We start from the raw sequence: 57671 nt of genomic DNA, 5'->3' as shown, positions 1-57671 counted from the left end.
ATGGCGACGGGCGCGACGCGCGTGGAATCGGTACGCATGTAGGTGATGAGGCCGACCGTGCCCTCGTTACCGATCTCAATGCCTTCGTAGAGGCGCTGGGCAACACCCATCGTGCGCTTTACGTTGAAACCTAGGCGGTTGGAGGCCTGCTGCTGAAGCTGGCTGGTGGAAAACGGCGCAGGGGCGTAGCGGCGGCGTTCCTTCGCCTCCACGGACGCGACGGACCACCTGGCCTTCTCCATGCCTGCCTTGACCGTCGCGGCGGTTGCGCCGTCAGGCAGGGCGGGCGGGTTCACCGTGTCCACGCTGATCCTGGTGCCGTCGATGGCGTAAAGGCGGGCCAGGAACTCCTGCTTCTTGCCGGAGGGGGTCAGTTTCGCGTCGACGGGCCAGTATTCAACCGGGTTGAAGGCCTTGATTTCGTTTTCGCGGTCGACGATGAGGCGGAGCGCCACCGTCTGCACGCGTCCGGCGGAGAGGCCGCGGCGGACCTTGTCCCAGAGCAGCGGCGAAATCTCGTAGCCGACGAGACGATCCAGAACGCGGCGCGTCTGCTGCGCGAGCATCAGGTTCTGATCGACGTCGCGGGCACGCTTGAAGGCGTCGGTGACGGCCGCCTTGGTGATTTCGTTGAAGGTGACGCGCTGAATCTTGCCCGAGCTTTTGAGGGACGGCTTGAGCTGCCACTGAAGATGTGCCGCGATGGCCTCGCCTTCGCGGTCAGGATCGGGCGCCAGATAGACGGCATCCGCCTTGGCGGCGAGCTTCTTCAGGCGGTCAACGAGCTTTTCCTTGCCAGGCGAGATGATGAGCTTCGGCTCAAAGGTGCGCTTCTTTAATTCGACGCCAATGTCGTTCTTCGGCAGATCCATGATGTGGCCCAGCGAGGCCTCCACCGTGAAATCGTTGCCGAGATATTTGTTGATCGTCTTCGCCTTTGCCGGCGACTCCACGATCACGAGATTCTTTGCCATAACACTTCCTGAACTTCCCGGAGCGTACTTCGCGCTCCTTTGCAAAGGCCGAAACCGCCCGCCCGGCAGCCCTGCCCTTTCCAACGTCACTACTCAGTGTGAGAACCTAACATGCTTTTTGCCGAACGTCACGCAAGACCAACCTTCCCTTCGACTCTTACGAAGAGAAAAAGTCGCATGTTCCGATATTTGGGAGGAGTTTTCCACAGGGGTATTTTTCCCCTGGACGGCTCAAGCCACTTCACCGTTTCGAGGCTCTGACAAGCTCCCTGTAAACGCGGGAGACTCAGAACGTTCTCACGTAATTTTTGCCGGGGAGCTGGCGGACGCGGCCTGCGAGTTCGAGTTCGAAGATTGCCGTGAATATCTCCGGCGACTGCAACTTTCCTTCCAGGCGCTCGATGAGTTCGTCCAGTTGCAGGCTTTCGTCGACACGAAGCTGCTCGAAGACGACGCGTTCGACCGGCGGCAGTTCTCGCTCGTCAAATAAAGATGCAGTAACGGCCGCGTCGGATTCAGACTTGCCCTGGCGCTGCTCCAGCTTCTCTTCCAGGTACAGGCGGATTTGCGTGGGCAGATCCTCCCAGACATCTTCCCAGGTGGCGGTGAGGCGCGCGCCCTGCTTGATGAGGGTGTTGGGCGTCCAGGAGCCCTTGTTCGTTACGTTTCCGGGAACTGCGTAGACGTCGCGGTTCTGCTCCATGGCGCAGCGCGCGGTGATGCGGGTGCCGCTGTGTTCCGCCGCCTCGATGACGAGGACGCCGACGCTCATGCCGGACAGAATGCGGTTGCGCACGGGGAAATTCTGCGGCGCAGGGAAGGTGCCCAGCGGGTATTCCGACAGGATGCAGCCGCCGTACATGAGGATTTGTTCGGCAAGGCGCTTGTTCTCCTTGGGGTAGATGACGTCGATGCCGGTGCCCCAGACGGCAACGGTTTTGCCGCGGGCGTCCAGCGCGCCCTTGTGCGCTTCCGTGTCCACGCCGCGCGCCATGCCGCTGAGGATGACCATGCCCCGCGCTGCAAGTTCGCGGGAGAGCATCTGGGCCATGCCCGCACCGTAGACCGTGGGATGGCGCGTGCCAACGACGGCAATGCCGGGTTCGGCGAGGATACTGATGTCGCCGCGATACCAGAGGACGGCGGGTGGGTCGTAGATCTCGCGGAGACGATCCGGGTATTCCGGGCTGTCGTGGGTGAGGAAGCCGGCGTTCTGCTCTTCCAGATGTTTGATTTCGTCCAGCGCGGCGGCCTTGGCTTTGCCCTCAAAGACGAAACGCGCGGAGGCTGCGGGCATGTGGAGCGCTTCCAGCTCCGTAAGCGACATGGAAAGGATCGCGGCAGGCGATGGAGCCAGGGAGATGGCGCGGATGGTGCGCGTGGCGCCCATGCCCGGGGTAAGGACAAGCGCGAGCCAGGCCAGCCGATTCAGATCATGCTCTGCGCCTTCCAGATGAGGCACAGATTCTCCCACTTCAGTTGTTTCCAAAACCCAATGTCTCCGGTGCGATGGTTATACAACAGAGCTCCTGCGGAGATGAAATCGCGCAAACGATCCCCTCCCTCTCTCGGTCAGCAAGACGTCAGAAAGGCTTTACCTTATAGCCATCGAATTCCCTCACAATGTTGCGGTGCTTACCCAGCAACGGCTGGAGAGCCGCTAGTACATCGGTCATATGTTCCGGCCCGGCGTGAGGATTGCGGGTCGCTTCCAGGCCCACGGTGAATTCCAAGGGGCACAGTGCCGGCCCGGACTGCTTTCGCTTGCACGGCACCGCGGCCAGAACGCGGTGGAAGGGCACATACTGCACCACGACCTCCTGAACACCGGCAATCTCGGGTCGATCGACTTCCTGGCGCTTGTAGGTTTCGACAGCGTCGTCAACCCAGACGGCATAGATCCATGCATCGGGCTCGAATTCTTTGCCCCGACCAATGGGAAAAAGTGGAGAGAACTGCGGATGGTAGGTGAGAGCCACACCGGTGCTGGGAGCAATGTCGTACATGGCAGGATTGCCGGGGAAATCAAAATTGCGGTACTTCGGCATCTGCTCCATCCGGAGTTTCGCAAGCAGCGGCTCATAGATTTTTGCCCCATCGCTTCCCGGCGAAAATGGGTGCAGCATGGGCTTCTTCCAACTCTCCTGCGACGCTCCCCCGATGGGATTCATCACTGGCTTGATGTCTTTGCCAGTGGACTTTTTTACCGCTTTCACAGTTTCCTGAACAGTCTCCAGTAAGGCCGCTTCAAATTCACGGTTTGTGAAACCGCCCGGGAAGATTTCGCCGGGCGAACGTGTGTCGCAACGGAAACAAAGTCTGGAAATTCGGGTGGAAGGCGTTCTCAGGTACTCGTCGTCTACCTCGTCCTCATCTTCCATGTGAAATGCAACAGGAATGCTGGCCATGCCACCTCCGGGTGAGCTGCAGTATTTGTTTCCGCCACCTGGCGGGTGTCAGACAGGAAGACCGGAAGAGAAAGCTGTCAGTGAATGTTTTGTTTGTTCTGTGAAAACAGTTTGACTGTATCACCGGGGCGGCTTGCATCAGCCGCTGAAACGGATGCTCCCGGAAGAAGCGATTGCGCGAAAAGAATCCATTGACAGGCGATAGTCGAATGTCTACCCTCAGTACAAATTTGAGGGTAGACATTCGACTATGGCGAAAGAGACCACGCAACGATCGAGCCTGTTGCAGGGCACGCTGGACATGCTGATTCTGCGCACGCTGCTGTATGGCGCGGCGCATGGCCACCAGATTGGCAAGCACATTCAAGCCACCACGAATGACTTTCTGCAGATGCAGCATGGATCGCTGTATCCGGCGCTGCACCGCATGGAAAAGAAGGGCTGGATCTCTGCGAAGTGGGAGACCGCGCCCGACCGCAATCGCGAATTCAAGTATTACCGGCTGACCCCCGAAGGCAAGAAGCAGCTTGTGGTGGAAGAGTCGCAGTGGAAGCAGATGGCGGAAGCCGTAGCCCGTGTGATGTGGCCGGCGGCAGAGGAGTACTGACATGAAGTGGCCCACGAGCAAACGGAATGCCGACCTGGAGCGCGAACTTCAAGCAGACCTGGAACTGGAAGAAGAAGAACAGCGCGAGAGTGGGCTGAATGCCGATGAAGCGAAACACGCGGCGTTGCGCGCCTTTGGCAATCCCCTGCTGATCCGCGAGCAGACGCGTTCGACGTGGGGATGGGACTGGCTGGATTCGCTGTGGCGCAACGTTCGCTATGGTGCGCGGACGCTGCTGCGCACGCCGGGATTTGCGCTGGTTGCGATTGCAGTGATGACGCTGGGCATCAGCACGAATGTGGCGCTGTTTACCGTGGTTCGCAATGTTCTGCTGAAGCCGCTGCCGTTTCGCGAACCGGAACGACTCATCCAGTTATATGAGCAGTTGCAGAATGGAGCGCGTCCGTACAGCTATGTGGCAGGCGGCATGTATGCCGCATGGAAGAACAACACGCCCAGCGTGGAGCAGATGGGCATCTATGGCACGGACAGCAATAACCTCTCCGACGACGGCGGCCAGTTGCCGGAACGCATACGGTATGCACATGGATCGTGGGATCTGTTCACCACTCTTGGTGTGCAGCCGGAGTTAGGGCGTTTGTTTACGCGGGATGAAGACAAGCATGGTGTGCCGGGCACAGTGATGCTGACGCACAGTTTGTGGATGCGGCGGTATGGCGGCGACCGCAACATTATTGGCAAAACCATCCAGTTGAATACACAGCCTTACACCGTAGTGGGTGTGTTGCCCGCATGGTTTCTGTATCCGGATACGGAGACGCAGTTATGGGCGACGATTTATCACGAGCAAGATCCCAAGGCGATGCAAAGCCCCGAGATACACAACTACTTTGTGATCGCGCGGCTGAAGCCCGGCGCAACACTGGCGCAGGCGTTGAGCGAAGTGGATACGGTGACCAAGCGCGTTCACCAGAACAGTTCGTCACGCTTTGTAAGCAGCAACGCGAATGCGCGCAGCCTGCTGGAAGGTGTGGTGCATGATGCGAAGACGCAACTCTATGGTACTGTTTGGCGCAACGGGATGCGTGTTATTGATTGCGTGCCTGAATGTGGCAAACCTGCTGGTGGCGCGGTCTGCAGCGCGGCGCAAGGAGATTTCGATTCGCGCATCGCTGGGCGGCAGCCGTTGGCAGTTGCTGGCAGAGCAAGTGACAGAGAGCGTATTGCTGGCGCTGGCCGCAGGTGCGTTAGGTATTCCGCTGGCGTGGGCCGAGGTGCGGTGGCTTGTCGTGGCAAGGCCGGACATGGCACGCATCCACTCTGTGCAGATGGATGGCACGGTGATTTTGTTTGCCGCAGGCATTGTGATTTTGTGCGCTGTGCTGGCGGGCATTATCCCCAGCGTGACGTTGCTGCGCGGTCCGCTGCTGGAGAATCTGCAGGAAGCATCGCGCGGCAGCAGCAAAGGATTATCCGCAGCACGACTGCGGAAAGCGCTGCTGGTGACGGAAGTGGCTGTGACGATGGTGTTGCTGGTAAGCGCGGGATTGCTGTTGAAGAGTTATCGGCAGATGCGCTCCATTGACATTGGCTGCACGACGCAGAACGTACTGACCATGCGGGTGGGATTGCCGGATGTGAAGTACAAAACGGCGCAACAGGTGACAGCGTTTTATTCGCAGTTGATTGAACGGATCCGCGTGTTGCCGGGCGTGGCTGCGGCTGGATTGTCCACTGCTTTGCCAGGGCAGGGTTATGGTGGCGATACGCCTTTTTCGATTCCGGAGAATCCTTCGCTGGGAAAGATGCAGCATGTGGCAATGTTGCGCGGCGTAGACCCGGGCTATTTCAAATCGGTACAGATTCCACTGCGGCAGGGCCGCTTCTTTGAAGATCGTGAGCGGCTGCAGAACGCTCGCAGCGTGATTATCAGCGAGTCGTTTGCACGGCAGTATTTTCCAAATGGTGATGCGCTGGGCAAGCACATTCAAGCAATCAACTTTGGCGATTTTCCAGATGGGGGCTTTGAGATCGTCGGCGTCGCAGGCAACACGCTTTGGCATCTGGATGAACAGGAAGGATCCACAATGTACTTCCCGCTGTATTACGGCGGATGGAACAACGTAACCATTGCCGTGAGAGCAGACCACAACGTGGAAAGCCTTGCGCTGCCAGTGCAGAAACTGATTGCGCAAATGGACCCGGGCCTGCCTGTGGCAAACGTGCTGACCATGGAGCAATCGCTGGGCCTGGCGACGATGGATGCGAATGTAACGTCGATGCTGGTGTTGGCGTTTGCAGTGATCTCGCTGGTGCTGGCAGCAGTGGGCTTGTACGGCGTCTTATCCTATCTTGTAACGCAGCGAACCGGAGAGATTGGCATTCGGATGGCACTGGGCGCGCAGCGACAGGATGTGTTGCGGCAGATGTTGTTGGATGGCATTCGGCCTGCATTGCTGGGTGTGATTGTGGGACTGAGTGCCAGCGCGGTGTGCGTGCAGTGGATTCGATCCATGCTGTATGGCACAAAGCCACTTGATCCAGCGGTGTTTGCTTCGGTTACGGGATTGCTGCTGGTTGTGGCTGCGTTTGCATGCTTCCTGCCTGCATGGCATGCGGCGCGCATGGACCCGATGCAGGCACTGCGCAACGAGTAATCCCCTCTATGGCGAAGCATTCTTTTCCGATATGCTTCGCTGTGCTGGAGGAATGGATGACATGGCGGAATATCAAAGCCCGGACGACATGCGTTATGCCAAGAAGCTGATTGCAGGGGCACCGGCGGAGGCCGAGGCTTTCTTCAAACTGAAGGCAGTTACAGAACGCGGCGATGGCGTGATTCCGGCGAAGTATCGCGAATTGATCGCGCTTGCGGTGGCACTCACAACACAGTGCTCTTACTGCCTGGATTCACACACATGCAATGCCGCGAAGGCTGGTGCAACGCGTGAAGAGATTGCGGAAACCGTCTTCATGGCAGCGGCGCTGCGCGCGGGCGGAGCCGTGGGGCATGGGCTGTTGACGATGAAGCTATTCGAGGATGCGATGGGAAAGCTGGAGCAGGATCCAGCAGCACTGGACCGTGCTCCGTGGGAATAGCTAGATTTTTCCTGCGTCGCGCAACGCATGAATCTCTTCATCCGTGAAGACGCGGGAGCGTGTGTGGAACTGCAGGCCCCCTGGGCCTTCGAGTGAAAACGCGGCGCCGAATCCGGGCACCACGTCGATGATGATCTGCGTGTGTTTCCAATACTCAAACTGCTGCGGCGAGATGAAGAACTCCGCGCCGCCGATCTCGCCGACCTTCTTATCACGCGATCCGATGCGGAATTCGCCGACAGGAAAACACATGGGCGCACTGCCTTCGCAGCAGCCGCCGGATTGATAAAACATCACCGGGCCATGTTGCGCCTGGAGTTGGTCGATCAGCTCCAATGCCGCGGGTGTGGCGAGTACCTGATCTGGAATGGTTGCGGAATTCATGCTCTCCCTTCTACCTTCTCGTTGCAGAGAAGAATGCAGGGTCCCTTCGCTTTGCTCGAGGGCATGCTTGGACTGCGCTGCGCTTCGCTCAGGATGACGATTCAAGAGAGAAGCGCAGCGTTGCCGAAGTGATAGCCGGACTAGAACAGTCCCAGCGCCTTGGTGCTGTAGCTGATGAGCTGATTCTTCGTCTGCTGATAGTGGTTCAACATCATCAGATGGTTTTCGCGTCCGATACCGCTCTGCTTGTAGCCGCCGAAGGCTGCGTGTGCGGGATACATGTGGTAGCAGTTGGTCCAGACACGGCCTGCTTCAATGTTGCGACCAAAGCGATACGCGCGATTGATGTCGCGCGTCCACACGCCTGCACCCAAGCCGTAGAGCGTGTCATTCGCAATCTCAAGAGCTTCTTCATCGTTCTTGAAGGTCGTAACCGATAGCACCGGTCCGAAGATTTCCTCCTGGAAGATGCGCATCTTGTTGTTGCCCTTGAAGACTGTCGGCTGGATGTAGTAACCACCGGCAAGATCGCCTTCGAGCCTGGCTGCATTGCCGCCGACGAGAAGTTCCGCACCTTCCTTGCGACCGAGGTCGAGATACGACAGGATCTTTTCAAACTGCTGCTTCGATGCCTGTGCACCAACCTGCGTGGATGGATCGAACGGGTTGGCCTGCTTGATTGCTGCGACACGCTTGATGGCGCGCTCCATGAACTTGTCATAGATCTTTTCGTGGATGAGTGCGCGCGACGGGCAGGTGCAGACTTCGCCCTGGTTGAAGGCGAACAGCACCATGCCTTCAATGGCCTTGTCGATGTAATCCTCATCGGAATCCATCACATCTTCAAAGAAGATGTTGGGCGATTTGCCGCCGAGTTCCAGCGTGAGCGGGATAATGTTTTCGGATGCATACTGCATGATCATGCGGCCTGTGACCGTCGATCCGGTGAATGCGACCTTGTTGATGCGCGGGTTGCTGGCAAGTTCCTTGCCCACTTCGCGACCGAAGCCGTTCACCACGTTCAACACACCGGCAGGCAGGATGTCGCCGATGAGTTCCATCAGGATGAGGATGGATACGGGTGTCTGTTCCGCGGGTTTCAGCACAACACAGTTGCCTGCGGCGAGTGCCGGAGCCAGCTTCCATGCGGCCATGAGCAGCGGGAAGTTCCATGGAATGATCTGTCCAACGACGCCGAGCGGCTCGTGAAAGTGATACGCGACAGTATCGTGATCAATCTCAGAGATGCCGCCCTGCTGCGCGCGGATGGCGCCTGCAAAATAACGGAAGTGATCGGCGCTGAGCGGTACGTCCGCTCCGGTGGTTTCGCGAATGGGTTTGCCGTTGTCCCATGTCTCCGCGGCGGCAAGGAGGTCTGAATTTTCTTCAATGACCTGCGCGATGCGGATGAGCAGATTGGAGCGCTCAGTAACGGATGCCCTTCCCCATGCGGCCTTCGCTTTGTGCGCAGCATCGAGTGCCTTCTCTACATCCTTCGCGCCGGAACGCGGCACTTCGCACAGAACTTTGCCGGTGACCGGCGTGATGTTTTCAAAGTACTGACCTTCAACCGGCTCCACCCATGCGCCGCCAATGTAGTTACCGTAGCGCTTGCGGAATGGGACGGGGGTTGCGCCGGAATGCGTGGGGTCCAGGGTGACCTCTGCTGTTGCCATGTGCTGCTCCTTCAGAAGAGACGCGTCCAGGGCGTCTTCAGATGGTCTACATCCTGCTCCTTTCCACCGACATTTGCCAAGCCGGATTGCGCTTGCACTTGATAGTCGGATTCCGATATAGTCGGGGACCGACCATGGCACACGCTGAAAACGAATCCGTAACTCCTTTACCTGCTGCCACGCTCTACGTCCTGCTTGCGCTGGCGTCGGAGGACCGGCATGGCTACGGGATCATCCAGGAGGTGAGCCGCCTTTCCGCCGCCACCTATCGCGTAGGCTCCGGAACGCTTTATGACAATTTGAAGAAACTGCTGCATCAGGGGTGGGTGGAGGATTACGAGGAGCAGGAATCCGGCAGCGGCGAGACGCGAAGGATGTATCGCATCACAGACGAAGGTCGCCGTGTGCTGGGAGCCGATGTCAGCCGCATGAAGCGCATTGTGCGCGTGGCCAGTCGCATGTTGGCCGATGAAGGCGGTAGAGCATGACACGGCTTCGCTGCGCACGCGGGGTGTATCAGTTGCTGCTGGCGCTGCATCCTGCCGCGTTTCGCGAACGCTTTGCGCAGGAGATGCTGTGGGTATTTGACCAGACCGTTGGAGACACCGGAGTGTGTCATGCATTGGCCGACGGCACACTGTCCGTAATGAAGCAGTGGGCGGCAAACGATGTGAGTCCACGCGCCGCCGCAGACATGTTTGGAAGACTGCCCACGCAGTCTCTCAGCCCGCGGCTTCTGGCGCAGGTAACGATATTAGCCACACTGGTTGCCCTGGGATTCTTTAAGTTGCTGACGCAGTCTGTTCCGCTGCCTCGTCCACCAAAACACTTTGAAGTGCGGCGCGCAGGATGGGGTCTGTGTGATGCGAGAAAACGGCATCCGGAGCAGGTTGCTATTCCCTGCGAATGATCTTCATTCGCGATGAAGACGAGGTAGTTGCATGATGCTTTCGAGATTGTTTCTGCTCAGTTTTGTTTTCATGGTGCAAGAGACACCTGTGCCGCTGCTGCATCCTGCAACGCCGATGCCAAGCTTCTCCGTGGTGAGTGTGCGGCCCAGCAAGCCGGATGAAGAAGGTCCACGTGGCAGCGTGCGTGACGATAGCTATTACGCGGGCCACACCACGATGGATGTCGTGCTGGCGTATGCATTCGGCTTGGGTTTCGACCAGGAACTTTACGGTGGCCCTTCCTGGATGAAAAGCGAGCAGTTCGATATTCAAGGGAAGCTGGATGCAGATGCTGCACCTGCATTTCGCAAGATGAGTCGCGATGACCGCGAAGAACAGATGCGACTGATGGTGCAGACACTATTGAAGGAACGCTTTCACCTGACGTATCACTTTGAGACACGCGAGATGCCGGTATACCGTCTGCAGATTGCGAAGGGTGGATTCAAATGTCCGCGCGATACAACATCGCCGCCAGCGATTGCGGACCCATCACGGCCTCGGTTTCGTTTGCCTTCTATGCTCCCTCCTCCGCCACCGCCTCCGGGATATCACCCACCTTCGCCTGCGGAGATGGCGCGGATGCAGCAGTCCCTGCATCTGCGCACACGCGGCTGGCCCTTCTGGTTGTTGGCCGCGATGCTTAGTCATCAACCAGAGTTGAATGGCAAACCTGTGATTGATGACACCGGGCTGGATGGATCGTATGACTGCGAGATGGTATGGTCGCGCGAAGGCTCGGAAGGAACCAATCAATATCTTTTCGCTGCGATACAGGACCAGCTTGGGTTGAAGTTACTACCTTCACGCGGACAGGTTGAAGTGCTGGTGGTGGATAGCATGGATCATCCTTCGGAAAACTAAAACGCGCAACTTAATGCGCAGTGTATTCCTTGGGCGATGCGTTCAGTATTCGCTTGAACACCGTCGTAAATGCTGCGGGATTTTCATAGCCCAGATCCAGCGCGGTATTGGTTACGGATGTGCCTGCTGCCAGCTTTGGCAGCGCTGCAAGAACGCACGCCTGCTGTCGCCATGCCACGAAGCTAAGCCCTGTTTCTCGACGGAAGAGACGCGTGAAGGTGCGGCGGCTAAGATACAGCGATGTGGCCCAATCATCGATGTTGTCCTTCGCTGTGGGGTGTTGCAGGAACCTGCGGCATAGGCGCGCAAGATTTTTGTCCGTGGGCAGCGGCAGTGAAAGTGGCAGTTCCGGCAGCGTTCCAATTTCATATTGAATCAACTGCATCAACGCGCCGGAACGGCCTTCATGACTATAACGAACGGGGAGTGTTACGGCCTCGTCCATGAGACTGCGCATCAGTGGCGAAACATCCACCACCTGGCAGTGATCCGGCATGGGCACCAGCGTGCCGGGTTCAAAATAAAGACTCTGCATCTTCACCTCTCCTACAGCACGAAGTTCGTGACGTACGCCTGCGGGAATCCATAAGGCACGGCGTGCGGGAACAGCCCATGTGCCCTGCGAGGTGGATGCGATAACCATCCCGGTGAGCGGGCAGAACAACTGGCTGCGGCGATGGCGATGCGGACGAACACGATGCGAGGCAGGATAGGTTCCACCCAAAGCAAGCACAGGGCGAGTGCGATCGGAGAAGTATTTATCAATGTCGGTGCTGAAACGATGGCCCATTCGCATAGAAATTTGTCCCGGCTCAGGTGGTGGGCCTCTTAGTCAACATTGTATTGTCCAGAGATAAGCTTTTCGAGAAAGCAGATGATGCCATGAGCCAGAACTCAAAGGAATCCACCACTGCGTATCGCGTGTTAGGCGCGGCAAGCCTGTGCCACATGCTGAATGACATGTTGCAGTCACTTTTTGTTGCAGCGTATCCGCTATTCAAAGGAAACTTCAATCTTTCGTTTGGGCAGATCGGCACGTTGACGCTGGTGTTCCAGATCACCGCGTCGCTGTTGCAACCCTTTGTGGGTTTCTACACCGATCGCAAACCGAAGCCGTATTCCCTGCCCTTTGGCATGACCATCTCCATGAGCGGTCTACTGGTGCTGGCGTTTGCACAGAACTACGCGATGCTGCTGGTGGGCGGTGCCCTTCTGGGCATTGGTTCGTCCATCTTTCATCCGGAATCGTCGCGGCTGGCGCGGCTGGCATCGGGCGGCGCGCATGGCATGGCGCAGTCAGTCTTCCAGGTGGGTGGCAACTTTGGATCGTCGCTTGGGCCTTTGCTGATTGCGTTTGTCGTTCTGCCGCGTGGACAGAAGAGCATGGCGTGGTTCACGCTGGCGGCGCTGTTCGGCATCATTCTGCTGACGGGACTGGGCCACTGGTACAAGCTGCACGGACACGCGATCCAGAAGAAACATGCTGTGGCCACCACACTTACTTTGAGCCGCAACAAGGTTGGCGGTGCGCTTGCCGTGCTGGTGGTGCTGACGCTGTCAAAGTATTTCTATCTGGCCAGCATTACGAGTTACTACGTCTTCTACCTGATGCAGCATTTTCATCTGGTGCAGAAGGATGCGCAGTTCTACCTGTTCCTGTTCCTGGCTGCTGTGGCTGCGGGTACGGTCATTGGTGGACCAGTGGGTGACCGCATTGGAAGAAAGAAAGTCATCTGGATTTCGATTCTGGGTGTACTGCCGATGACGCTGCTGTTGCCATACGTAACGCTGCCGGTCACCGTTGTTCTAAGCGTTCTGATTGGATTGGTGCTGGCCTCCGCATTCTCCGCAATCCTGGTCTATGCGCAGGAGCTGATGCCCGGCCGCGTGGGCATGGTTTCAGGCTTGTTCTTCGGACTGGCGTTTGGATTGGGTGGATTGGGCGCGGCACTGCTGGGCAGGCTGGCCGATCATACGAGCATCGAATACGTGTACAAGGTTTGCTCGTTCCTGCCTGCGCTCGGATTGCTGACCGGGTTTCTTCCGGACACCAGTAAGAAGCACGATGCAGGATCGTCAGATGCCGAAGCGATTGCACTGATGAATACGGAAGAACAGTCTGCCTGAGGGCTGAACTTCGCTGCGGATGTTAGGACGCCACCTTGCAGATATATTGCTGCGAGGTGGCGTTCTTCTTTTGTGTCAGGGAGAGACGAATCCCAACGAATGCAGGAACGTTATGATCTGCGCGTTGGTTTCTGAGAGATAGGGCTCGTTGCGATAGAACGTGTGCACCTGGCCGGGGTAGATATGAAGCTCACAACGGACACCTGCAGCCTTTAATTTCTCCGCATAGTCACGCAACAGATCGGCATGGATCACTTCGTCGTTGCTGCCGCTCAGGATGAGCATTGGCGGGACGTCCTTGTTGATGTAACTCATGGGTGAGAGTTTCTGGTCGTTATGAAACATCGCGTTGGAGTAATGGATATCCAACGCGGGATTTAACAACACCAGGGCATCCGGCCGTGCGGAGATACTAACGTCGTCATGCGGGTCATTCCAACCGGGGCCGACTGCGGCATAAGCTGCGTTATAACCACCTGCGGAGCTGCCACCTGCTGCGATCTTGTTTGGATCAAGGCGAAGCTCGCCAGCATGTGCGCGAAGCCAGCGTATCGCGCTCTTTGTATCTTCCACGCAGATGCGCGGTTCTTCATGCGGGTTATGCGGCAACAGCCTGTACTGCAACAAAATCGCCACAGCACCGTGTTGGGCGATCACCTTTGCTTGCGCGTTATGCACCCCTGCAGCGCCATTGGCCCAGCCGCCACCATGTACCAGCAACACAGCAGGACGCTTCGCAGCATAGTCCTGCGCGCCAAAGTCTTTCGGCTCAACAATCCACATGCCAAGGTCGCGGCCATCGACAGTTTTGTACGTGACACGATGGCCAATGGGCGGATCCCAGGTCTGCGCGGATGCAGACAAAGTCAGGACACAAAGCAAAACAATGGCACACCAGCGAATCATGCGGTTCTCCGGAATTACAAAGGAAGACATAAGTGTATTTGTTGCGACAGTTAATAACGGAAGTCCGAGCATAACGAATGATAGGCGCGTTGATCAGGACTGATGTCACTATCTGCCAATCTTCTCGTGATGAGTGTATTGGCCTGTTCTCGCCATTTTGAGTCTTCTCTGCCCATAGGTTAGTGCCGCCTCCCGCCGAATGCGTCCTTCATATCGACCACTTGTTTGCACACATGCAGCGTCTTAATACATACGAAGCAAAGACGAACGTCATGACAAGAATTGGGTCAAATTTATCCCAGGTACTGCCACCGCCATTCAGTTGTGAATAGAATGCGAGTAAAAGCGTGAACGCGCAGCCAGCATAAATCCACTCAGTCAATCGAGGGACATTTGGAATCAGAAGACCCACGCCACCAAGGATGTGCGTTACGCCGATCAAAGGGATGATATAGATCGGGTATCCGAGTTGCTGGTTGGCAATCCTCCATTCGACCGGATCGTGAATGAGATATAACCTTCCGAAATACATCCACATGAAGGCGACAACGACGGTTGTTACCATTGCGGCGATTTGAATTGCTCGGCCTGCCCACACCGATTTACCTATTGCCTGTTCAGTTTTCATCGTAAGAAGATCCTTTTCTTGCGGTCCTGATGGGATAGCCTTTCGTTTGCGCGGACCGGACGATCAGCCGTCCGGTTCCGCCCCGTTGCACCCAAACAAGACCTTTCATGTTTAAGCCCAGTCTTTTTTGACATTGGCGTCACAGTTTCCAAACTTGCTGGGACTTATGCGTTGACGGCATTATGCGCAGCCGCAAATACATCGCGTGCGGAGGTCTTACCCGCTACGTGCTCTGTACCCGTGACTCCAAGGTCCATCCATCCCTCATTAATGCTTTCAAACATTTCTTCAGCAGACCCGGTGTGGCCCTTCGGGACGCCGAACTGTTGGAACGCCTCCGCCCAACCTGCACGCGGGACTGCAAAGGCTTTTACGTCGAGTGTCAAGACTTCGCCCAATTGTGCGGCCACTTCATCTGCGCTTACCATCGAACCGAACTCGATGACGCGATGCCCTGACCACGCTGGCCCAGTGAGAAGCTTTGCCACTTCTGCTCCGATGTCGTCCGTTGCGACCATTGTCGATTTCCGGTTTGTAGGACTGTAGAAGACCGGTAGTGTTCCGCCCTGGGCGGCCTGTAAGCCGTAGAGGAAATTCTCGAAGAAGCCGCCTGCGCGCACAAATGCAACAGGTGAGAGCAAGCTGCGAAAACCTTGCTCCAGGAGTGATAAGGCTGTGATCATTCCCAGCCCGCTTGTTCTATTTGCGCCCATCGACGAGAGTGCTACCACCCGTGGAGGCGCTATCTTGGTCAGTGCTTCGACATAGCTCGCAATCACGCTCTTTGCTTCTCTGTAATCAGGCGTGGGTGCCCATACGGCCGGCAACATAACAAACGCACCCTCGACATTACTGAGCGCCGCGATTATGGCCGTCGAATTGTTCCAGTCTCCCTCGATCAACTCCACGCCCCGGTCTGCCCACTGCGCGGCCCTCTCACGATCACGCACAAGTGCCCGCACTTTTTTGCCTTGCTTCAGCAGGTGCCGCGCAGTGGCACCCCCAACTTTGCCAGTGATGCCCATGACTAAATACATGCTGGTTTTCCCCTTTGCCTTGTATGTGGCCGCCTGTCCAAATGTGCGACCTGACGATTAGAGGTAAATGCTAACCATTGGTTGCAAATTGATCTATGGTTACGAACCGGCGGTTATAAATAAACAATCGGTCGTCAAAATCATCAGAAGAGACTAAGCTGTTCAGGTGACGTCCACATCACCAAGTCGCCGGGTAGAGCGTAAGGAGAAGTTGCGGGGCGAAATTCTTGCAGCGGCCAGCAAAATGTTTGCCGATCGCGGCTACGAAGCTGTAACGCTTCGCGAGATTGCGAAAGAGATCGGCTATACGCACGCCGTGATTTATCAGCACTTTCCCGACAAATGGCACATCCTTGCCGAGTTGAGCAGGGAGACGATCGAGTTGATGATTCAGAACTTCGACGCGATTGCCGCTAAACATCTGTCACCCGAAGAGCGCCTTTTTGCGACCTCACGCGGCTTGATTCAGTTCTGTACGGCCCATCCGCAGCAGTTCCGTAATGTCTTCTTTGGGCCGGAGAACCGTAATGGCACCCGCGCTGGACAATATATCGACGACATTGGCGCGCCGTTGTTCCAACGGTTCGTACAGCTCTTTTTCGATGTGGCCCGGGATGAAGGATTGCCGAATAGGGATGACGTGGTGATAGCCCACACCTGGTGGTTTGCGATCTTTGGCCTCGCCACACTCATGGTCATCCAGGGGGTTGTGCCCGGCTTGACGGACCAGACTCTCGTAGTCGAACAAACAATTGCCACGCTTTGGGCAGGTGTTCAGGCCGTTCCGCGGTTGCCCAAGAGCGCAATTGCGAAGCGATCCGGCGGATCCCGCGCTTCAAAGCGATAACAGCGTCGGTCTACTTAGGTGTCGTTGAAGGTAAAGATCACGACTCCCGACGACTTCTCGCTACCTGGTTTGCCTGGTCTAAACCCAATGCGAATGCGGCATTTCCTGTTAAATGCCTGCCTGGCTGGGAGAGCTCGCTTCACGGAAAAATCACACTCTTCACAATGAAATAGTCTCGATAGCTCGGCTTATCGCCGCCTGCTCGATTGCCGGAAAAATGAGAGGGACGCTTTCGCGTCCCTCTTGGTATGTGGCTTTGATCCAAACTACTTCGTCAGCGGTTCTGTCCAGGGCTTGACTTCGCGGGCCCAGATGTTGCGGAAGCTGATGGGTTCGCTCTTGTCGCCGTGGGCCTGCAGCTTGATGGGCGCTGTGTCGTACGCCTTGTAAACGGGCTGGCCTACGTAGGCGGTTTCGCCCTTCAGCTCGAAGTGGTTCTCCACCAGAACGCCGTTCAGGAAGACTGTGACGTAGGCCGGGGTCTTCAGACTGCCGTCGGCGTTGAAGCGCGGAGCAGTCCAGACCACGTCATAGCTGGACCATTCGCCGGGCTTGCGGGCGGCATTGGCCAGCGGCACAGCCTGCTTGTAAACACTGCCGAGCATGCCGTTGGTGTAGGTGGGGTTGTTGTAGCTGTCCATGATCTGGACTTCGTAGCCTGCGTCGCCCTTGCCGGTGGAGGCCAGGAAAAGTCCGCTGTTGCCACGGCCCTGCCCCTCGCCGGTGATGCTGGCGGGAATCTTCCACTCCAGGTGGAGCTGGTAGTCCTTGAAGCGGTGCTTCGTTTCGATGTTGCCGACGCCACCCTTCTTCACGGTCATGACGCCGTCATGCACGTCCCAGTCGGCGGGGGTGGTGCTGTCCTTGGCGGCGACCCACTGCTGGGTGTCCTTGCCGTCGAAAAGCACGATGGCGTCCGAGGGCGGCTGGCCGACGGTGGCTGCCGGGGTCACGACGGGCGGAACCGGGTGATAAAACTCAGTATCTTCGTGGGACGGCTTGGGAGCAGCCGTCTGGGCCGTGGCGCTGACGGCCAGAAGAGACGAGGCAGCAAGGATACTCAGAGCGAAAAAGCGTGCGGGCATCATGGTGCAGCGAAGAATATCGCATCTGGAGCGCCAGAGACAGCCACCCAGGCAAAAATGGCGTCCTTACAGCTTTCCCCCCACCAGACCACAACTATATAAAGATGTTGGCGGACTTCTGCTGCCAGGCGGTTGGGTTCTTCGTCTTACAGGAAGAAAGGTTCGGATCACCAGGATGCCCGAACGTTTCCTCAACTCTGATTTACACTGAACCGTAGATATTTCCGGGTCTTTTTCCGTCCCAGGTACAGACCGCAACGCCACTATGCATCAGGCGCTGCGGGGAGGTTTTCTTTGCGTCGTCGTTTCCTCTCGTTGTTCATCCTGTTGTTCTTCGCTTTGCCTGTCGGTATTTCGCTTTCCGGCTGCGCCAAGGGAACCAGCTCCGCTTATTGCAGCGGCACTATTGGGCCTCGGGTCGGCGATCCGCAGACCATCACCCTGAATCCGACCGTTGGCGGCCTCAGCATGAGCTACGGTCAGACGCAGAACGTGACCACGCCCACTGCTGTGGACTGCAAGAACAACACGGTGAGCATCTCGAAGTACACCTATTCCACGGTGGACCCGAATAACGCCTCCAACATTCCTGTGGCGGACGTAAACCCGACCACCGGCCAGCTTTGCGCCGGAACATGGAACCGCAACAACCCGGGCGGCGTCGCGGACTATACCTATTGCACCTCGTCGGGCAAGTCCGGCGTGGCTGAATTGACTGCTTCCGGCGGCGGCGCGAACAGCAACAAGGTTCTGGTTTACGTCCACCCGCTGATCACAGCCATTACGCTGGGAACGGCATCGACCGACTGTACGAATGACCCTGCGACCAATTGCGCGCAGTACACCGCCTCCGCTGTGACCACGGCCGCTCCGTATGTCCCGAATACGTGCATTTCGTTCGGCCAAAGCGCCCAGCTTGTGGCGCGTTTCTTTGCGGGATCGCAGAACATCACCTATACCGCAGGCCATGCAACCTTCACGGCGCAGACCAGCGGCCTGCTGACCTTTGAAGACACCAGCGGTGTCGCCACCGCACTGGCCCCCGGAACGACGATTGTGACTGCAAACATTGCGCAGTCCACCTCCACCGCCGGTCTGATGTCTGTTTGCCCGCCGAAGAGCATCACCATCAGCACCGCCAATGCGACGAACGGCAACGTCGTCATCAATCCGAACACCACCGAACCCCTCACCGCTGTGGTGAAGGACGTGAACGGTGTTACGCTGACGGGCCTGACCCTGACGGTGACCTCAACCAACCCGGTTGCCGTTCCGGCATCGTCTTCGTCGATTGCGCCGGTCTTCCCCGGCGTTGCAGCCATTAACGCGTTCTGCCTGCCGCCGAGCTGCAACCCTGCTCCCTATGGCAACGTGGGTCTGCTGGGCACCGGTAAGCCGGTAGCCTCAAACACCATTACGTCCACCACGCCGGGCAGCAACAGTACCCGCCTTTGGGTGGGCAGCACGGATTCGCAGTACCTGGTGCCGATCGACCTCACGACCAGTGTGATCCCCTCGCCCATCAAACTGCCCTATACGCCGACTTCCATGATCATGGCCCAGAACGGCCAGACGATCTTTATGGGATCGACCGAAGCCCTGATGACGTTCGGAACCGCGAACAACACCCTGCTGGCCTCGTACCCCAGCATCCAGGGTTCGCTTCTGACGGTGTCACCGGATAGCGCAACGGCCGTGATCTCCGATAGCAGCCGCAAGGTCATCACCATCTTCAATACGTCCACGCCAGCGATTGTCAGCACCTACAATGGTGTGGCAACACGTGCGGCCTATACGCCGGATGGTTCCACGCTGTACGTTCTGACCACGGACAACCACCTGCTGGTGTACTCCACCTTCACCAGCTGGCAGAACTATGACCTGTCCGCGGGCGGCGCCACAGATGTGGCAATTGCCATTCCCTCGGTGGGCGCTTTCGTCACCGGCAATACTGCCGTAAATGCACGTTCCTACTGTGCGAACAGCACTGGTGTCTCCACCGTCTTCTATCCGCAGGCAGGGAACCTGACCGTCGCTGCCGCCGTAAATGATCGCGCCGTGACAACCAATGATGGCAAGCACCTGCTGGACCTGCGCCTGCCAACTTCGGGTGGCACGCCCATCATGAACGACATCACTTTCCCGACCTCTACGGCGAACGATGGCGCGAACGGTACGCGTACTTTCAGCGGCGTATTACCGACAGGCGACTGCCCTGAGTCCGGTGCTGCGCCAGTATTTGGCATGGCAGCGAACACCACGGTTTCGACCAGCGTAAATGCGACGTCCATCACGGGCGTGTATGCCACCACGGATGCAACGCAGGCCTTTGCCACCTACCTGCCGATCAGCGGCTCGCCTTCCACGGGTGCCACGCTGCCCGTCTACGCGACCTCAACCTCGGGTGCGAACGCGGGCAAGGTCACCCCAGTCACGCTGACCAACGGAGCGACCGCACCGGTAACGGGCGTGTTCTCATCGGATAACAAGTTCTTCTTCGCAGGCACGTCCGGCGACAACCAGGTGCACCAGATCACACGTTCCACGCTGACGGACACCACCCAGTTGAATCCGAAACTGCCCAGCCTGACGACGACCGGCGGTACCGCGGTTCCGAACCTGCTGGTACAGTACCCGCGTTCTGTCACCAACAATTAACCAGAGACAATGCCAAAGAGAAAGGCCGCCAGCAATGGCGGCCTTTCTCTTGGTCTATCGCATGGAACTCAGAGACACCTACAGCTACATCAGGAGAACCGCTTCTCCATCACCGAACGCGAGATCGCGTCCAGCACTCCGTTGAGAAATGTAATGCTCTCCGGGGCGGCATATTTGCGGCCAATCTCGAGCGCTTCGTTAATGACGATGGGATGCGGCGTTCCGTTGAATGCGATCATCTCCGCCACGGCTGTGCGCAGCAGGTTGCGGTCCACAACGGCCATGCGATGCACGCGCCAGTTCTGCGAATGCTTATCGATCAGCTCGTCGATCTCAGTGCTGCGTTCCACCGCAACGCGGAACAGGTCTTCCGCAAAGCTCTGCGTCTCCAGGTCCACGGTAGCGTTGCCCTCATCATCCTGACGGCTCTTCCAGAAGACGCGGCGCACTTCCGCTGCGGTCTGCTTGCCCAGGTCCGATTGATACAGCATCTGCATGGCAAGTTCGCGAGATTTTCTACGTTGTCCCATTACTTCACAAATCCTTCCGAGGCGCGGTCGACATCGGCCTGCGCATTCTTTCCAGCGGTGACGCCGCTGCCTTCGTGTTCTCCGGCAGCCGCATGACCAATCTTGCGGGCGATGCTGACCATCTCAATGGCCGCAATCGCCGCTTCAAATCCCTTGTTGCCTGCTTTAATGCCGGCGCGGTTCAGCGCCTGCTCCAGCGTTTCGCAGGTAAGCACGCCAAATGCATGTGGCAATCCGGTGTCCTGCTGCGATTGACCGATGCCGCGCGCGGCTTCGTTGTAAATCGCCTCGTAATGCGCCGTTTCACCGCGCAGCAGGCAGCCCAGCGTGATGATGGCGTCAAACCTGCGCTTGCCGCTGTCGTCACGAAGATCCGCCAACATACGTGCGGCAGAGGGAATCTCCCATGCGCCGGGAACGCGGACAATCTGCACGTCTGTCAGCTTGCCGCCGCTGCGTGTAATCGCATCCAGCGATCCCTGCAGCAGACGGTCTGTGATGACGGCATTCCAGCGCGCGACGACAATGCCAAACTTCATGCCAGCAGCGGACAGGTCGCCCTCTACAGCGATGGGCCGTCCGGCAAGAACGTCTTCGCGCTCCCAGAAACCGAAGACCACGTCATCGCCAAGATGAACCGTGAACAGGCGCGATTTCCAGTAGGTTTCCGAAATGCCGGAGAGGCGTCCGCTGATCTCTTCCGTGCGCAATTCTGTGCTGAGCCAGCGCTTTACAATGCCATGCACAAGGTCGAGCTGCGTGCATTCAATCAGCAACTCCGGCACCGTGGGCAGGCGCCCGGTGACAAACTCAGCGTTGCCGAGAGGCGCAAGGAAGCTGACGCCGCGGCCTGTGCCGTCGTCCCATCCCTTGCCCGGCTCGAAGCCAAGCTCCGAAAAAAGCGCGCTGAGCCGTTCCCACGCCGACGACGAACCTACCGGCTTTACTACGGTCAAACCCTTGATCATTCTTTGATTGTAGAAGAGCGGTAGCATCTATTCATGGCACGTACGGAATCGAACACCGAACTTTCCCTGGGCGCGGTCTGCCCGGCGTTTGAACTGGAATGCGTTCTCTGCAACAAGGCGCTGGGACGCGACGATATCTACGCCGGACCGGACGATCCGTACGCTCGCAAAGGATTGCTGGTGGCGTTCATTTCCGTCCACTGCCCGTTTGTGAAGCACATGGAAGTGGCGTTCACTGCGTTGGCGAAGAAATATGCCAGGGAAATTGCCACCGTTTGCATCTGTTCCAACGACGAGATTGCCTTCCCGGACGACGGCCCCGCGGGGATGCGCGAACAGGGAAAGCGGCTGGGATGGGACAAGGGCGAAGGCTGCACCATTCCCTACCTGCACGATGATTCGCAGGAGACAGCCCGTGAGTTCCATGCAGCCTGCACGCCGGACCTGTACCTGTTCGATCAGGATCGGAAGCTGGTCTACCACGCGCAGTTTGACCGCACACGCCCCTACCGCGAGAGCGACGCAAAGGCGGGTGTGGAGCGGCACCCGGAGATTCATCAGGCTGCGCATGGAGCGGACCTGGAAGCAGCGATCAAGAACCTGATCACCGGCAATCCGCCGCTGGCACATCAGGTGCCAAGCCTGGGTTGCAACATTAAGTGGAAGTCATAACATCCCTGAGTTCGGGTGCCCCACGTCTCGCTTTTGAGACGTGGGACTCATCCGCCACATAACGCTTGGGGTGGAAGGCCCCCGCGCTTTCGTGCGGTCCAGGGCGATTCGATCTGAACAGGCCCTTCCTCGCCCGTCTGCCAATGACGGTAACTGGACCACTTCCAATCCTGAGGTTCAGCGACGAGACATCGGGCTACCGGGTTGCGGTGTAGATAATCAATCTTCTCCACCAGCTTGTTTTCATGGAAGACATTGAAGTCGTAGTAGCGGCTAAGCCAGAACGGCTTTTCCGGTCTACGCCGAACCACCGAAAGCTTCAGTGCCTGGATTGCGGTGGAAAGCTTCTTACGGTCTGTCTCGCTCACGACCATATGGATATGTTCTGGCATAACGACATACGCCTTCACGAAAAAACCATAACGAAGACGCATCCGTTCCAACGCATCTTCAAATAAGTCCCTCGCTTCTGGAGTACCAAGGTAGGGGCGACGTTGATCGCAGGAAAAGTTAACTGCATGGAGATGACCGGATTGTTGATATCGCACCAGGCCTGTTGGCATGGTGCGAATTCTACAAAGAAACCCCACGTCTCAAAAGCGAGACGTGGGGCACCCCTTCCTTTTTCGAATGGAAGCGAGATTTACGGATTGCTCGGCGTCTGCGGCGTTCCGGCCGACGGAACCAGTGGAGCAAGCAGGAATTGCTTGCCGATCACCGTACCGTTGCCCAGCACGCGGTTGTAGCCCTTAGACGTGGTGGAATACAGGCCGTTGAAGCCGGGGATGCCCTGGCGATAAACCTTTGCCAGGCCAAGGTTCTGTAGTGCGGACAACGCATAGATGTAGTAGTTCTCATTGCCAATGCGTCGACCGAAGCGCTGCACTGCAAGTGCCGTGAGCCCGGCGAAATCCGGCGCAGAGGCACTGGTTCCAATCACGGCATAGTTATAGCCGCCAATGGTGACAATGTCTGAACTGTCGTCCGCGTTGCAGGTGATGGATCCCGCCGGGCAACCGCCCATGTGCAGCGACACATCCGGCACCGTGCGGAATTTTGCATTGCCGGTATTCACAAGTGCCTGGTAGAGCGGCTTGCGGAAGTAAACACTGTCGCCACCACCGGAACCCCAGTACTGACCGGTGGACGACGTGCCGTAGAAGATATCGCCTTCCAGCGGGTCTGCGTAAGCCTGTTCGCGGACGTAGATAGAGCTCAGGTCTGTGGATGAAGTCAGTGTGGTCACCAGATTGGTTCCGCCCACGCCCACCACATGCGGGCTGGATGCAGGAAAGCTAACCGCCGCAATGGCAGGTCCGCAGTCCGGGCCGTAGTCAAAGCAGGCTGGCGGAAATGCCGTCAACGCGCCGGCATCGCCAGAACTGGCAATGAAGGTGATGCCCTGCGCGGTTCCCTGCGCGATCAGGTCATCCTCTTCCTTCAGTAGGTAACTGAAGTCCGTGCCGTCGTTGTATTCCGGCTTATAGAAAACCTCCGGCGAGCCAAAGGACATGCTCACCACATCGGCCTTGTTGTCGTTCACAATCTGCGACAGGCCCGCCATGATGCTGTCGTCGGACAGATCCGGCATGTTGTAAAGAATCAGCTTCGCCTGCGGTGCCATACCGCCGGACTGCTGCAGGTCAAGATGTGTTTCCGTGGAAGTGCTGGGGTCGTAAGGCGCGCCACCATTGATCTGCACCGTGGAGATCTTCGGCGTGGCCAGCTTCTCATGCGTGAAGTAGGCATCGATGTCGGTCGGGTTGTAGTCGCCGGTCATCAGGATGCCAATGGTGACTCCCTTGCCGGTGTATGCCGTATACGACGGCCAGCCGTATGCCTGCTTCAGGTCTGTGAACCAGTAAGGCCCGGCCGTGCTGTAGCGGTTCTGCGGGCTGGCTGCGGGTGCGGTGTGGACAAACGAACGCGCGCGCACAAAACCGGAGAGCCCGGTGACGATGGCCCCCGTCTGCGACAACGCTCCGGTAAGCGCGGGCGCCTGTTGCGCCATCACCGTTTTCCTGCCGTTGCGGAACGTTCCATCGTGGAGCGTGGTCCGCAACGCCGCTTCTACCGCAGACGCGGTGCCGCTGCAATGCAGCCGCTGCGGACCGGCAATGGTCACGTCAATTCCCTGCGCCGCCAGTTGGGCCAGAACCGTCTGCAGCAGCGACGTCGATGGCATGTATTTCGTCTTGAACTGGTCCGGCGTAAGCCATTTCTGATAGCGAGAGGACGTGGAATCATGCAGCGCTGCGATGTCGGCATCCAGCGCGTCGCGGTTCTGCAATGGCAGATAGATATTGAAGCCCACCTGCTCAGAAGAAGGCGCGCGGCCTTTGTCCACGGCCTTTTCCGCAGCAAAGGCGCTGGTGACGGTGAGTGCGATGGAAGCAGCGGCGAGGTATCGGCGAGTCTTGATAGCGTTCACGTACGGTTCCTCCGGGAGATGACACAAGAAAAGCGGTACGCAGTATGAGCACTCCTCTGCTCCGTGATGCGCACCGTAGATATGGGTGCCTGCGAGCGTCGCATGTGGTCCATTGCGGCGCAATGCACAAGAGACCTAAGCCCCATGCTGCAAGAAAAAAGGCGCAGCCTTTCAGCTGCGCCTCTTCGTTCTATAGAACAGTGATTAGCTCTTCAGCTTCATGGCATCGGCGTCCCAGTGAACAACGGCGCCCTTCTCCATGCTGAGCAGGCTGAGCAAAGCCGCACCTGCCGCCCGATAGCCGAAGACCGCATTTTCCGTGGGCTGCTGGCGAGTGCGCATGCAGCCAAAGAAGGTGCGGAAGTGGTCGGCGGTATCGTCGTAGCCGGAGGGAGCCATGTAACGCTCCACGCCCGTGGCAATCAGCGCAGCGCGAGCCGCGGCGTCTTCCGCGTGCTTCTGCGCATAGTCGGCCTTCAGGCGAGCCTGCATTTCGTTGGTGAACGAGCCGATGCTCATGCCGGGGCCCTTTTCGCGCGGCACCTTGTTGACGATGACGCCGCGGCTGGTGATCTCCATGCTGCCTTCCGTGCCGACGAAGGTGAAACCTTCGCTCTCTTCGCCACCATCGACGAAGTTCACGCGCAGTTCCAGGTTCCAGTCACCGTAGTCATACAGGCCCAGCAGGACATCGGGAACATCACGTCCGTCCTTCCAGTAACGCAGGCCGCCGGTGGCATAGGCGCGCGAGGGGCCGTTGGTGCCGGTGATGAAGTGCGTTCCGCTGAACAGGTGGACGAATAGATCGCCTGCCACGCCGGTGCCGTAATCCTTGTACTTGCGCCACTGGAAGAAGCGTTCCGGGTCCCATGCGTGCTTCGGAGCGGAGCCCTGGAAGCGCGGCCAGTCGCAGGTCTGCTCATTGGCATCAAGCGGCACGGTGTACTCCCATGCGCCCTGCGCAGAGTTGCGGTCCCAGTGACCCTGTACCAGGTTCAGCTTGCCGATGGCGCCGGCGGCCAGCAGCTCCTTCGCCTTGATGTAGATCATGGACGAGACACGCTGCGATCCGATCTGGATGACGCGGTTGTACTTCTTCGCCGCATCAATCATCAGCGGGCCATCCGCATATTCGTGGATCATGGGCTTTTCGCAGTAGACGTCCTTGCCCGCAGCCATCGCATCGATGGCAACCTTACGGTGCCAGTGGTCCGGCGTGCCGATGATGACGGCGTCTATGTCGCTGCGCTTCAGGATTTCGTTGTAATCCCTGGTCGTCTGCAGGTCATTGCCCCACAGCTCCTTGGCGTGGGCCAGGCGGCCATCGTAGCAATCGGCCACGGCCAGCAGTTTGACGTTGGGCAGGGTCAGCGCGGATTTGGTAATGGACTGACCGCGTCCGCCTGCACCGATCAGGGCGACGTGGATCTGGTCGTTCGGCCCCAGGCGGCGTTCCTGGGCAAAGGTCCTTAACAGGGGAATCTGTGTTCCCGCAGCGGCAAGGCCGGCGTTCCGTAGAAATGAACGGCGATTCAGTGACATGCTTTGTTTTCCTCCAGCAGCACCCGTCATCGTAAGCGATGCGCCTGTCATCTGCCCAACCGGGGCCATGAAAATGCTGCGCTGACAGGTGAAATCCACTACAGTATGGGGTACGTTTCCTCTTTACTCCAAAACTTACCCGAAGGACCGCGCATGAAGTTTCCTGTATGTTCTGTGATTGCCGCTGTTGCCGTTTTTGGCCTTGGCATGACCGCCCCCGCCCAGCAGATGTCTCTTGCTCTGGATGGGCAGGAGGCTTCCATTACTGTTCCGAAGCCCGCGGTTTCCATGGACCTGGCAGCCATCGATAAGACGGCCGATCCCTGCACTGACTTTTACGCCTACGCCTGCGGCAACTGGCGCAAGGACCACCCCATTCCCGCAGACAAGGTGCGCTACGGCCGCTTTGACGAACTGCAGGAGCACAACGTCTACACCGTCTATGCGCTGCTGAAAGATGCTGCCGCGACTCCGAAGACGCCGCTGCAGGCCAAGTATGGCAACTTCTTCGCAGCGTGCATGAATGACGATCTGGCAGAGAAGCTGGGCGCAAAGCCGATTCAGCCCATCCTGGCGAAGATTGACGGCTGGAATGACAAGAAGCAGTTGGCAAAGCTGGTGGGCACGCTGGAAGACACCTACGGCACCGCCTTGTTCTTCGGCTTTGGTTCGCAGCAGGATCAGAAGGACAGCAGCAAACAGATTCCCGGACTGGGACAGGGCGGAACGTCGCTGCCGGACCGTGACTACTATCTGCAGGATGACGAGCGCATGGTCACGCTGCGCAAGCAATATGTTGAGCACGTAACGAAGATGTTCGTGCTGGCAGGCGACACGCCGGAAAAAGCTGCGGCAGAGGCACAAGCCGTGCTGCGCATTGAAACAGCGCTGGCACAGGCACAGACACCGCGCGTGGAGATGCGCGATCCGGCCAAGCGCTATCATCCACAGCCGCTGACCGAGTTGCAGAGCTACACATCGGAGTTCCAGTGGAGCGATTACTTCACCGCCATCAAAACGCCGGTGACAAACCTGAATGTGAGTTCGCCGGACTTCTTTAAAGGTCTGAGCGCACAGATTGCATCAGCCAGCACGGACGACCTGAAGAGCTACATGCGCTGGCATGTGATCCACAGCAACGCGGGCGCGCTGAGCAAGGCGTTTGACCAGGAGAACTTCCGTTTCTTCGCACAGTCGCTGCAAGGGCAAAAGGAACAGGCGCCGCGCTGGAAGCGTTGCACGCAGCAGACCGACGGCGCACTGGGTGAAGCCGTGGGCCAGGACTGGGTGGCGAAGTACTTCACGCCGGAAGCCAAGGCCAACATGCAGGAGCTGGTCCACCAGCTTGAAGCCGCGCTGGGAGAGGACATCAAGAACCTGGACTGGATGAGCGCCACCACCAAGGTAGAAGCACTGAAGAAACTGAATACCTTCCGCGACAAGATTGGCTATCCCGAAATCTGGCGCGACTACAGCAAGCTGGAAGTGAAGCGCGATGACCGCGTGGGTAACCTGAATCGCGTGTCCATCTTTGAAGATCGCCGTGACCTGAACAAGATCGGCAAGCCCGTGAATGAGAAGGAATGGGGCATGACGCCGCCCACGGTGAACGCCTATTACAACCCCGCACAGAACGACATCAACTTCCCTGCCGGCATTCTGCAGCCGCCGTTCTATGACTTCAAGATTGATCCGGCGGTGAACTACGGCGCCATCGGCGTGGTGATTGGCCACGAGATGACCCACGGCTTCGACGATCAGGGCAGCAAGTTCGATCCGCAGGGCAACGTGCGCTCGTGGTGGACAGAGGCCGATAAGGCCGAGTTCGACAAGCGCACCCAGTGCGAAGTGGACCAATACGGATCGTTCGAGCCGGTTCCGGGCACCAAGCTGAACGGCAAGCTGACGCTGGGCGAAAACACTGCGGACAACGGCGGCTTGCAGGTGGCGTACATGGCCATGCAGAAGGAACTGAATAAACTGGGACCGGATGCACGCAAACCCATTGACGGTTACACGCCGGAGCAGCGCTTCTACCTGGGCTATGCGCAGGTGTGGTGCGAAAACACCCGCGACGAGGCCGCTCGTGTGCGTGCCAAGACCGATCCCCACTCGCCCGGACGCTTCCGCACCAACGGTGGCGTACAGAACCAGGCCAACTTTGCGAAGGCATTCTCCTGCAAACAGGGGCAGCCGATGTATCCAACCAATGCCTGCCGGGTCTGGTAATCCAGCACCCTCCACACAACCCGAGGGCGCGGCTGACGTCAGTTGCGTCCTCTTTAATCTGAGGAAAACATTTCCCTTTCACGGCCTGGACAAGGGCTAACCTTTGCCGTAAATCGCCGTCTACTCGGCACAGCAATAAGAAGCGGTAAAGGTTCTGGTAGCAGCGGTGGCGGAAATCCCCCGCGGCGCATACAATCAACAGAGCATTTTCACTTCCCAGGCGAAGGTGTGTCTTGCCGGCGGCATGTGTCCGGGGCCGTCCATGGGAATCGAAGGAAACACATGAAGTTGAGTGGAATCGGCCGGAAGCTTCTGGCCTGTGCGGCAACAGTAGGTCTCTCCCTGGGAATTACCTCGTGCGGCAGCTATACAGTTGGCTACCTGTGGGTCATGGAAGGCCAGACAAGCAGCAATAGCGCCGCGGGCACCATTACCGGCTACAAGATTGACAACTACTCCGGCAACTTGACGGAGATGGTCCATTCGCCCTTCCCGGCAGGCGGCAGCAATCCGGTCATGGGCGTGGTGAAGCCGGGGGGACGCTACCTGTATGTGCTGAACCAGAACGACCCGAACAACTCCGTTTCGGAGTTCAGTGTCGGCGGCGACGGTGTTCTGACCTTCCAGCAGGCGTTTGCCAGCCAGGGCGGAACCCCCATCTGGATGGATATGAGCACGGGCGGCGACTATCTCTATGTTCTGGATCAGGTGTCGCTGGACAGTAAGACCACCTGCGCCTCTGCCACCGGCATGTTGACGGCACCCTGCGGCGCCATCACGGTCTTTGCGATTGACCCCGACACCGGTCGTCTGTCGCTGGTGCAGAACCAGTCCGTGAAGAACAACGGCACGTACCTGACCTACACCTCCACCGGCCCGGCGCCGACCCGCATCAAGACCACGTCATCCGCCTCGGTAATCGTCGTGAACGGCGACCAGACGGTGACCTCGCTCGCGGTGGGCACTGGCGGCCAGTTGACGGTGAATGCGAACTCCACGCAGGTCATCGACCAGACGCAGACCATCAATATCACCTCCATCACCCTTGGCGGCAGCTACCTGTACCTGACGGACGGCGCAAACAACCGTATCCTGCAGTACACGGTTTCCAGCGCGGGCGTGCTTCAGCCAGTAACCGGCGGCACGGTGAGCAACTTTGTCAGCGGCGCGACCCCGGTCTGGACCATGACGGATTCCGCCAACAAGTGGCTGTATGTTCTGAACCAGAACAATACCTCCACCTCCACATCCAAGAGCTCCATCGGCGCGTACCAGATTCTGAGCACCGGCCAGTTGCAGCAGCAGGGTGGCCAGCTGAATCCGTACTCCGTGGGCTCCGGTCCGGTCTGCATGGTGGAAGACCCCTCCAAGCAGTGGGTGTATACCTCCAACCAGGATGGAACGGTGACGGGTTATCACGTCGATCACAATCAGGGCACACTGCAGGTTCTGCAGCATGGCTCCACCTTCCAGGCAACGGGACGTCCGGCGTGCCTGGTCGTCAGCGGCATCACGAGCTAGCTCGGGTATATGCGGGACGGTCGCAAGGCCGTCCCGCAACCGGCAACACGATTTGAGGAAATGCAACGCATGAAGTTCAACCAGATCAGCCGTTTCGGCGCCGCATCCGCTCTCTCGCTGGCAGCCTGCCTCGGCCTTACCGCCTGCTCGCGCGACTACACGGTCGGCTTTCTCTATGTGACCTCGTCCAAAGCCAGCACGACAGCTAACCAGAACGGCGTGCTGAATGAGTTCGGCATCGACTACCAGACCGGATCGCTGATCCGCCTGGCATCGTCAGGCCAGGACACCGGCGGCCGCAACCCTGTGGCGCTGGCCATCACTTCCAACCAGAAGACCGTGTTCGTGGTGAACAAGGACGATAGCAATATCGTCAACTTTGCCATTGGCACAGACGGTAAGCTGTACGCGCAGAAGACGGTCACCGTGTCGGGTTCATTCCCCACGGCGCTGGCCATCTCCGGCGACAGCAAGTACCTGTACGTGACCTTTACCTATCAGCCGGGTTACACCACGGCGAACCCCGGCCCTGGCGGCGTGGAAGTCTTCCCGCTCTCCACGGATAGCAGCACCGGAACCGTTTCGCTGGGGACACCGCTCTCCAACGGCGGCCTGAACTACTTCCCTGTCGGCTTCAATCCGGCTGGCATCGCCGTTACGAGCAACGTGAATAACAACACGCCAAGCTCAATCAACGGCACCGACTGCACGGATACCACCTGCTCGTCGTATGCCTACGTTATCGACCAGGACGGCAACACGACCAACAACCTGCTGGCATTCCGCCGTACGCTCAGCACGGGTGTCATCACTGCCATCGGCCAGACAACGATCGCTCCTGGGACGGGTACCTCCACCGGTTATAACTCCGGCGTTCTGGCATCCGCCATCGCAGCCGTTCCGCTTGGCAACCGCCTGTACATCACGGACAAGAGCGCAAACCAGATCATCGGTTACACGATCCCGTCCTCCGGTATCCCGCAGGCAATTCTTACCGGCCCGTTCGCGACGCAGTCGCAGCCAGTGGGCCTGACGATCGATCCGCGTGGTCAGTTCCTGTACACCGCGAACTACAACTCCAACACCGTGGGCGCTTACGCCATTGCAAGCAACACCGGAGCTCTGTCCTCCACCAGCACCGGCGCACAGTCCACCGGCGGCGTGGGACCGACCTGTGTGACGATTGAAAACGCGCTGGGCATCTACCTGTACACGTCGAACTTCCTGGACAACACCGTGGGCGGCCTGCAGCTGAAGCCCGCAACCGGTGAACTGGTGAAGATCCGCAATACGCCGTTCCCGGCATCGTCCGGACCGTCGTGCGCAGCGGCTGTCGCCAACGGAACGCACTCGACCCAGTTGGTCACGCAGTAATCAAACAACTCAGAACAGACGAAAGGGATGCGATAAACTCGCATCCCTTTCGCTTTTGCTACTTCATTCTCATCCCAGGGGCAGCGCCAGCAAAGCAATTCATGACGCGAATGGCTTTGCGTCCTGGTCGATCTGCGTGAGTATGCCTCCGGCACCGTCGAGGCTGGGATACCACTTGGGATCGCGGCCTTCTGGCGTCATGTCAAACATGGTCCACAGCGTGTCGGGATCGGGGGCACCGCGCGGGTCCTGTTCAGGATCGTTCATTTCCATGCTCATCTCCGGCGCCCAGAAGTGGTAGATGCGGCCATCGCGACGCGCGAAAACGTTCATGCCCGGCACGTCAGCATCTTCCGGTGAAACGTAGGTGCGGGTATAGGCTCCATCGGCATCGGAATAAAGCTTCAGGTTCTTCCAGCCGCGTTCTTTCTTCCATTCCTCAAGACGTTCAATAGGTGAGCGTGCGAAGACGGCGAGGGCGGCCTTCTGCGTGAAATTGCGGGCTGCTGCTTCCCATGAACTGAGCATGGACGTACACATGGGGCAGGGTCGTTTGCGCTGCGGGCCAAACATGTAGCTGTAGACGAGCAGCGTGTTCTTGTCGCCGAAGAGGCTGGAGAATTTCACCGGGCCATTGGGGCCAATGAGCATGTAATCCTCCGGGATTTCACCGCCCAATGGCAAAGCGCGCCGCTGTTCTGCAACGGCAGCGATGTGGCGGCGGAGTTCAATCTCTTCCGCAAGAAGTTTGTTGCGGGCTTCACGGTAGGCGGGGGATTCGTTGGGGTGGTGGGCCTTGTTCTTTGCGGCAAGTTCGGTAGCTGGAGTCAGTGGCATCGGGGTGCGTCTCCTGAATGTGGACATTGTACACATTGCCCCGCAATACTTGGCAAGTGGGGCAGAAGCGATTCACATGCTATCTGAGATCGGTCCATGTAAAGACGCAGGTTGTCATCCGAATCGTCGAAGGTTCGGATGAATGCAGGTCCTTCGACTTCGCTGCGCTTCGCTCAGGATGACAGCGACTTTGAGGAAACTCCTAGGCGGTGGTTTCTTCGGGATGATTGCGTTGCAGGAGTAGCGAAACCACAATCGTGACCGCGAGGACGGCGAAGATGACGACAAGCGATGCCAGTGGCGTGACTCCATACCAGGGGGCAATGAGCATCTTTGCTGCTGCAAAGGCGAGGACCGCCGCAAGGCCAAAATGCAGGTAGGCAAGTTTGCCCAGTGCGTGCGTGAGAACGAAGAACAGACTGCGCAGGCCCATCACCGCAAGGATGTTTGAGGTGTACGCGATGAAGGTGTGGCGTGTAATCGAAAGCACGGCAGGGATGGAGTCAAGTGCGAAGACGAAGTCCGCGAAAGCGATGCCGACGAGTGCGAGCGCCAACACCGTCGGGATGCGACGTCCGTTTTCAATCGCGGTCAAGCCATCCTGCGAGAGCGAAATGGGCTGGCGCTTCTCCAACCATTCCTGCCACTTTGGCTTCTTCGGATGTTCGTGATCTTCGGGCAACACGAGGCGCACCGCGGCGATGAGGAGAACCACCGCAAAGATGTAGGTAATCCAATCGAACTTCTCCAGCAGTTCGACACCGGCAACAATGAATCCCGCGCGCATGACGACTGCGCCAAGGATGCCCAGGAAGAGGACGCGGCGCTGTTTTTCCGGCACAATGCGGAAGCTCTTGAAGAGCAGCAGGAAGACGAAGAGGTTGTCGATGGAGAGCGACTCTTCCAGTGCATAGCCTGCAAGAAATTCCTGCCCAAGCTGCGGATGCAGGCGGAAGTAAACATACGCTCCGAAGGCCGCCGCGCCCAGTATCCACAGGGCTGTTGCCACGTAAGAACGCTTTGGTGCGCTCTCTGGCGTGGTCTTGTGCAGCAGCAGGACCTCCAGTCCCAGCAGAACCAGAAGCAAGGCGTGGAAGACGATCCAGTCGATGGGCTGGGCGTTGGGCATCGGTAGTTTGATGCTAATGCTTTTGGAGCGAGTCAGCGAATTCAGCCCACAGATTACAAAAGACTGCCCCGTTCACGATGTCACGAACGGGGCAGTCTTTTCATTGACGGAGATTACTTGCCTGCCGTCAGCTCTTTCTTCCTGGGCGCCACAAGGAAGGCTACGCCGATGCTGAGCGCGTAGAGCACCAGCATGGGTGAGGCGAAAAGCGTCATGCTCAGTGCATCCGGCAGCGGGCAGATGATGGCCGCGATGACAAAGATGATCAGGATGGCGTAGCGCGCATGGCGGATAAGGAACTTGCCATCGACAATGCCGAAGATTGCCAGGAAAAAGATGACGATGGGCAGTTCAAAGGTGATGCCCAGGCCAAAGATGATCGAGAGGAAGAAGTTGTTGTAATCCTCAAGCGTAATGATGGGATGAAAGCGATGGCCAAAGTCGCCGATGAGGATCTTCAACGCGGAAGGCAGCACCCAGTGATAGCCGAACCATGCTCCGCCAAAGAACAGCGTGACGGTAGCAGCCATGAACGGGATCACGTACTTCTTTTCGTTCTGATACATGCCCGGCGAGATGAACAGCCAGAGCTGATAGAGGATGTAAGGCGCTGCAATGATCGCTCCACCATAAAGCGAAGTCTTCAGGTACAGGTTCAGCGGATCGGTGGGATGCGTGTAATTCAGTTCGTAGTGCAGCGAATCGATGGGATGCGTAATGATGCCGAACAGCTTCTCATGGAAGATGTATGCGATGGCGAAGCAGATGAGCAGCGCAACGACGGAATGGATGAGTCGGGAACGGAGCTCGGTGAGGTGCTCCATCAGGCTCATGCCGGGGAGTTCGGCGCGGTCATGTAAGGCTTCGCGGGCTTTTTCGATCGGGTCGGACATTCCGTCTTTCTTACGTATCAGTCGTTGTGTCGGTGGTCGGCTTCAGTGTCGGCCGGGACAAGTTCATGGATCTCTTTGCGGGGTTCTTCGCTGCTGATGCCAGCCTCAGAGGTGATCTCCTGATGCTCGGCTGTGGCGAAGTCCGGCGTGGAATAGCTGGCTGATTCCACGGGCAGACCGGTGGAGGGCGGCATCATTTTGAGCGATCCTGCTTCTGCAATGGGCGTGGCTTCGGTGGCGATAGCTTCGGTGCCTTCCGTGGTGGTTTCGCCGGCAGGTGTCTCCGAGACAGGACCGGCGAGCGCGGCCACCTTTGCCTCGTGTTCCTTCTGCTCTTCCACGCGGAGTTCGTCTTCCATCTGCATGCGGAATTCGTTGGAGGCGCGGCGGAACTCAGCCATCAATTTGCCAAGCTGGCGCGCCAGTTTGGGCAGGTTCTTCGGACCCACCAGGATGAGGGCCAGAATGAAGATGACAACGGAGTCCTGAAAGCTGGGCATCGTGACTGTAAGGATAACAAGTTGGAAGGTCTGCCGGGGAGTTAGAGAGAGGGTTTTGGCCTCTCGCGAAGCGTTGTAGTAGAAGCTTCGCTGATTTGAGGGTGCGAGATTTTCGACTATTGGAGTTTGTCGCCGCGGGTGAAACGTTCATCCAGCGGTTTGCGTTCGTCCCATCCGGCTTCAACGGCGTGCCACTGGGTAATGTTCTTTTCGCCCTGCAGCCAGCACAGCATCACAACCTCGTCTCCCAGTTGAAACGGAAATTCGAGCAGGCCACTGGCCAGGTCGCGGACCTCCACGCCAATGGCTTCAATCTCTGCCAATGTGTCCTTGGCCTGGGTGACGGCGGCGGCGTGTTCGGCCTTGATGCGGGACACTTCCTGCAGATCCACATGCAGGCCCCCGGAGAGGAAGATGGCCTGGGACAGTCCCGCCAGCGCATTTTCGCGCACGGTGGCCACAGAGGCTGCCTCCTGCGCGCGTTGCAGCAGAGAATCCAGCACAGGAAGCAGCGTTTGTGCTTCGGGAAGGGTAAAGGTACGCATGGGGTTTCTCCTCTCCGCAGAGGTGCTTCGCGCAAGCATACGGTGCATGGGGCGCGAGTTCAACCAAGGGAGTTTCATCCTATGCGCATCTGCATGTCGGATGGGGGAAATTCATACGGGTGGTGGCCGGGTATCTGTCTTGACACTGCCAGTTGGGGGATTTCTACTAAATGGTGATATGCCTGAGACTCTCCGATCCTTCCGCGAACTCTGCGCCCGCCACGGGATTGCGGTGACGCATCAGCGGCAGGTGCTGTACGAGACGATGCAGAGTATGTATGGCCACCCATCGCCGGAAGAGGTCTTTGAGGCGGTGAAGCAGCGCATTCCCTCCATTTCACTGGCAACGGTGTACAAGAACATTCATCTTTTCGTGGAAAGCGGCGTCTTTCGCGAGCTTTCCATACACCACGGCACCCTGCGTGTGGAAATGAACGATGTACCGCACCATCACATGGTGTGCTCCGTATGCCGCAAAGTAACGGACCTGCCGGACGGCGAGTTTGGTGCACCTCTTTTGCAGACGGCGATGCCCGGCGGCTTCCTGGTGGAACGCGTTTCCATCGACGTGATCGGCGTCTGCCCTGACTGTCAGGCTCGGCCAAATTAAAGATTTTCCTGCGCGATTCCTTCTCCGTTGCGTCCAATGGATTGACTTTCCCTGCTGTCAGGAGTGGTTTTTTTCATGCTTCCGTTTCGTCGCGCTGTCCCCTTGTTGTCTGGCCTGTTGCTCTTGAGTGGTTGCGGCACCGGCAAGTTCTTCACGCCGGAGAATGGCAATTCGGGCGGTGGCAATAGCGGCGGCGGCACGACATCCGGGAATTATCTTTTCGTAGCGAATCAGGGCGCGAATTCGGTATCGGGATTGGGCATTTCTTCCACCGGAACGCTGTCCACATTGAGTGGCTCTCCTCTGAACTTCAGCTTTACGCCCACGGCGCTCACTGTCAGCCGCGACAACAAATATCTGTGGATAGGAACTGTGTCGCAGATCTTCGGCTTTACGATTGGCAGCGACGGCACGCTGAGTTCAATGAACAGTGGCAACGCTCTCGTCAACGCAAACTGCGCAGATATGCAGACCTCGCCGGATGGCAAGTGGCTCATCGTGCTGGATGGCAGTGGCAATGCACTGGATCTGTTCAGCATTAACAGCGATGGCACGCTAACCATTGGGCCGAACGGCGGACTCGGCTTTACGGTAACGGGAACGGTAGTGCCCAAGCAGCTTCGCATTGCGCCGTCGGGGGGATTTGTTATTGCAGCGATGGGAACGGCAGGCGAGTTGTTCTTCAGCTTCAATACGTCGACCGGCGCGCTGCAGTACCTGACACAGACCAAGCCACCCAACCTCACCAGTGATAACGCCATCGCCATCGACAGTACCGGCAGCTACCTGTACGAAGCACGCAGCGGCACCAATCCTGGACTGGTGGTGAACACGATCACGTCCGCTGGAATCCTCACACCGACCACCTCGCAGAGCTATACCGCCGGCACACAGCCGTACTCGGTTGTGCTGGATAACACCAGCAAATATGTCTATGTGGCGAACCGCGGCGACAACACCATCTCCGGCTGGTCAATTGACGCGAATGCAAAGTTGACGGCCATCAGCGGATCGCCGTTTGCGTCCGGTGTAGCCGTAACGTCGCTGGGAGCGGATTCCACGGGCAAGTACATCGCCGCGGCAGCGTACTCCGGATCACCGGATGTTACGCTGTATAGCTTTGACAGCACCACGGCGGGCAAGCTGAACTCCGTCGCGACGTCGTCAACGGGAACGAACGCCAGCATTGTTGCGCTTTCGCACTAAAGGTTGCCTTGCGCCTCAGACGTGGTTCGCTCGAACGATTCGTTCACGTCCCGATGCTATCCTCAGGTTCAGTGCGGATGTTGCGATTGTCTCCATTTTCGGCCCGATTTGCGTGTGTTCTTGCCCTGGGATCGGCGGTCTCGCTGGTCTCCGGCTGCAACCATTTCAAGCCGAAGGTACTGACGCACTACGTCTACGTGACAGCCAAGGGAACCTTCCTGCGCGATCGCATCGCCGCCGTATCCAACCGCACCGGGAACGTGGTCAACGGCCAGCGACTGGAGATTCTGGAACAGAATCGCCGCTTCTATCGTGTGAAGACAGACAACGGAGAGATTGGCTGGATTGACGAGCGCGCCGTCGCCACAGAAAAAATTGCAGACGCGTTCGAGCAGCTTCAGAAAGACCACGAGAACGATGCAGTCGTTGCCACGGGCACGGTTAGCGACGATGTGTACCTGCACATTGCGCCGGGCATTCAGACAGATCGTTTTTATCGCCTGGCAGACGGCGACAAGCTCAAACTGTTGCAGCGTGCCTCCATTCAGAAACCCCTGCCGCCGGGGCAGACCGTGGAAAGCATGGCTCGTGCCAAAGGCATCCAGATAAAGGAAGGCGAAGTGCTGAAGCCGCCCATGCAGGACTGGTGGCTGGTGCGCGATGCGAAGAATCACACGGGTTGGATGACCAGCGGCCTGCTCAATACCGATGTGCCGGAGGCCATCTCGCGTTATGCGGAGGGTCAGCGCATTGTGGGCGCATACATCATCAACAAGGTGATCGATCCGGAGATTGAAGGCGTCAGCAAAGAGGTTCCACAGTACGTGACCGTAACCAGTCCGTATGAGGCAGGCTTGCCCTACGACTTCAACCAGGTTCGCGTCTACTCCTGGAATCTGAAGCGGCATCGCTACGAGACGGCGAACCGCGATAGAAACATCCTCGGCTATTTTCCGGTGAAGATTGGTTCTGATCCGGGGACGCCTGCACATGACCGCATCCCGGGTACGGGCCCCGCTCCCACCTACATCTACACGGTGCTGGCGGCTGGCGCGCCGGTGCCGCAGGCCGATGCAAATGGACAGTTCCGCGTCGCCAGGGGTCAGCTTGTGACCAAGACGTACCGTCTGGAAGGCAACCTCACGCGGCGTGTCCTGCCGCCGGGAACACAGCCACCCGCCGAGGCCCAGCTGCAGCCGGTAGAGAAGAAGGAAAAAGCTGGCAAGAAACGCCGCTAACCGCAATCCAACATTTCCACTACGTTTCGCGTCTTTCTCCCAAATGGGGAACAGGATGACGCGGTATGGCGTGTCGCCACAAGAACTTCTGCCGATTCCGACCGTCTTGTACTTCATGCACCTTTTGTCGTGGCTGTGCGGTCTGACTTTTTTTTGTGCCGCATCAGTGGGTGCCATGGCACAGGAAACTGTCCCGGCCCCTTCCATGGTGGCAAAGGCTTCGCTTGTGGGCACGGTGCAGGACGGAGACGGCGCTCTGCTGCCGGGTGCGCGCGTGGAGGTCCTGTCTGGAGGAGTGACCGCGGTCGCCTTCGCAGATGAAGACGGCATCTTCCACGCATACGGCATCACCCCGGGCTCCTATACGCTCCACATCACGGCAATTGGCTTCTTTGCGGACACGCGCAACGGAGAAATCCTGCCGGGCGAAGAAAAAGCACTGGACACGATCGAACTACGCCCCGAGGGAAAATTTGCTTCAGTCACCGTGACGGCTACCGAAAAGGAAATCGCCACGGAACAGGTGAACTTCGAGATGAAGCAGCGCGTGCTGGGCATCATCCCGAACTTTTACGTGATCTACGACGCGAATCCGGCGCCGCTGACCAAAGGACAGAAGTTTCACCTGGCATGGCGTTCCACGCTGGACCCTGTGTCCTTTGCCGGAGCGGCAATTGTTGCCGGCATTGAGCAGTCCGGAGATCAATTCAGCGGGTACGGACAGGGCGGTTCCGGCTATGCGAAACGCTACGGCGCAGCATTTGCAGACGGCGCCATTGGCACATTTCTTGGCGGAGCAATTCTGCCGGTGGTCTTCCATCAGGACCCGCGCTATCGCTATCAGGGAAGCGGCTCCGTGATGTCGCGCACGCGCCACGCCGCCGCCAGCGTGATCTTCTGCCGCAACGACGAGAACAAGGTGGTATTCAATTACTCCAATGTTCTGGGAAACTTTGCCGCTGCGGGCATCAGCAACCTCTACTATCCCGCCAGCGATCGCCACGGAGCAGGATTGACTCTGCAGAACGCTGCCGTCGGAACAGCGTTCGGAGTCTTCGGCGCCCTCATGCAGGAGTTTGTTGTGCCGAAGCTGACGCCACGCTTGCATGGACGCGACAAACGCTAAGATCAACATCGATCGCGAGCGAATCCTAAGAACAAGACTCGCTCGCGACCAAACGCATTAGTTCACACGCTCAAACACCACAGCGGTCGAATCATAATCATCCCGCAGATTCAATGTGACACCCGCTCCCATCAGCACCGCGCCGCTCACCGTCTGCTCTCCGCGATATTTCTCCGCATCCAGCGCACGCACGCGATACATCGCATTCGGATCAAGTCCCTTCAAACGCACCGGCGGATACGCCACACGCAACCGCTGCGAATGCAGATACGCCAGCAGCACAGCCTGTGAACCATCGCGCGACACATACTGCATCTGCGTCTCATCGCGATCCAGCGGCGACTGCAAACGATACTGCGCACCCTGCTGCACCGTCGTGCGAATCGTCTTGTAGAACGACACCAGCTTCGTACTCAGCGCCGTATCTGCATCGCTGAACTTGTTCAGATTGTTACCAATCCCAAGCGCGCCCTGCATCGCCACCACAAAGCGATACTGCAACGGAATGCCGCGCCGTTCCGGATGCGAAACATCCGTGGTCCACGCCACCATCACCTGCGGCGTGTATGCGTGTGAGAAGCCATACTGCAGATCAAGCCGGTCCAGCGCATCCGTGTTGTCGCTGGTCCACACCTCATCGGTGCGTTCCAGAATGCCCAGGTCAACACGCCCGCCGCCGCCACTGCACGATTCAATCTCCAGCTTCGGATGCTTCTTTCGCAGGCGATCCAGAACCTCATACAGGTTCTGCACATATTTCACGTTGATGGCCTTCTCCGCATCCACATCACGATGCGCCGCGCTCGTGCCCGGAGCCGTATCCCATCCCGGCTCGCTCCAGTTGCGGTTGTAATCCCACTTCAGGTAAGCAATGTCGTTCTCACTCACCAGCTTGTCCAGCCACTCGAACATCCATTCCTTCACGTCTTCGCGAGCAAGGTTCAGCAGCAACTGATTGCGCTGCTCCGTGTGCTGACGATCCGGCATCTGCATCGCCCACTCAGGATGTTTGCGATACAGATCGCTGTTCGGGTTCGCCATCTCCGGTTCCACCCAGATGCCGAAATCCATGCCCAGCGAATGCACCTTATCAATCAGTGGCTTCAGTCCGTTGGGAAACTTCTGTTTATTCAGATACCAGTCGCCCAGCCCACGATGATCGTCGTTGCGTTCGCCAAACCAGCCATCGTCAATCACAAAGCGCTCCACACCCAGCTTCGCGGCCTTCTCCGCCAGTTGCATCTGCATCTGGTCAGTGAAGTTCATCTCCGTGGCTTCCCAACTGTTGTAGACAATGGCGCGAGGCTTCGGCGGCTGCCCTGCTCCCTGCCGCAGCGGCAGAATCTCATCCGTCTGAAAACGATGCAGCACACGCGATGCTGCGCCCTGTCCGCCATCGGTATAACCTGCGTAAAACTTGGGCGTTTCCATCGACTGCCCTGCCGCCAGCGTCGCATGGAAATCAAACGGATTGAACCCGCCCGTCACCTTCACCGTGTGCAGGCTGGTGTCTTCCACCGTCATGCGCCAGCTTCCGCTCCAACCCAATTCGCCAAACCAGACCGGCCCTGCATCTTCCGTTGTCTGGTCCGTGCGTCCAATGGCAAACCACGGATTCGCACGATGCGATGTGCTTCCCTTGCGGCTTTCCAGCACGCGTTCGCCCGCCTGGATCGTCTCCTTATGCAACTGCCACTCACCGCCCCACATACCCGTCAACCAGCTCAGGTTGTAAGCCGACTTCTCCGTCTCGGGATACTGCGGCAATGTCCACGTAGCACTTGCGGCCTGCTCCAGTTGCACCGGCGTCTTACCCGTGTTCTCAATGCGCGACCACCGCGCAATCACGCCTTCGGGATACGCCTTGTAATACAGGTGGACACGCAGCGGCTGCGCCGCATCCTTCAGCACAATCTCAAGCTCATCCGCGCTTGTCTTCGCCGACTCAAATTTCAGAATCGAAGTACGATCACCATTGCTGAAGTCCGCCTTCAGGGCAACTTCCGTGAACAGCCCTTCACCCCACGCTGGATACTCCAGCGGCGTGGTCGAAATCTGCGGATCGAACGAAGCCCGTTCCGGCGGCGCCTTCACCACAGGCAGCGATGCGTTCGCAGGCAGCTTCGGGCCCCAGTACAAAGACTGCAACATGCCCTGATCATTCACACCCACGGCATACGTCATGGTGCCCGCACTTACGAACCATGTTTTCTTTGCGGCATCTTCACGCACCGCAACCTGCGCCACCAACGAGGAGCTCGCCACAGCGCACAGAACCAGCGAAACCATCTGCTTCAGCATGTCAGCCACTTTATCGCGCCCCACACCCCGCTGGCGACCCTGCGATAATCAATGTATGAGCGATATCCGTGTTGAAGCTGCGTCCGCAAGCTACACCGTCCATGTGGGCCGCAACCTCCTCGCATCCATCGCAGAGCAGACAGTTCCACTCGCAAAGAAAATCTCGCAGGTCTTCATCGTCACTTCGCCGGAGATTGACCGCCTCTGGGGCGAGCCCGTTCGCAACGGCTTCCTCGCGCTCAACAAGCCCGTCACCACGCTGACCATCCCCGCAGGCGAGCAGCATAAGCGCATGGCCACCATCGAGCGCCTGCTGGAAGAACTGGCACAGCACGGAGCCGACCGTGACACCCTTCTCGTCGCGCTCGGCGGCGGTGTTCTCGGCGACATGACCGGCTTTCTCGCCGCCATCTGGATGCGCGGTGTGCCCTTCATCCAGGTGCCAACGACCTTGCTCTCGCAGGTCGATTCCTCAGTAGGCGGCAAGACCGGCGCAAACCTCGCCGCAGGCAAGAACCTGGTCGGCGCGTTCTATCATCCGCTCGCCGTCTTCGCGGACCTCGACACGCTCTCCACACTCCCGCCACGCGAACTTCGCGCGGGATTACAGGAAAGCGTGAAAGCAGGAGTCATCCGCGACCCGCAACTCTTTGCCTTCATGGAAACGAACGCGGAAGCCATCCGCAACGGCGAACTCACCGCGCTACAGCCCGTCATCGAAGCCAGCATCCGCATGAAGGCCGACGTCGTGGAAAACGACGAGCGCGAGAGCGGCCTGCGCATGATCCTGAACTTCGGCCACACCGTGGGCCACGCCATTGAAGCTGCCACGGGCTACAAACAATTGCTGCACGGCGAAGCCATCGGTTGGGGCATGATCGCCGCTGTTCGCCTCGCACAATCGCGCAACCTGCTCAATGACGCAACAGCTACACGCATCACGAAACTCGTGCACGCCTTCGGCCCTCTGCCACCGTTTGAAGCAGACGCGCAGCGCCTCGTTACTCTCACAGGCTCCGATAAAAAGAAGCGCAGCGGCACGCTGTCGTTCATCCTGCCCACCAGCATTGGCACGGTTGACATCGTGCGCGACGTCACCGAAGCAGAACTGCTCACCGCCGTCGAATCCATGCTCGCGGAGATGCGCGCAGCCAACGCGGTGACTGCATGACCGCCCTGGAAGCCGCAAAGGGCGCACGCCCCGAAGGCGCAACCACCGACGAAGAAGCAGCCATCGCCGTACAAAAGATGTTCGATGAGATTGCGCCGCAGTACGACCGCGCCAATCACATCCTGAGCATGGGTATGGACCGCGTCTGGTGGAACAGCACCGCGCGCTTCTTTGACGCAACATTGCAGCAGCCGCAATCACGCGTCCTCGACCTCTGCTGCGGCACCGCAGACATGACAGCAGCACTCCTCGCACGCCGTCCCGCAAACTCTGAGCCCGTACTCGCCGTCGACTTCTCGCACGAGATGATCGAACGCGGCCGCATCAAGATGCAAGGCAAGCCCGTCGAATTCATCGAGGCGGACGCTCTGAACCTGCCGCTCGAAGACGCATCGCTCGACCTCGTCGTCAGCGCCTTCGGCTTCCGCAATCTCACGGATTACAACGCAGGCCTGCGCGAAATCCGCCGAGTTCTCAAGCCCGGCGGACGCATCGGCATCCTCGATTTCTCCATGCCGCCCGCGCCGCTGAAGCAGATGTATCGCCTTTACTTCCGCCATGTTCTGCCACGCATCGGCGGCATCATCTCCGGCTCGCAGGACTCCTACGCGTATCTCCCCGCCAGCGTGGAACGCTTCCCTGCTCCGAAAGACTTCCTCCGCATGATGGAAACCGCATCGTTTACAGCGACGCGCTGGCAGCCATATCTTTTCGGCATCGCGGGCCTCTGGTCTGCAACCGCCTTGTAACATTGGGTGCCCCACGTCTCGCATTTGAGACGTGGGTGTTCACGAACCCGCGCATCCTCGATACTTTGGGTGCCCCAGGTGCATGAAGCTCACCTGGATATTCGCGCGAAAGCGCGAACCGCGCATCCACGGCACCGTGTACTGCATCCAATTCAACGAGCCGGGGACCCACGGCGATTTCAATCAACACAGCACAGGAGCATCACGATGTCACAGGCATCCGGTTACGCCGCGCAGTCGGCAAAGACACCCCTTGGCCCCTTTTCGTTTGAACGCCGCGAACCCGGCCCGAACGACGTAGTCATCGACATCAAATTCTGCGGCATCTGCCACTCCGATCTGCATCAGGCACGCGACGAATGGGGCGGCGGCATCTTCCCCATGGTGCCCGGCCATGAGATCGCAGGCGTCGTCCGCGCCATCGGCTCCGCCGTCACGCACTTCAAAGTGGGCGACCATGTCGGCGTAGGCTGTTTCGTCGATAGCTGTCGCACCTGTATTGAATGCACCGCGGGCGACGACAACTATTGCCAGAACGGCATCACCCTCACCTACAACGGACTCGACAAGCAGGGCGCCCCCACCTACGGCGGCTACTCCGATCACGTCGTCGTCGACGAGAACTACGTCCTGCGCATCCCGGAGAACCTGCCGCTCGATGCAGCATCACCGCTGCTCTGCGCAGGCATCACACTGTACAGCCCGCTGAAGCACTGGAACGCAGGCCCCGGCAAGCGTGTGGCCATCGTCGGCCTTGGTGGCCTCGGCCACATGGGCGTCAAGCTGGCGCACGCCCTGGGCGCACATGTCACGGTGCTGAGCCAGAGCATGAAGAAGGCAGAGGACGCGAAGAAACTCGGCGCAGACGAGTTCTACTCCATGAACGATCCGGAAACGGTGAAGAAGCTCGGCAACAGCTTCGACCTCATCATCAGCACCGTGGGTGTATCGATGGACTTCACGCCGTACCTTGCCATGCTGAAGAAAGACAGCACCATGGTTCTGGTCGGCGCACCGGAAGGCAATTCGCAGGTCAATTCCTTCGGCCTCATCATCAACCGCAAATCACTCGCCGGTTCCATGATCGGCTCGATTGAAGAGACGCAGGAAATGCTCGACTTCTGCGGCCGTCACAACATCGTCAGCGACATCGAAGTCATCAAGGCCGACTACATCAACGAGGCCTACGAGCGCATGTTGAAGAGCGACGTACGCTACCGCTTCGTCATCGACCTCGATTCGCTGAAGAACTAAGCCACAACAACCTTAAAAGAACAAGGGCATGGCGGAAGCCATGCCCTTTGTTGCATACAACCGAATGTCGTCATCCTGAGCGAAACGAAGCATGCCCTCGAGCGAAGCGAAGGGGACCTGCATTCCTCTGTGCCACGAGAATGCCGCAGGGACAGCAAATCTACTTCTCGCGCAACACGCGCACTTCATAATCCAATTCACGCCGCGTTTCCGCGATCACATCGCGCCCATCGGCACCCACGTACTCCAGTTCATAGAAGCACGGAAGCTTCCATCCGCGATCGCGATTCATCTTCAGCACCTGCTTCACCGGCACGACACCTTCACCATAAGGAACACTCTTCCCATCGTTCGCCATACGGTCATGCACATGCAGATTCGTAATCTTCGGATGCAGCTCTTCCAGCGCAGCTACAGCATCAAAACCGCTTGACGCATAATGCGCAATGTCCAGGTTGATACGAAACATCGACGACATCCGCAGCACCTGGTGGAAGTGATCCATGCTCGCCAGGTCGTCCGGATCCTTCGTCACCGCATGGTTGTGAAACGCCACTGTAATGCCATGCTTCTCTGCAAATGGAGCCACTCGCTTTGCCACGGAGACTTTGCTGGAGGCTGTAATCAACTTCACATGGAGTGCTTTCGCCGCCAGAAAACCGTGCTCAATTTCCGCATCGTTCATCGTCGGTTCAAAGCTGTAGTTGTAGGCAAACAGATTCACGCGCGTCGTGTAGAAGCGGTGCAGAATCTCCGTGAAATAGTTGGCCGGAGTATTGGTCCGCCACGCCCGCACCGCACTTCTCCGGCTATCCCGTTCGGCTTGCGAAAGCTGCTCGACAGGCTGCGTCTGCGCACCACTCCACGGCGACCAGTAACGCACGGGCAACGCAAACGGCTCCGCCTGCGGCGCCCATAGCTCCAGCAGGTTTACTTTCAACTGGCGCGTGCCATCCAAAATGGTATCGATGGCCTGCAACCCACCCTGCCGCACATTGTGAAAGGTATACGTCTGCAATCCAAGCGGCACGCCGCCTGCTTCCAATGCCCACGATGGCATGGACAGCAGCGATGCTGCAGCGCCCATTCCCTTCACGACTTGCCGCCGATTCAACATGCTGTTCTCCTGCGAACGTTTAGCTCAACTGCAAATACGCAGGCACCGCAGTTCCCACCAGCACACACAGCATCAGCAGCAACGTGTCACCCGCCGTCTGCTGATGCGGAGCCTTGTTCCGTGCGCGAATCATCGCGAAGCAAAGGAGCGCCGCAATCGCCGTCAGCGTAATCGCAGCCATCGGCAGCTCTGACAGGAAGATCAGCCCCACGCAGGCCCCGGCGGCACCCGCCACCACCCACGAAAGCCCAAGCTGCGTATAGTACGCACGGCTCATCCGCGCACCGTCCGTCAGCACACCGCGGCCTTCACGCGCAATCAGAAGGCCCAGCAGAATATGCACTGTAATCGCGGCCAGATATCCAAACACAATGCCTGCAAACGCCGTGAACATGGAGCCCTCCCAAACGCTATTTTTCAGATGCCCACAGGATACGGCTTCTCATGCAGTTCTGCACTCGGATTCCCGCCGCGTTCAAAACGCCCTTGCAGCAGGCTCAGTAATCCGGTGTACCAATACCCCAGCACAAACAGCAGCAGGAACGGCACCGTGAAATAGTTCTCGCTGCTCACCGCATACCAGACCGTGAATGCGAAATAGCAGCCAATGGCCAGCTCGATCCACGGAATAATACCCAGCCGCTTGCGATACTTCTTCGCCGCCAGATTCTTCTCGCCCTTCTTCTGCACGCGATACTTCGGCGTACGCGCAAAGGCGCTCTGCACGCCGAACAGCGCCTCCATCACAGCCTTGGTATTCGTAATGGTCAGGCCAACACCCAACGCCATCAGAAACGGCAGATAGAGAAACGTCTTGTACCAGGTCTTCGGGAAAAGTTCTTTCTGGCTGACCAGGTAGAAACTTGAGATCGACATCGTGCTCGCCATGAACAGCGGAAAGTCGATCAACAACATCTGCACCCAGCCCTGCCACGAACGGATAATCATCGCCGGCATCAGCAGCACGCTGAGGATAATCATCAGCGGATAACTGATGTTCGCCGTCAGGTGATACCACGCCTCCAGCTTCGTATGCTTCGGCGCATCGCTGGCCAACACACGCGGCAGAATCTTCTTGCCGGTCTGGATCAATCCCTTGGCCCAGCGCGCCTGCTGCGTCTTGAACGCAGTCATCTCAATGGGCAGTTCCGCCGGGCATTCCACATCCTGCAGATACTTGAACTTCCATCCCTTCAATTGCGCACGATAGCTCAGGTCCGTATCTTCGGTCAGCGTGTCATGCTGCCATCCGCCAGCTTCATCAATCGCCGTGCGACGCCACGCACCCGCCGTACCGTTGAAGTTGAAGAACACACCCGCACGCGAACGTCCGCCATGCTCCAGCACAAAGTGACCATCCAGCAGAATCGCTTCCACCTGTGTCAGGAAGCTGTAGTTGCGGTTCAGATGCGTCCAGCGCGTCTGCACCATACCCACGCCCGGCTCTGCAAAATGGTTAATCACCTTATGCAACCAATCCGTCGGCGGCACAAAGTCCGCGTCGAAGATCGCAATCAGTTCACCTTTCGCCGTCTTCAATCCCGCATCCAGCGCGCCAGCCTTGTAGCCATGACGGTCCGTGCGATGCAGATAGTAAATCGGCTGTGGCGGCAGACCTGCTGTGCCTTCCGCATACTTGCGCACAATCTCCGCCGCTACCTCGTGCGTCTCATCGGTGGAGTCATCCAGCACCTGGATCTCAAACCGATCGCGCGGATACTCAATCCGGCAGCACGCATCCACCAGCCGATCCACCACATACTGCTCATTGAAGATGGGCAACTGGACGGTCACAAACGGCAGTTCGCTCTCCGCAAACTGCATCGGGGCATTCTTGCTCGTCGCTTCCTTCTTCTTGTTGCGGAAGTACAGCCACACCAACTGATAGCGGTGGATGCCGTAAAACGCCAGGATCACCATCACAATGAAATAAGGGATCAGCAACGCAATATCGAAGCCGTTCCAGTGATACATGCCCTTGAACGTGTTCTGCATGTAGTGGGTCTTCCAATAATGCTGAAGACCGTGCTGCTGCTGAAACAGCAGAGTCAGGACAAGGGTGGGCATTGAGGTGAACAGAAGCATTGCTCCGCAGATCAAAAATGGCTCCCCTGATTCTACCGGAGCAGGTCAAACCACCTGATTCGCTGCATTCGCAGGGTGCCCCACGTCTCGATTTTGAGACGTGGGTTTATCCAATATCCAATCAACTACTTCAACGAAACCGGCACTGCCTTCCCGGCGCCACGTTCAGCAATCCAGAGCGTATCGCCCGCAGCCTCAACGCCGGTCGGCGTCTTCAATCCATCCTTGATCACCGTCACATGCGCGCGATCGCCGTCAATCGTCAACGCCGCCACCATGCCGCTGCCATTCGCCGCCACGTAAATTTTTCCATTTGCCGCGCGCATACCATCCGGCCCCTTCACCGGCTGGTCCATCCAGATATCCACCGGCGCTCCGGGCTTGCCGTTTGCATCCACCGGAATCCGGTACAGCTTGTTGAAGAACACGTTGTTGATGTACAGCACGCCATCCAGAAACGTGATGCCATCAATGCCGTTCAGCACGCGATGGTCAGAAAACAGCTCTGCAGTCGACGCGCCCGGAGCCAGCCGGTAAATCCTGCCCACAGAGGTGTCCGTGATGTACAGCGCCTTGTCCGGGCCAATCGCAAAGTCATTGCAGGTGGTGTTATCGCCCGGCAGGTCCCAACGCAATTTCTGCGTGCCCGTCTTCAGGTCAAACCCACGCAGTGCCGTATGCCGCAGCGCAGGACGCGTGTTCGGCACTGGCGTCAACTGGCACGTCCAAAGCGTATTCGTTGCGCCGTCCGCCAACATGCCAAAGAAGAACGTCCCCGGCCCTTCGGCGCTCGCGTCCACAAACTTCTCCGCGGTCTTCGCCCCCGGTGCCACCTTGTACACAAACGGCGAACTCGCGCTGCCCACGTACAGCGTTCCGCCCGGCGCCACGGTCAGGCTCTCCGGCTGCGATTTCTCATCGCCAATCAGCACCTGCGCCGACGCGATGTTCCCTGCCAGTCCCACACTGAAAGCCATGCCAAGCGCAAGGCCGCGAACACAACTCATCGTCATAGCAGAACTCCGCAGAAAGGAAATCAAAACGCCCCGGAAGAGGCAGACGAAGGATACCGCAAGCCTCCCATTCTGCGTAAGCGCCAACTTCTCCGCATGACCCACCGAAGCTCATACGGACGAAAGCTCCAACAATCAAGGGCCGTCATTCGCCGAAGCTGTAGCGGCCAAACCCAGCGAAGCTCATACGCTCAATGACCGTCATCCTGAACGAAGTAAGGCTCTACGACCGTCGTCCCTGAACGAAGTGAAGCTCTACGACCGTCGTCATCCTGAACGAAGCGAAGCTCTACGACCGTCGTCATCCTGAACGAAGCGAAGCGGAGCTGAAGGACCTGCATTCCTCCACACCCTCTACAACGCACCAGGAAACCCAAAACAAACCACCAGCCAAAGAACCGGGTGCCCCAGGTTCGCGAAGCTAACCTGCAAAGCGCGATCAGCGAAGCTCGTACGGACGAAGTACGTCCAACGAAGCTCCAACAACCAAAGGCCGTCATTCTGCCCCTGAGCCTGTCGAAGGGGAAGAATCCCGACGAACTCTCATCCTGCCAAAGTCCCTACAACCTTCCAGCCACGAACCCAACCCAGCTTCGCAAAGCGAAGCTCCAACGCACGTAAGTGCGTCTTCCTTCGGAAGGGTAGGGCTTCAGCCCTGCCGTAAAGAGTTCCCCGAAACAAGCGGCTTCAGCCGCTGAGGGAACATCACCCAAAACAAAAAGGCCGGAGCAAAAGCCCCGGCCTCCTCAAAACAAAGGATCTAGTGCGAATGCACTTCACGCCCGGCCACGCGATCGTACATGTACTTGTCGCTGGTGGTGCCCAGGCTTTCGTTGTACAGCATGGTCGCGCCTGCAGCCTCGTCCAACTCCTGCTGGAACTGGTGAATCGCACGCAGATGGTCCGCCGTGGCCACAATTTCCAGCTTTCCGGCTTTCAGAAACTTCTGATACCCCTTGTCCAACAGGCTCGCAATCTGCCCGTTCAGCACCCATCCGGCCCGGGACACAATCTCGGCCGGTGCGGGCGCAGGCACAATCTTTTCGTTCACGGCAGAACTTGGCCGGATCTCCGCGGCCACACCATACTTCGAAACGCGATACGTTCCCGAACCGCCGCCGCCCTGTGCAACATCAAACTTCTGCGAACCCAGCGCGGATAGAACATCGTTGAAGCTGCGCTTCTCGGTCTTCTTTTTGAAAAACATGGAACGTCCTCGGGCGGTTTTTCCGTTCATGAACGCAAACGGGTTACGATTTACTTTCGCATATTGCAGGCAGGGAGAGCCAATCACATCACCATGGCAGCCACCGCAACCGACGTTTCGAAGCTAGGAAAAAGTGTCGTGGAGCGCATTGGGGACACCCCCATGCTCAACCTCACCCGCATCGTCAGCCACCTTCCCGGCATCACCCTGCTCGGCAAGGCGGAGTTTGCCAACCCCGGCGGCAGCGTCAAAGACCGCCCCGCGTTGAGCATTGTGCAGGCCGCCATGGCCGCCGGTGAACTCGGCGACACCCAGCCCGAGCGTGCCCTTCTGGACGCCACCAGCGGCAATACCGGCATCGCCTATGCCATGCTGGGCGCGGCTCTGCAGTTCCCCGTCACCCTCTGCGTCCCCGCCTCCGCCAGCCCGGAGCGCAAGAAAATCCTGCAGGCCTATGGCGCGGAAGTCATCTTCACCCCCGGCGGCGACGGCAGCGACGGCGCCATCCGTAAGGTCCGCGAACTCTACCAGAGCCAGCCGGACAAATACTTCTACGCCGACCAATACGGCAACGACAACAACTGGAAGGCCCATTACCGCACCACGGCCAACGAAATCTGGCAACAGACGGAAGGCACCCTGACCCACTTCATCGCCGCGATGGGTACCAGCGGCACCTTCATGGGCAACACCCGCCGCCTGCGCGAGCTGAACCCCAAAATTCAGTGCATCAGCATGCAGCCGGATTCGCCCTTCACCGGCCTGGAAGGCCTGAAGCACATGCCCACGGCCATCGTGCCGCCCATCTACGACCCTGAACTGGCCGACCGCAACATCTGGGCCGAAACCGAGCCTGCCTACGCCATGTGCAAACGTCTCGCCAGCGAACTCGGCGTCATGGTCGGCGTCTCAGCCGGCGCCAACGTCGACACCGCTCTCCGCATCGCGCAGGAGGAATCCGACGCAGGCCGCGAAGCCGTCATCGTCACCGTCCTCTGCGACGGCGCGGAAAAGTACCTCAGCGAACGCTTCTGGACCGAAGACTAACCTTCAACTCACCAGATTGGGTGCCCCACGTCTCGCTTCTGAGACGTGGGTTCCGCGAAAGCATAGCTCCAACGGTCAAAGTAGGTGAGTGCGGTTTCAACCGCCGTGACGATATCCACGTCGCTGCTATCCTCAACCCACCGGCACATGATTCGAACAGGCACGATCCCCCGGCTTTTCCTTTGCTCCCTGCTGCTCCTTTCCGGCTGCGGTCAGCAGGACTCAAAGTCCCCCGACCCGCCCCAGCAAATCCCCGCCCCGGAACTGTTGCCGCTTACGCTTCCGCTCGCCATCGTAGGAACCACGTACAACACCACTCTGCTGGCGCGCTACGGCACATCGCCGTACACCTACGCCATCACCAGCGGCAACCTGCCCTCCGGCCTTTCCCTCAGCTCCGGCGGCACACTCGTTGGCAACCCTGCCACCGCGGGCGTCTACCCGTTCCAGGTCACACTCACCGATGCCGAAACCCCGGCCAAAACAGTCACGCAATCCTTTTCCATCACCTCGTCCACACGTCTGCAGGTGGCATCCTCGGTGTCCATCCAGATACCCCGGGGAGTCCCCTTCACCTCACGCCTGTTAAGCGGAGGCACGCCACCCTACACGCCGCAAATCCTCAGCGGCACTCTGCCAAACGGCCTTGTACTCAACGCAGACGGAACCGCCTCCGGCACTCCCACCGTAGCCGCTCCCTTCACCACAAACATTCGCTGGACAGACGCCGTAGGCCAAACTGGAACCGGTACGCTCGACATCCTCGTCACAGCGCCGCCGCTGGTCGCCGCGCCCGTGGCCCCGCTCGTCCTTCCCATCGGCCAAAACATTCTGCAGCCGTTGAGTGTGCAGGGCGGCACACCGCCGTACAGCTTCTCCATCACCAGCGGCACCCTGCCAACCAACGTAACGCTCACGTCGGCAGGCGTCCTGCAGGGTCAGATCACACAGCCGGGCACGTACAACGTCATAGTCTCCATCTCCGACGGCACCATCCCGCGCAAGACCATCACCATCCCCATCACACTGCTGGTATCCACCACCAGCGTGCATGTGAACTCCGACATTCTCCTGCACGCCGTTTCCGCCGAAGCCTACGGCCTTCACACCTCGGTCTACGACCACTCCATCGGTGACATCAGCGGCGTGGCGCCGTTGCTTCCCATCGCTGGCGTAAAGGTGCTGCGCTTCCCCGGCGGCTCCTATTCCGACCGCTACCACTGGGCGCAACACACCCTCACGCCAAACTTCGTGCCGTTCGACCCCGGAGTCTGCACCAACATCTGGAACGGCTATCTCGCCGCCAACTCTGACTTCGGAAACTTCGCGCGACTGCTCCAGGCCAGCGGCACCACCGGCATCATCACGGTGAACTACGGCACCAGCGTCGCCGACGCCTTCGGCACACGCTCCATCAGTTGGAGCGGCGACAGCGACTGCTCCGCCCCCAACACCGGCGGCCAGCCGCAGGAAGCCGCCGCATGGGTCGCCTATGCCAACGGAGCGCCCGGCAACACGCAAACCATCGGCACCGACGCCACCGGCTACGACTGGAAAACCGTCGGCTATTGGGCTTCCCTACGCGCCAGCCAGCCACTCGCGCAGGACGACGGTTACAACTTCCTGCGACTCGGCCTGACAGCCCCCATCGGCGTCCGTTACTGGGAGATCGGCAACGAGATCTACTACAACGGCTACAACAGCATCCTGACCGAAACCGATCTGCACGCGCCATTCATCTATTCGAACGGCTACTCGAACGATCCCGATAGCCGCCAGGGCATAAGCACGCTGTCACCCACCGCATACGGTACCGGCGCCGCAGCGTATGCAAACGCCATGCGCGCCGTTGATCCCACGATTCAGGTCGGCATCGTCGTCGGCTCCGACATCGACCCCATCCCTTCCACATGGACGGGCAATGTCCTGACCGCCGCCTGCAACCAGGCGAAATTCGACTTCGCCATCCTGCACTACTATCCCGGCACCTACAACGCCGTCACCACCGACGAACTCCTCACCAATCCGCAGAAGGATTTCCCCGGCATCGTGCAGGGCCTTCAATCGCAGACCAACAGTCTCTGCACCACCTCACGCACTCCCATGCCCATCTTCATGACGGAGACCAACCCCAACGGCACACTCGCCACCACCACACCGGACATCGCCACCGCGCTCTTCGCCGCGCACGATCTGCTGACCGCATTTGAAGCAGGCATCGACAACGCCGAATGGCTCGAACTGCACGGCGGTGCGGGTACCTTCCTCAGCGAATCGGAAACACCCGGCCCAGCCTTCTACGGCTTCCAACTCGCCACAACCCTCGCCAGCGCAGGCGATCAACTCGTCCTGTCCACCAGCGCCAGCGACAATCTTCTGGTCCACGCGGCAAAACAGAAGAACGGCAAACTCGCCGTCATGCTCATCAACTGCAGCACCACGGACACGGCGTACGTCAACGTGCAGGGCAAAGGCCCTCTCACCAACATCGTGCGCTACGAATACGGCTCTCTCATCGCCCCGGGCAGCGCAAAGCTCGTTGGCAAGTCACTCGATAACAACGCCGCCAGCGCCGTCAGTGTCGCGCCACTCACCGCCGTCGTAATCCTCGCGGATGAGTCATCTTCCGCCAACTAATACAAAACACGATGGCCTGTAATGACATCACGTTGGCGTCTGTAATGAGCCCTGTGTATCCTGTGCGCGTGTCCAAACCATTTGAAAATCTGCCCTCTCTGAAAACTGGGACCGCTGCCCCCGCGCGTGTCGATCGCCGCGACTTCCTCAAAACCAGCGCTCTGGCCGCAGGTGCACTCGCTATCGGAGCGCCCGCCATCGTGCGCGCACAACATCTCAACAGCAAGCTGAACATCGCCTGCATCGGCATCGGCGGCAAAGGCCGCAGCGACACTGACGCCTGCGCCGGAGAAAACATCATCGCGCTGTGCGATGTCGACGCCGGTTCCGACGCACATCAGATTCAGACCAAGAAGTATCCGGACGCGAAGTTCTACAAGGACTACCGTCAGATGCTCGATCAGTTGGGCGACCGCATCGACGCCGTAACCGTCTCCACGCCGGATCACATGCACGCCATCGTTGCCTCCGCAGCCATGAAGCGGCACAAGGCCGTCTTCTGCCAGAAGCCGCTCACGCAGACCATCTACGAGGCGCGTTATCTCCGCAACATGGCGCACGACCGCAAGATCGTTACGCAGATGGGCAATCAGGGCAGCGCATCACCCGGCCTGCGCCGCGGTGTGGAAGTCATTCAGGACGGCCTCATCGGACAGGTGCATCAGGTGCACGTCTGGACCAATCGCCCCGTCTGGCCACAGGCCATGGATCGCCCCGTCGGCCAGGACCCCATCCCCGCCACACTCGATTGGGACACATGGATCGGCCCGGCGCCCATGCGCCCCTACGTCGGCAACCGTAACCCGAAAGACAAGAACGGCGTCTACACGCAATTCAACTGGCGCGGCTGGCAGGACTTCGGCACGGGCGCACTCGGCGACATGGCCTGCCACACGGTCAACATGCCCTTCCGCGCACTCGATTTCGATTCCCCCACCGAAATCGAAGCCATTCCCTTCGGCACCATGAACAAGGAGTCTTACCCCGTCGGCTCCAAAATCCGTTTTGAATTCCCCAGGCGCACCGCACACGTCCCGCTGGAACACCCCAGCTTCTTCCATCACACCCGCAAGATCGAGCACGATCCCTGCACACTCTTCTGGTACGACGGCGGCCAACCCGACGAGTCGCTCCGTGGCGGCCATGACCTCACCAACAAGCCGCCTGCAGAACTCACCGCGGACATCGTCACCCTGCAGGGCAAGCTCCCGGACAGCGGTTGCCTCTTCGTCGGCGAAGGCGGCATGATCTTCTCGCCCGACGACTACGGCACGAACTTCTTCATCAAGCTCAAGGGCGAGAAGGAATTCGTGAACTACCTGAAGCATCCGGCGATGGCGAAATATCCCGAGCGCATCCCGCGCAACCAACACGTGGTTGTTACCGATAAAGGCGCCAACCTCGTCCAGGCTCACGCCGCCGAATGGCTTGAAGCCATCAAGGCCAACAAGCCCCAGGACTGCTACTCACGTTTCGACGTCGGCGCGCGCCTCGTGGAGATCATGCTGCTCGGCTGCGTCTCCCTGCGCGTCGGTCAGAAGATCGAATGGGACGGTCACAAGATGGAAGCGAAGGACTGCCCGCAGGCCGCGCCCTTCATCCGTCGAAACAACCGCACCGGCTGGGCTCTGTCTTAACTCATAAAACCTGACGATGCTGCGTAAGCCCATGCCATGCGCATGGGCTTACGTGTCTTGCATCGAACGCATCAATCTACTGCGGTGCTCCGCCTTATTCACCTCGTGCACCCACCCGTCTTCAATCATCAAAATGCGATCGGCCTCCTGCGCCAGCCGATCGTCATGCGTCACCATGATGAACGCCACATGGTTCTCATGGTTCATCTCACGCATAATGCGAAACACCTCGTCACCCGAACGACTATCAAGATTCCCCGTCGGTTCATCCGCCAACACTATCTTCGGCGCATTCGCCAGCGCACGGATGATCGCGCAGCGTTGGTTCTGCCCGCCGCTCATCGTGTCCGGACGCTTATCCACCTGTGCGCCCAATCCCACGCGTTCCAACAAGCCAACCACACGCGCTGTCTCTTCTTCGTTCGCTTCACCCTTGTGAATCGTGATCGGTGTCAACGTATTTTCCAAACAACTCAACTCATCCAGCAGATAGTGAAACTGAAAGACGAAACCCACTACACGATTCCGCAACGCAGCAAGACCGTCTTCGCTCAGCGTCGAAATATCAACGCCATCGATCAGCACTTGCCCTTCCGTCGGCACATCCAGCGCGCCCAGAATATTCAGCAACGTCGACTTACCGCTGCCTGACTGCCCAATGATGGCAACAAACTCCCCGGCAGCAATCTCAATGTCGATGCCGTGCAGCACCGGTGTGGGCACGCGGCCAAAGTAAGTCTTCTTCAGGCCCCGCGTCGCCACCACAATCTGTCTTGCATCGCCGTTGCCTGTAGTCGTATCCAAGCCTCAGCTCCTTAGCGCATCACATCCACAGGGTTCATTAACGCAGCACGACGCGCCGGAAACCACGCCGCAATCACCGTCGCACAGATAGCAGAAATCACCGCGCCAATCACATAGATCGGAAGGATCGCCACCGGGAACAACTGCTCCGGCACATGTCCTGGCTTGGCCGTTGGCTGTAGCGGAAGGCTAATCAGATACACCAGAAGCGTACCCAACAACGCACCAGAGAAACTCCCCGTCACGGCAATCATCATGCCTTCCAGCGTAAAGATCCGTTGAATCTGTTTGCGCGTCGCGCCAATGCTCTTCAAGATGCCAATCTGTTTCGACTTCTGCAACACCGAAACAATCAGCACAGAAGCAATCGCAAACGACGATGCAATCAAACTGAATCCAGAGATCAGATAAGCCGACGCAGCCTGCATCGTCAACGACGAAACAAAGCTCGGATACTCACGCGACCACGACTTCGCTTCATACGGCACCAGTCCCTGAATGCGGTCCGCAACTGCATCCGATCCGAACAGATCAACAACCTTCACCAGCACCACGTTGACCGAATTACCGACCGCAAACAAACTCTGCCCCGTGCGCAGTGTGACATACACACCGCCGCGTCCCTGCCCCCGGCTATAAATCCCGGCAATCGTAAGCGACTCCGTATTGCCAAAGCTCGACGTGATGCGAATCCGATCACCAACCGTGACGGAAAGGTCCTTCGCCAATTCGTAATCAATGACAATCTCATCGCTCGCCAAACCAACATAGTGGCCTGAAATCAAATCCTTCGTCACAGGCGAAACCATATCCTGTTGCGCAGGATCAGCGCCCACCACGGACACACCCACCGGATTGCCGCCCTTGGAAGCAAATCCCTGTCCCTGAATCGCAGGCAGCGCCATACGCACATTCGGAATCGTCCGAATCACATCCACCACATGCTGCCAGTCATCAATGTTCTTCTGCTGCGGCGCCTGTTTTTCAATGCGGCTGCTGCTCATCGCAGACGAAAGATCACTCATCTCGCTCAGCGGCACCGGCTCCAGATCACGCACCTTCACCGTCACATGCGGAATCGACTCCG

Annotated in this window: 51 protein-coding genes and 2 pseudogenes (2 of these 53 cut by a window edge); 25 read left to right on the top strand and 28 right to left on the bottom strand. The window is 58.5% G+C overall.

The window, feature by feature from the left end:
• The 3 genes from topA to AB6729_RS15870 form a co-directional block, all read right to left on the bottom strand.
• Positions 1 to 974, bottom strand: the 5' end (the start) of a protein-coding gene (topA, locus tag AB6729_RS15880) for a type I DNA topoisomerase (RefSeq protein ID WP_371082604.1). It extends 1861 nt beyond the left edge of the window; only the first 974 of its 2835 coding nucleotides appear in the window; it begins with the start codon at positions 972 to 974; its stop codon lies off the left edge, out of view.
• A gap of 286 nt (positions 975 to 1260) precedes the next feature.
• The gene (dprA, locus tag AB6729_RS15875) at positions 1261 to 2364 is read right to left on the bottom strand and encodes a DNA-processing protein DprA (protein ID WP_371082635.1); all 1104 of its coding nucleotides are present in this window, start codon (positions 2362 to 2364) and stop codon (positions 1261 to 1263) included.
• Between the two features lie 193 nt (positions 2365 to 2557).
• A complete protein-coding gene (locus AB6729_RS15870) occupies positions 2558 to 3382 on the bottom strand; it encodes a hypothetical protein (protein WP_371082603.1) in 825 nt (274 codons plus the stop codon).
• A gap of 250 nt (positions 3383 to 3632) precedes the next feature.
• Here AB6729_RS15870 and AB6729_RS15865 point away from each other — a divergent pair, with 250 nt between their 5' ends.
• From AB6729_RS15865 to AB6729_RS15845, 5 genes and pseudogenes are all read left to right on the top strand, one after another.
• Positions 3633 to 3989 carry a PadR family transcriptional regulator gene (locus AB6729_RS15865; RefSeq protein ID WP_371082602.1) on the top strand — a complete coding sequence of 119 codons (357 nt, stop codon included), beginning with the start codon at positions 3633 to 3635 and terminating at the stop codon, positions 3987 to 3989.
• Position 3990: 1 nt separating this feature from the next.
• A pseudogene (locus AB6729_RS15860) lies at positions 3991 to 4842 on the top strand (ABC transporter permease); the annotation flags it as partial.
• A gap of 115 nt (positions 4843 to 4957) precedes the next feature.
• Positions 4958 to 5311 (top strand): annotated as a pseudogene (locus AB6729_RS15855) (FtsX-like permease family protein); the annotation flags it as partial.
• A 141-nt stretch (positions 5312 to 5452) separates the two neighbouring features.
• Positions 5453 to 6607, top strand: coding sequence for an FtsX-like permease family protein (locus AB6729_RS15850; protein ID WP_371082634.1), 1155 nt, complete (start codon positions 5453 to 5455; stop codon positions 6605 to 6607).
• A gap of 61 nt (positions 6608 to 6668) precedes the next feature.
• On the top strand, positions 6669 to 7049 hold the full coding sequence (locus AB6729_RS15845; protein ID WP_371082601.1) for a carboxymuconolactone decarboxylase family protein: 381 nt from the start codon (positions 6669 to 6671) through the stop codon (positions 7047 to 7049).
• On the opposite strand, the gene AB6729_RS15840 is transcribed toward AB6729_RS15845, so the two are convergent.
• Together AB6729_RS15840 and AB6729_RS15835 are read right to left on the bottom strand one after the other, a co-directional pair.
• Positions 7050 to 7433: a DUF779 domain-containing protein gene (locus AB6729_RS15840; RefSeq protein WP_371082600.1), complete on the bottom strand. Its 384-nt coding sequence runs from the start codon at positions 7431 to 7433 to the stop codon at positions 7050 to 7052.
• Positions 7434 to 7573: 140 nt separating this feature from the next.
• Positions 7574 to 9109 (bottom strand): aldehyde dehydrogenase family protein, encoded by a 1536-nt coding sequence (locus AB6729_RS15835; protein ID WP_371082599.1) that lies wholly within the window; start codon positions 9107 to 9109, stop codon positions 7574 to 7576.
• A gap of 134 nt (positions 9110 to 9243) precedes the next feature.
• On the opposite strand from AB6729_RS15835, the gene AB6729_RS15830 reads away from it, so the two are divergent.
• The 3 genes from AB6729_RS15830 to AB6729_RS15820 are packed head-to-tail and all read left to right on the top strand — an operon-like array spanning position 9244 to position 10923.
• A complete protein-coding gene (locus AB6729_RS15830) occupies positions 9244 to 9597 on the top strand; it encodes a PadR family transcriptional regulator (RefSeq protein WP_371082598.1) in 354 nt (117 codons plus the stop codon).
• The gene (locus tag AB6729_RS15825) at positions 9594 to 10019 is read left to right on the top strand and encodes a hypothetical protein (RefSeq protein WP_371082597.1); all 426 of its coding nucleotides are present in this window, start codon (positions 9594 to 9596) and stop codon (positions 10017 to 10019) included. The genes AB6729_RS15830 and AB6729_RS15825 overlap by 4 nt, the downstream gene beginning before the upstream one ends.
• A gap of 31 nt (positions 10020 to 10050) precedes the next feature.
• On the top strand, positions 10051 to 10923 hold the full coding sequence (locus AB6729_RS15820; RefSeq protein ID WP_371082596.1) for a TIGR03435 family protein: 873 nt from the start codon (positions 10051 to 10053) through the stop codon (positions 10921 to 10923).
• Between the two features lie 10 nt (positions 10924 to 10933).
• On the opposite strand, the gene AB6729_RS15815 is transcribed toward AB6729_RS15820, so the two are convergent.
• Positions 10934 to 11719: a helix-turn-helix domain-containing protein gene (locus AB6729_RS15815; RefSeq protein WP_371082595.1), complete on the bottom strand. Its 786-nt coding sequence runs from the start codon at positions 11717 to 11719 to the stop codon at positions 10934 to 10936.
• Positions 11720 to 11805: 86 nt separating this feature from the next.
• On the opposite strand from AB6729_RS15815, the gene AB6729_RS15810 reads away from it, so the two are divergent.
• Complete coding sequence (locus tag AB6729_RS15810) at positions 11806 to 13050, top strand: MFS transporter (RefSeq protein ID WP_371082594.1); 1245 nt, start codon at positions 11806 to 11808, stop codon at positions 13048 to 13050.
• A 75-nt stretch (positions 13051 to 13125) separates the two neighbouring features.
• Here AB6729_RS15810 and AB6729_RS15805 read toward each other — a convergent pair whose 3' ends face one another.
• The 3 genes from AB6729_RS15805 to AB6729_RS15795 form a co-directional block, all read right to left on the bottom strand.
• Positions 13126 to 13956: an alpha/beta hydrolase gene (locus AB6729_RS15805; protein WP_371082593.1), complete on the bottom strand. Its 831-nt coding sequence runs from the start codon at positions 13954 to 13956 to the stop codon at positions 13126 to 13128.
• 208 nt (positions 13957 to 14164) lie between these two features.
• Positions 14165 to 14584, bottom strand: a complete 420-nt coding sequence (locus AB6729_RS15800) for a DoxX family protein (RefSeq protein WP_371082592.1) — start codon at positions 14582 to 14584, stop codon at positions 14165 to 14167.
• Between the two features lie 164 nt (positions 14585 to 14748).
• A complete protein-coding gene (locus AB6729_RS15795; protein WP_371082591.1) occupies positions 14749 to 15609 on the bottom strand; it encodes an NmrA family NAD(P)-binding protein in 861 nt (286 codons plus the stop codon).
• 223 nt (positions 15610 to 15832) lie between these two features.
• Here AB6729_RS15795 and AB6729_RS15790 point away from each other — a divergent pair, with 223 nt between their 5' ends.
• Positions 15833 to 16468 (top strand): TetR/AcrR family transcriptional regulator, encoded by a 636-nt coding sequence (locus AB6729_RS15790; RefSeq protein ID WP_371082590.1) that lies wholly within the window; start codon positions 15833 to 15835, stop codon positions 16466 to 16468.
• Positions 16469 to 16734: 266 nt separating this feature from the next.
• Here AB6729_RS15790 and AB6729_RS15785 read toward each other — a convergent pair whose 3' ends face one another.
• Entirely contained in the window at positions 16735 to 17556 is an 822-nt protein-coding gene (locus AB6729_RS15785) for a DUF1080 domain-containing protein (protein WP_371082589.1), read from the bottom strand.
• 291 nt (positions 17557 to 17847) lie between these two features.
• Between AB6729_RS15785 and AB6729_RS15780 the strand changes: the two genes are divergently transcribed.
• Positions 17848 to 20211 carry a YncE family protein gene (locus AB6729_RS15780; RefSeq protein WP_371082588.1) on the top strand — a complete coding sequence of 788 codons (2364 nt, stop codon included), beginning with the start codon at positions 17848 to 17850 and terminating at the stop codon, positions 20209 to 20211.
• Positions 20212 to 20300: 89 nt separating this feature from the next.
• On the opposite strand, the gene nusB is transcribed toward AB6729_RS15780, so the two are convergent.
• Both nusB and ribH read right to left on the bottom strand, forming a co-directional pair.
• Positions 20301 to 20741, bottom strand: a complete 441-nt coding sequence (gene nusB / locus AB6729_RS15775) for a transcription antitermination factor NusB (RefSeq protein ID WP_371082587.1) — start codon at positions 20739 to 20741, stop codon at positions 20301 to 20303.
• A complete protein-coding gene (gene ribH, locus AB6729_RS15770) occupies positions 20741 to 21709 on the bottom strand; it encodes a 6,7-dimethyl-8-ribityllumazine synthase (protein WP_371082586.1) in 969 nt (322 codons plus the stop codon). The genes nusB and ribH overlap by 1 nt, the downstream gene beginning before the upstream one ends.
• A gap of 33 nt (positions 21710 to 21742) precedes the next feature.
• Between ribH and AB6729_RS15765 the strand changes: the two genes are divergently transcribed.
• Positions 21743 to 22381: a redoxin family protein gene (locus tag AB6729_RS15765; RefSeq protein ID WP_371082585.1), complete on the top strand. Its 639-nt coding sequence runs from the start codon at positions 21743 to 21745 to the stop codon at positions 22379 to 22381.
• 47 nt (positions 22382 to 22428) lie between these two features.
• Here the strand turns inward: AB6729_RS15765 and AB6729_RS15760 are convergent, their stop codons facing one another.
• The 3 genes from AB6729_RS15760 to AB6729_RS15750 all read right to left on the bottom strand — a co-directional run bounded on the left by AB6729_RS15760 (position 22429) and on the right by AB6729_RS15750 (position 26354).
• The gene (locus tag AB6729_RS15760; protein WP_371082584.1) at positions 22429 to 22944 is read right to left on the bottom strand and encodes a transposase; all 516 of its coding nucleotides are present in this window, start codon (positions 22942 to 22944) and stop codon (positions 22429 to 22431) included.
• Between the two features lie 80 nt (positions 22945 to 23024).
• Entirely contained in the window at positions 23025 to 24812 is a 1788-nt protein-coding gene (locus AB6729_RS15755; RefSeq protein WP_371082583.1) for a protease pro-enzyme activation domain-containing protein, read from the bottom strand.
• Between the two features lie 204 nt (positions 24813 to 25016).
• Complete coding sequence (locus AB6729_RS15750) at positions 25017 to 26354, bottom strand: Gfo/Idh/MocA family protein (protein ID WP_371082582.1); 1338 nt, start codon at positions 26352 to 26354, stop codon at positions 25017 to 25019.
• Positions 26355 to 26507: 153 nt separating this feature from the next.
• On the opposite strand from AB6729_RS15750, the gene AB6729_RS15745 reads away from it, so the two are divergent.
• The 3 genes from AB6729_RS15745 (at position 26508) to AB6729_RS15735 (ending at position 31478) form a co-directional block, all read left to right on the top strand.
• On the top strand, positions 26508 to 28583 hold the full coding sequence (locus tag AB6729_RS15745) for a M13 family metallopeptidase (RefSeq protein ID WP_371082581.1): 2076 nt from the start codon (positions 26508 to 26510) through the stop codon (positions 28581 to 28583).
• A gap of 282 nt (positions 28584 to 28865) precedes the next feature.
• A complete protein-coding gene (locus tag AB6729_RS15740) occupies positions 28866 to 30104 on the top strand; it encodes a beta-propeller fold lactonase family protein (protein WP_371082580.1) in 1239 nt (412 codons plus the stop codon).
• Between the two features lie 69 nt (positions 30105 to 30173).
• Positions 30174 to 31478, top strand: coding sequence for a lactonase family protein (locus AB6729_RS15735; protein ID WP_371082579.1), 1305 nt, complete (start codon positions 30174 to 30176; stop codon positions 31476 to 31478).
• 99 nt (positions 31479 to 31577) lie between these two features.
• Here AB6729_RS15735 and AB6729_RS15730 read toward each other — a convergent pair whose 3' ends face one another.
• The 5 genes from AB6729_RS15730 to AB6729_RS15710 form a co-directional block, all read right to left on the bottom strand.
• Positions 31578 to 32315: a DUF899 family protein gene (locus AB6729_RS15730; RefSeq protein WP_371082578.1), complete on the bottom strand. Its 738-nt coding sequence runs from the start codon at positions 32313 to 32315 to the stop codon at positions 31578 to 31580.
• A gap of 202 nt (positions 32316 to 32517) precedes the next feature.
• Positions 32518 to 33444: a TerC/Alx family metal homeostasis membrane protein gene (locus AB6729_RS15725; protein WP_371082577.1), complete on the bottom strand. Its 927-nt coding sequence runs from the start codon at positions 33442 to 33444 to the stop codon at positions 32518 to 32520.
• A 113-nt stretch (positions 33445 to 33557) separates the two neighbouring features.
• Positions 33558 to 34337, bottom strand: a complete 780-nt coding sequence (gene tatC / locus AB6729_RS15720; protein WP_371082576.1) for a twin-arginine translocase subunit TatC — start codon at positions 34335 to 34337, stop codon at positions 33558 to 33560.
• Between the two features lie 17 nt (positions 34338 to 34354).
• Positions 34355 to 34837, bottom strand: coding sequence for a twin-arginine translocase TatA/TatE family subunit (locus tag AB6729_RS15715; RefSeq protein WP_371082575.1), 483 nt, complete (start codon positions 34835 to 34837; stop codon positions 34355 to 34357).
• A gap of 116 nt (positions 34838 to 34953) precedes the next feature.
• Positions 34954 to 35382, bottom strand: coding sequence for a DUF2203 domain-containing protein (locus AB6729_RS15710; RefSeq protein ID WP_371082574.1), 429 nt, complete (start codon positions 35380 to 35382; stop codon positions 34954 to 34956).
• A gap of 178 nt (positions 35383 to 35560) precedes the next feature.
• Between AB6729_RS15710 and AB6729_RS15705 the strand changes: the two genes are divergently transcribed.
• The 4 genes from AB6729_RS15705 (at position 35561) to AB6729_RS15690 (ending at position 39562) form a co-directional block, all read left to right on the top strand.
• Positions 35561 to 35992 carry a Fur family transcriptional regulator gene (locus AB6729_RS15705; RefSeq protein ID WP_371082573.1) on the top strand — a complete coding sequence of 144 codons (432 nt, stop codon included), beginning with the start codon at positions 35561 to 35563 and terminating at the stop codon, positions 35990 to 35992.
• A 75-nt stretch (positions 35993 to 36067) separates the two neighbouring features.
• Entirely contained in the window at positions 36068 to 37198 is a 1131-nt protein-coding gene (locus AB6729_RS15700) for a lactonase family protein (RefSeq protein WP_371082572.1), read from the top strand.
• A gap of 77 nt (positions 37199 to 37275) precedes the next feature.
• Complete coding sequence (locus AB6729_RS15695; protein ID WP_371082571.1) at positions 37276 to 38436, top strand: SH3 domain-containing protein; 1161 nt, start codon at positions 37276 to 37278, stop codon at positions 38434 to 38436.
• 175 nt (positions 38437 to 38611) lie between these two features.
• Positions 38612 to 39562: a carboxypeptidase-like regulatory domain-containing protein gene (locus tag AB6729_RS15690; RefSeq protein WP_371082570.1), complete on the top strand. Its 951-nt coding sequence runs from the start codon at positions 38612 to 38614 to the stop codon at positions 39560 to 39562.
• A 57-nt stretch (positions 39563 to 39619) separates the two neighbouring features.
• Here AB6729_RS15690 and AB6729_RS15685 read toward each other — a convergent pair whose 3' ends face one another.
• Positions 39620 to 41863 (bottom strand): alpha-galactosidase, encoded by a 2244-nt coding sequence (locus AB6729_RS15685; protein ID WP_371082569.1) that lies wholly within the window; start codon positions 41861 to 41863, stop codon positions 39620 to 39622.
• A 55-nt stretch (positions 41864 to 41918) separates the two neighbouring features.
• Here AB6729_RS15685 and aroB point away from each other — a divergent pair, with 55 nt between their 5' ends.
• The 3 genes from aroB (at position 41919) to AB6729_RS15670 (ending at position 45037) form a co-directional block, all read left to right on the top strand.
• Positions 41919 to 43034 carry a 3-dehydroquinate synthase gene (gene aroB / locus AB6729_RS15680; protein ID WP_371082568.1) on the top strand — a complete coding sequence of 372 codons (1116 nt, stop codon included), beginning with the start codon at positions 41919 to 41921 and terminating at the stop codon, positions 43032 to 43034.
• Entirely contained in the window at positions 43031 to 43783 is a 753-nt protein-coding gene (ubiE, locus tag AB6729_RS15675) for a bifunctional demethylmenaquinone methyltransferase/2-methoxy-6-polyprenyl-1,4-benzoquinol methylase UbiE (RefSeq protein ID WP_371082567.1), read from the top strand. Before aroB ends, ubiE begins: the two co-directional genes overlap by 4 nt.
• A gap of 207 nt (positions 43784 to 43990) precedes the next feature.
• Positions 43991 to 45037: an NAD(P)-dependent alcohol dehydrogenase gene (locus AB6729_RS15670; RefSeq protein WP_371082566.1), complete on the top strand. Its 1047-nt coding sequence runs from the start codon at positions 43991 to 43993 to the stop codon at positions 45035 to 45037.
• Positions 45038 to 45197: 160 nt separating this feature from the next.
• Here AB6729_RS15670 and AB6729_RS15665 read toward each other — a convergent pair whose 3' ends face one another.
• From AB6729_RS15665 to AB6729_RS15645, 5 genes are all read right to left on the bottom strand, one after another.
• Entirely contained in the window at positions 45198 to 45722 is a 525-nt protein-coding gene (locus AB6729_RS15665; protein ID WP_371082632.1) for a sugar phosphate isomerase/epimerase family protein, read from the bottom strand.
• A 451-nt stretch (positions 45723 to 46173) separates the two neighbouring features.
• Complete coding sequence (locus tag AB6729_RS15660; protein WP_371082565.1) at positions 46174 to 46548, bottom strand: hypothetical protein; 375 nt, start codon at positions 46546 to 46548, stop codon at positions 46174 to 46176.
• A gap of 23 nt (positions 46549 to 46571) precedes the next feature.
• Entirely contained in the window at positions 46572 to 48239 is a 1668-nt protein-coding gene (locus AB6729_RS15655; protein ID WP_371082563.1) for a cellulose synthase family protein, read from the bottom strand.
• Positions 48240 to 48364: 125 nt separating this feature from the next.
• Positions 48365 to 49246, bottom strand: coding sequence for an SMP-30/gluconolactonase/LRE family protein (locus AB6729_RS15650; RefSeq protein ID WP_371082562.1), 882 nt, complete (start codon positions 49244 to 49246; stop codon positions 48365 to 48367).
• A gap of 766 nt (positions 49247 to 50012) precedes the next feature.
• A complete protein-coding gene (locus tag AB6729_RS15645; RefSeq protein WP_371082561.1) occupies positions 50013 to 50459 on the bottom strand; it encodes a hypothetical protein in 447 nt (148 codons plus the stop codon).
• 93 nt (positions 50460 to 50552) lie between these two features.
• On the opposite strand from AB6729_RS15645, the gene AB6729_RS15640 reads away from it, so the two are divergent.
• From AB6729_RS15640 to AB6729_RS15630, 3 genes are all read left to right on the top strand, one after another.
• Complete coding sequence (locus AB6729_RS15640; protein WP_371082631.1) at positions 50553 to 51506, top strand: PLP-dependent cysteine synthase family protein; 954 nt, start codon at positions 50553 to 50555, stop codon at positions 51504 to 51506.
• A gap of 267 nt (positions 51507 to 51773) precedes the next feature.
• Entirely contained in the window at positions 51774 to 54143 is a 2370-nt protein-coding gene (locus AB6729_RS15635; RefSeq protein WP_371082560.1) for a putative Ig domain-containing protein, read from the top strand.
• Between the two features lie 44 nt (positions 54144 to 54187).
• A complete protein-coding gene (locus AB6729_RS15630; RefSeq protein WP_371082559.1) occupies positions 54188 to 55780 on the top strand; it encodes a Gfo/Idh/MocA family protein in 1593 nt (530 codons plus the stop codon).
• Between the two features lie 48 nt (positions 55781 to 55828).
• Here the strand turns inward: AB6729_RS15630 and AB6729_RS15625 are convergent, their stop codons facing one another.
• Together AB6729_RS15625 and AB6729_RS15620 are read right to left on the bottom strand one after the other, a co-directional pair.
• Positions 55829 to 56584, bottom strand: coding sequence for an ABC transporter ATP-binding protein (locus tag AB6729_RS15625; protein WP_371082558.1), 756 nt, complete (start codon positions 56582 to 56584; stop codon positions 55829 to 55831).
• An 11-nt stretch (positions 56585 to 56595) separates the two neighbouring features.
• A protein-coding gene (locus tag AB6729_RS15620) for an ABC transporter permease (protein ID WP_371082557.1) crosses the window boundary here: on the bottom strand, positions 56596 to 57671 show its 3' portion. It continues 184 nt past the right edge of the window; the window shows 1076 of its 1260 coding nt (coding positions 185–1260); its start codon lies beyond the right edge, outside the window; the stop codon is at positions 56596 to 56598.

It is taken from the genome of Terriglobus sp. RCC_193 (genome assembly GCF_041355105.1).
GTDB lineage: Bacteria > Acidobacteriota > Terriglobia > Terriglobales > Acidobacteriaceae > Terriglobus.
Note: the sequence above shows the minus strand (reverse complement) of the source record. Positions and strands in the feature narration are given on the sequence as shown.

What these genes read in the sequence shown, in the direction of transcription:
- dprA (WP_371082635.1), bottom strand. Translation starts at nt 2,364, where the DNA reads ATGGGCGCCACGCGCACCATCCGCGCCATCTCCCTGGCTCCATCGCCT.
- AB6729_RS15870 (WP_371082603.1), bottom strand. Translation starts at nt 3,382, where the DNA reads ATGGCCAGCATTCCTGTTGCATTTCACATGGAAGATGAGGACGAGGTA.
- AB6729_RS15865 (WP_371082602.1), top strand. Translation starts at nt 3,633, where the DNA reads ATGGCGAAAGAGACCACGCAACGATCGAGCCTGTTGCAGGGCACGCTG.
- AB6729_RS15845 (WP_371082601.1), top strand. Translation starts at nt 6,669, where the DNA reads ATGGCGGAATATCAAAGCCCGGACGACATGCGTTATGCCAAGAAGCTG.
- AB6729_RS15840 (WP_371082600.1), bottom strand. Translation starts at nt 7,433, where the DNA reads ATGAATTCCGCAACCATTCCAGATCAGGTACTCGCCACACCCGCGGCA.
- AB6729_RS15835 (WP_371082599.1), bottom strand. Translation starts at nt 9,109, where the DNA reads ATGGCAACAGCAGAGGTCACCCTGGACCCCACGCATTCCGGCGCAACC.
- AB6729_RS15830 (WP_371082598.1), top strand. Translation starts at nt 9,244, where the DNA reads ATGGCACACGCTGAAAACGAATCCGTAACTCCTTTACCTGCTGCCACG.
- AB6729_RS15825 (WP_371082597.1), top strand. Translation starts at nt 9,594, where the DNA reads ATGACACGGCTTCGCTGCGCACGCGGGGTGTATCAGTTGCTGCTGGCG.
- AB6729_RS15820 (WP_371082596.1), top strand. Translation starts at nt 10,051, where the DNA reads ATGATGCTTTCGAGATTGTTTCTGCTCAGTTTTGTTTTCATGGTGCAA.
- AB6729_RS15815 (WP_371082595.1), bottom strand. Translation starts at nt 11,719, where the DNA reads ATGCGAATGGGCCATCGTTTCAGCACCGACATTGATAAATACTTCTCC.
- AB6729_RS15810 (WP_371082594.1), top strand. Translation starts at nt 11,806, where the DNA reads ATGAGCCAGAACTCAAAGGAATCCACCACTGCGTATCGCGTGTTAGGC.
- AB6729_RS15805 (WP_371082593.1), bottom strand. Translation starts at nt 13,956, where the DNA reads ATGATTCGCTGGTGTGCCATTGTTTTGCTTTGTGTCCTGACTTTGTCT.
- AB6729_RS15800 (WP_371082592.1), bottom strand. Translation starts at nt 14,584, where the DNA reads ATGAAAACTGAACAGGCAATAGGTAAATCGGTGTGGGCAGGCCGAGCA.
- AB6729_RS15795 (WP_371082591.1), bottom strand. Translation starts at nt 15,609, where the DNA reads ATGGGCATCACTGGCAAAGTTGGGGGTGCCACTGCGCGGCACCTGCTG.
- AB6729_RS15785 (WP_371082589.1), bottom strand. Translation starts at nt 17,556, where the DNA reads ATGATGCCCGCACGCTTTTTCGCTCTGAGTATCCTTGCTGCCTCGTCT.
- nusB (WP_371082587.1), bottom strand. Translation starts at nt 20,741, where the DNA reads ATGGGACAACGTAGAAAATCTCGCGAACTTGCCATGCAGATGCTGTAT.
- ribH (WP_371082586.1), bottom strand. Translation starts at nt 21,709, where the DNA reads ATGATCAAGGGTTTGACCGTAGTAAAGCCGGTAGGTTCGTCGTCGGCG.
- AB6729_RS15765 (WP_371082585.1), top strand. Translation starts at nt 21,743, where the DNA reads ATGGCACGTACGGAATCGAACACCGAACTTTCCCTGGGCGCGGTCTGC.
- AB6729_RS15760 (WP_371082584.1), bottom strand. Translation starts at nt 22,944, where the DNA reads ATGCCAACAGGCCTGGTGCGATATCAACAATCCGGTCATCTCCATGCA.
- AB6729_RS15750 (WP_371082582.1), bottom strand. Translation starts at nt 26,354, where the DNA reads ATGTCACTGAATCGCCGTTCATTTCTACGGAACGCCGGCCTTGCCGCT.
- AB6729_RS15745 (WP_371082581.1), top strand. Translation starts at nt 26,508, where the DNA reads ATGAAGTTTCCTGTATGTTCTGTGATTGCCGCTGTTGCCGTTTTTGGC.
- AB6729_RS15740 (WP_371082580.1), top strand. Translation starts at nt 28,866, where the DNA reads ATGAAGTTGAGTGGAATCGGCCGGAAGCTTCTGGCCTGTGCGGCAACA.
- AB6729_RS15735 (WP_371082579.1), top strand. Translation starts at nt 30,174, where the DNA reads ATGAAGTTCAACCAGATCAGCCGTTTCGGCGCCGCATCCGCTCTCTCG.
- AB6729_RS15730 (WP_371082578.1), bottom strand. Translation starts at nt 32,315, where the DNA reads ATGCCACTGACTCCAGCTACCGAACTTGCCGCAAAGAACAAGGCCCAC.
- AB6729_RS15725 (WP_371082577.1), bottom strand. Translation starts at nt 33,444, where the DNA reads ATGCCCAACGCCCAGCCCATCGACTGGATCGTCTTCCACGCCTTGCTT.
- tatC (WP_371082576.1), bottom strand. Translation starts at nt 34,337, where the DNA reads ATGTCCGACCCGATCGAAAAAGCCCGCGAAGCCTTACATGACCGCGCC.
- AB6729_RS15715 (WP_371082575.1), bottom strand. Translation starts at nt 34,837, where the DNA reads ATGCCCAGCTTTCAGGACTCCGTTGTCATCTTCATTCTGGCCCTCATC.
- AB6729_RS15710 (WP_371082574.1), bottom strand. Translation starts at nt 35,382, where the DNA reads ATGCGTACCTTTACCCTTCCCGAAGCACAAACGCTGCTTCCTGTGCTG.
- AB6729_RS15705 (WP_371082573.1), top strand. Translation starts at nt 35,561, where the DNA reads ATGCCTGAGACTCTCCGATCCTTCCGCGAACTCTGCGCCCGCCACGGG.
- AB6729_RS15700 (WP_371082572.1), top strand. Translation starts at nt 36,068, where the DNA reads ATGCTTCCGTTTCGTCGCGCTGTCCCCTTGTTGTCTGGCCTGTTGCTC.
- AB6729_RS15695 (WP_371082571.1), top strand. Translation starts at nt 37,276, where the DNA reads ATGTTGCGATTGTCTCCATTTTCGGCCCGATTTGCGTGTGTTCTTGCC.
- AB6729_RS15690 (WP_371082570.1), top strand. Translation starts at nt 38,612, where the DNA reads ATGGCACAGGAAACTGTCCCGGCCCCTTCCATGGTGGCAAAGGCTTCG.
- AB6729_RS15685 (WP_371082569.1), bottom strand. Translation starts at nt 41,863, where the DNA reads ATGCTGAAGCAGATGGTTTCGCTGGTTCTGTGCGCTGTGGCGAGCTCC.
- aroB (WP_371082568.1), top strand. Translation starts at nt 41,919, where the DNA reads ATGAGCGATATCCGTGTTGAAGCTGCGTCCGCAAGCTACACCGTCCAT.
- ubiE (WP_371082567.1), top strand. Translation starts at nt 43,031, where the DNA reads ATGACCGCCCTGGAAGCCGCAAAGGGCGCACGCCCCGAAGGCGCAACC.
- AB6729_RS15670 (WP_371082566.1), top strand. Translation starts at nt 43,991, where the DNA reads ATGTCACAGGCATCCGGTTACGCCGCGCAGTCGGCAAAGACACCCCTT.
- AB6729_RS15665 (WP_371082632.1), bottom strand. Translation starts at nt 45,722, where the DNA reads ATGAACGATGCGGAAATTGAGCACGGTTTTCTGGCGGCGAAAGCACTC.
- AB6729_RS15660 (WP_371082565.1), bottom strand. Translation starts at nt 46,548, where the DNA reads ATGTTCACGGCGTTTGCAGGCATTGTGTTTGGATATCTGGCCGCGATT.
- AB6729_RS15655 (WP_371082563.1), bottom strand. Translation starts at nt 48,239, where the DNA reads ATGCTTCTGTTCACCTCAATGCCCACCCTTGTCCTGACTCTGCTGTTT.
- AB6729_RS15650 (WP_371082562.1), bottom strand. Translation starts at nt 49,246, where the DNA reads ATGAGTTGTGTTCGCGGCCTTGCGCTTGGCATGGCTTTCAGTGTGGGA.
- AB6729_RS15645 (WP_371082561.1), bottom strand. Translation starts at nt 50,459, where the DNA reads ATGTTTTTCAAAAAGAAGACCGAGAAGCGCAGCTTCAACGATGTTCTA.
- AB6729_RS15640 (WP_371082631.1), top strand. Translation starts at nt 50,553, where the DNA reads ATGGCAGCCACCGCAACCGACGTTTCGAAGCTAGGAAAAAGTGTCGTG.
- AB6729_RS15630 (WP_371082559.1), top strand. Translation starts at nt 54,188, where the DNA reads ATGAGCCCTGTGTATCCTGTGCGCGTGTCCAAACCATTTGAAAATCTG.